This is a genomic window from Noviherbaspirillum humi (assembly GCF_900188095.1).
Classification (GTDB): domain Bacteria; phylum Pseudomonadota; class Gammaproteobacteria; order Burkholderiales; family Burkholderiaceae_D; genus Noviherbaspirillum; species Noviherbaspirillum humi.
The window spans coordinates 223,311-279,458 of sequence record NZ_FZOT01000001.1; the positions used below are offsets into that span (position 1 = coordinate 223,311).

52 protein-coding genes, 1 pseudogene and 1 riboswitch (2 of these 54 running past the window's edge) are annotated in these 56,148 nt (G+C 66.7%); of the genes and pseudogenes, 23 read left to right on the top strand and 30 right to left on the bottom strand.

Annotation, left to right across the window (positions count from 1 at the left end; translation table 11 throughout):
- The 3 genes from CHB88_RS01100 to CHB88_RS01110 form a co-directional block, all read left to right on the top strand.
- Nucleotides 1–91, top strand: partial view of a DUF58 domain-containing protein gene (locus CHB88_RS01100; protein ID WP_089397444.1) — the end only. It extends 923 nt beyond the left edge of the window; only the last 91 of its 1,014 coding nucleotides appear in the window; the start codon falls outside the window, past its left edge; it ends in the stop codon at nt 89–91.
- Nucleotides 88–1,137 (top strand): VWA domain-containing protein, encoded by a 1,050-nt coding sequence (locus tag CHB88_RS01105; protein WP_089397445.1) that lies wholly within the window; start codon nt 88–90, stop codon nt 1,135–1,137. The genes CHB88_RS01100 and CHB88_RS01105 overlap by 4 nt, the downstream gene beginning before the upstream one ends.
- A 123-nt stretch (nt 1,138–1,260) precedes the next feature.
- A complete protein-coding gene (locus tag CHB88_RS01110) occupies nt 1,261–1,572 on the top strand; it encodes a cupin domain-containing protein (protein WP_089397446.1) in 312 nt (103 codons plus the stop codon).
- A gap of 10 nt (nt 1,573–1,582) precedes the next feature.
- Here the strand turns inward: CHB88_RS01110 and CHB88_RS01115 are convergent, their stop codons facing one another.
- The 16 genes from CHB88_RS01115 to epsF all read right to left on the bottom strand — a co-directional run bounded on the left by CHB88_RS01115 (nt 1,583) and on the right by epsF (nt 19,941).
- Nucleotides 1,583–2,710, bottom strand: coding sequence for a hybrid sensor histidine kinase/response regulator (locus tag CHB88_RS01115; RefSeq protein ID WP_089397447.1), 1,128 nt, complete (start codon nt 2,708–2,710; stop codon nt 1,583–1,585).
- Entirely contained in the window at nt 2,707–3,318 is a 612-nt protein-coding gene (locus tag CHB88_RS01120; RefSeq protein ID WP_089397448.1) for a chemotaxis protein CheB, read from the bottom strand. The genes CHB88_RS01115 and CHB88_RS01120 overlap by 4 nt, the downstream gene beginning before the upstream one ends.
- Nucleotides 3,315–4,130 (bottom strand): CheR family methyltransferase, encoded by an 816-nt coding sequence (locus CHB88_RS01125; protein WP_089397449.1) that lies wholly within the window; start codon nt 4,128–4,130, stop codon nt 3,315–3,317. The genes CHB88_RS01120 and CHB88_RS01125 overlap by 4 nt, the downstream gene beginning before the upstream one ends.
- Nucleotides 4,131–4,163: 33 nt before the next feature.
- On the bottom strand, nt 4,164–7,292 hold the full coding sequence (locus CHB88_RS01130) for a response regulator (RefSeq protein WP_089397450.1): 3,129 nt from the start codon (nt 7,290–7,292) through the stop codon (nt 4,164–4,166).
- Nucleotides 7,293–7,593: 301 nt separating this feature from the next.
- A complete protein-coding gene (locus tag CHB88_RS01135) occupies nt 7,594–8,169 on the bottom strand; it encodes a TMEM165/GDT1 family protein (protein ID WP_089397451.1) in 576 nt (191 codons plus the stop codon).
- A gap of 85 nt (nt 8,170–8,254) precedes the next feature.
- Nucleotides 8,255–8,367, bottom strand: a riboswitch (yybP-ykoY riboswitch).
- A 45-nt stretch (nt 8,368–8,412) separates the two neighbouring features.
- A complete protein-coding gene (locus CHB88_RS01140; RefSeq protein ID WP_089397452.1) occupies nt 8,413–9,258 on the bottom strand; it encodes an NAD-dependent protein deacetylase in 846 nt (281 codons plus the stop codon).
- 127 nt (nt 9,259–9,385) lie between these two features.
- Complete coding sequence (locus tag CHB88_RS01145) at nt 9,386–9,919, bottom strand: glycosyltransferase (RefSeq protein ID WP_089397453.1); 534 nt, start codon at nt 9,917–9,919, stop codon at nt 9,386–9,388.
- Entirely contained in the window at nt 9,916–10,497 is a 582-nt protein-coding gene (locus CHB88_RS01150; protein ID WP_342745479.1) for a glycosyl transferase, read from the bottom strand. Before CHB88_RS01150 ends, CHB88_RS01145 begins: the two co-directional genes overlap by 4 nt.
- Nucleotides 10,498–10,524: 27 nt before the next feature.
- Complete coding sequence (locus CHB88_RS01155; RefSeq protein ID WP_089397455.1) at nt 10,525–12,438, bottom strand: heparinase II/III family protein; 1,914 nt, start codon at nt 12,436–12,438, stop codon at nt 10,525–10,527.
- Nucleotides 12,435–13,886, bottom strand: coding sequence for an oligosaccharide flippase family protein (locus CHB88_RS01160; RefSeq protein WP_089397456.1), 1,452 nt, complete (start codon nt 13,884–13,886; stop codon nt 12,435–12,437). The genes CHB88_RS01155 and CHB88_RS01160 overlap by 4 nt, the downstream gene beginning before the upstream one ends.
- Complete coding sequence (locus tag CHB88_RS01165) at nt 13,864–14,835, bottom strand: glycosyltransferase family 2 protein (RefSeq protein ID WP_143131096.1); 972 nt, start codon at nt 14,833–14,835, stop codon at nt 13,864–13,866. Before CHB88_RS01165 ends, CHB88_RS01160 begins: the two co-directional genes overlap by 23 nt.
- Nucleotides 14,836–14,850: 15 nt before the next feature.
- On the bottom strand, nt 14,851–15,324 hold the full coding sequence (locus CHB88_RS25785; protein ID WP_089397458.1) for an acyltransferase: 474 nt from the start codon (nt 15,322–15,324) through the stop codon (nt 14,851–14,853).
- A gap of 7 nt (nt 15,325–15,331) precedes the next feature.
- On the bottom strand, nt 15,332–16,357 hold the full coding sequence (locus CHB88_RS01175; protein WP_089397459.1) for an acyltransferase family protein: 1,026 nt from the start codon (nt 16,355–16,357) through the stop codon (nt 15,332–15,334).
- A complete protein-coding gene (locus CHB88_RS01180) occupies nt 16,347–17,546 on the bottom strand; it encodes an O-antigen ligase family protein (RefSeq protein WP_176442279.1) in 1,200 nt (399 codons plus the stop codon). The genes CHB88_RS01175 and CHB88_RS01180 overlap by 11 nt, the downstream gene beginning before the upstream one ends.
- A 52-nt stretch (nt 17,547–17,598) precedes the next feature.
- On the bottom strand, nt 17,599–18,513 hold the full coding sequence (locus CHB88_RS01185; protein ID WP_089397461.1) for a cellulose synthase operon protein YhjQ/BcsQ: 915 nt from the start codon (nt 18,511–18,513) through the stop codon (nt 17,599–17,601).
- Nucleotides 18,514–18,537: 24 nt separating this feature from the next.
- A complete protein-coding gene (gene epsF / locus CHB88_RS01190; protein ID WP_089397462.1) occupies nt 18,538–19,941 on the bottom strand; it encodes a chain length determinant protein EpsF in 1,404 nt (467 codons plus the stop codon).
- 404 nt (nt 19,942–20,345) lie between these two features.
- Between epsF and CHB88_RS01195 the strand changes: the two genes are divergently transcribed.
- Nucleotides 20,346–21,122 carry an alpha/beta hydrolase gene (locus tag CHB88_RS01195; RefSeq protein ID WP_089397463.1) on the top strand — a complete coding sequence of 259 codons (777 nt, stop codon included), beginning with the start codon at nt 20,346–20,348 and terminating at the stop codon, nt 21,120–21,122.
- 343 nt (nt 21,123–21,465) lie between these two features.
- Here CHB88_RS01195 and CHB88_RS01200 read toward each other — a convergent pair whose 3' ends face one another.
- Together CHB88_RS01200 and CHB88_RS01205 are read right to left on the bottom strand one after the other, a co-directional pair.
- On the bottom strand, nt 21,466–21,894 hold the full coding sequence (locus tag CHB88_RS01200; protein ID WP_143131099.1) for a hypothetical protein: 429 nt from the start codon (nt 21,892–21,894) through the stop codon (nt 21,466–21,468).
- Between the two features lie 147 nt (nt 21,895–22,041).
- Entirely contained in the window at nt 22,042–23,034 is a 993-nt protein-coding gene (locus CHB88_RS01205; RefSeq protein ID WP_089397465.1) for a LacI family DNA-binding transcriptional regulator, read from the bottom strand.
- Nucleotides 23,035–23,480: 446 nt separating this feature from the next.
- Between CHB88_RS01205 and CHB88_RS01210 the strand changes: the two genes are divergently transcribed.
- The 8 genes from CHB88_RS01210 (at nt 23,481) to CHB88_RS01245 (ending at nt 32,967) form a co-directional block, all read left to right on the top strand.
- A complete protein-coding gene (locus CHB88_RS01210) occupies nt 23,481–24,275 on the top strand; it encodes an NAD-dependent epimerase/dehydratase family protein (protein WP_089397466.1) in 795 nt (264 codons plus the stop codon).
- A 9-nt stretch (nt 24,276–24,284) separates the two neighbouring features.
- The gene (locus CHB88_RS01215) at nt 24,285–25,175 is read left to right on the top strand and encodes an SMP-30/gluconolactonase/LRE family protein (protein ID WP_089397467.1); all 891 of its coding nucleotides are present in this window, start codon (nt 24,285–24,287) and stop codon (nt 25,173–25,175) included.
- Nucleotides 25,176–25,214: 39 nt separating this feature from the next.
- Nucleotides 25,215–26,198, top strand: coding sequence for a TRAP transporter substrate-binding protein (locus CHB88_RS01220; protein ID WP_089397468.1), 984 nt, complete (start codon nt 25,215–25,217; stop codon nt 26,196–26,198).
- Between the two features lie 153 nt (nt 26,199–26,351).
- Complete coding sequence (locus CHB88_RS01225; RefSeq protein ID WP_089397469.1) at nt 26,352–26,843, top strand: TRAP transporter small permease; 492 nt, start codon at nt 26,352–26,354, stop codon at nt 26,841–26,843.
- A complete protein-coding gene (locus CHB88_RS01230) occupies nt 26,834–28,117 on the top strand; it encodes a TRAP transporter large permease (protein ID WP_089397470.1) in 1,284 nt (427 codons plus the stop codon). The genes CHB88_RS01225 and CHB88_RS01230 overlap by 10 nt, the downstream gene beginning before the upstream one ends.
- A 37-nt stretch (nt 28,118–28,154) precedes the next feature.
- Complete coding sequence (locus tag CHB88_RS01235) at nt 28,155–29,051, top strand: aldose 1-epimerase (protein ID WP_089397471.1); 897 nt, start codon at nt 28,155–28,157, stop codon at nt 29,049–29,051.
- Between the two features lie 241 nt (nt 29,052–29,292).
- Nucleotides 29,293–30,423: a porin gene (locus tag CHB88_RS01240; RefSeq protein ID WP_089397472.1), complete on the top strand. Its 1,131-nt coding sequence runs from the start codon at nt 29,293–29,295 to the stop codon at nt 30,421–30,423.
- A 969-nt stretch (nt 30,424–31,392) separates the two neighbouring features.
- On the top strand, nt 31,393–32,967 hold the full coding sequence (locus tag CHB88_RS01245) for an aldehyde dehydrogenase (NADP(+)) (RefSeq protein ID WP_089397473.1): 1,575 nt from the start codon (nt 31,393–31,395) through the stop codon (nt 32,965–32,967).
- A gap of 51 nt (nt 32,968–33,018) precedes the next feature.
- Here the strand turns inward: CHB88_RS01245 and mnmE are convergent, their stop codons facing one another.
- The 5 genes from mnmE to rpmH form a co-directional block, all read right to left on the bottom strand.
- Nucleotides 33,019–34,404 carry a tRNA uridine-5-carboxymethylaminomethyl(34) synthesis GTPase MnmE gene (gene mnmE / locus CHB88_RS01250; protein ID WP_089397849.1) on the bottom strand — a complete coding sequence of 462 codons (1,386 nt, stop codon included), beginning with the start codon at nt 34,402–34,404 and terminating at the stop codon, nt 33,019–33,021.
- Nucleotides 34,405–34,492: 88 nt separating this feature from the next.
- Nucleotides 34,493–36,175 (bottom strand): membrane protein insertase YidC, encoded by a 1,683-nt coding sequence (gene yidC, locus CHB88_RS01255; RefSeq protein ID WP_089397474.1) that lies wholly within the window; start codon nt 36,173–36,175, stop codon nt 34,493–34,495.
- A gap of 24 nt (nt 36,176–36,199) precedes the next feature.
- Complete coding sequence (gene yidD / locus CHB88_RS01260; RefSeq protein ID WP_089397475.1) at nt 36,200–36,454, bottom strand: membrane protein insertion efficiency factor YidD; 255 nt, start codon at nt 36,452–36,454, stop codon at nt 36,200–36,202.
- The gene (gene rnpA / locus CHB88_RS01265) at nt 36,451–36,840 is read right to left on the bottom strand and encodes a ribonuclease P protein component (RefSeq protein ID WP_089397476.1); all 390 of its coding nucleotides are present in this window, start codon (nt 36,838–36,840) and stop codon (nt 36,451–36,453) included. Before rnpA ends, yidD begins: the two co-directional genes overlap by 4 nt.
- 27 nt (nt 36,841–36,867) lie before the next feature.
- A complete protein-coding gene (gene rpmH / locus CHB88_RS01270; RefSeq protein WP_089397477.1) occupies nt 36,868–37,002 on the bottom strand; it encodes a 50S ribosomal protein L34 in 135 nt (44 codons plus the stop codon).
- A 384-nt stretch (nt 37,003–37,386) separates the two neighbouring features.
- On the opposite strand from rpmH, the gene dnaA reads away from it, so the two are divergent.
- The 3 genes from dnaA (at nt 37,387) to gyrB (ending at nt 42,822) form a co-directional block, all read left to right on the top strand.
- Nucleotides 37,387–38,781 (top strand): chromosomal replication initiator protein DnaA, encoded by a 1,395-nt coding sequence (dnaA, locus tag CHB88_RS01275; protein WP_217900112.1) that lies wholly within the window; start codon nt 37,387–37,389, stop codon nt 38,779–38,781.
- Nucleotides 38,782–39,005: 224 nt separating this feature from the next.
- On the top strand, nt 39,006–40,112 hold the full coding sequence (gene dnaN, locus CHB88_RS01280) for a DNA polymerase III subunit beta (protein ID WP_089397479.1): 1,107 nt from the start codon (nt 39,006–39,008) through the stop codon (nt 40,110–40,112).
- 211 nt (nt 40,113–40,323) lie between these two features.
- Nucleotides 40,324–42,822 carry a DNA topoisomerase (ATP-hydrolyzing) subunit B gene (gene gyrB, locus CHB88_RS01285; protein WP_089397480.1) on the top strand — a complete coding sequence of 833 codons (2,499 nt, stop codon included), beginning with the start codon at nt 40,324–40,326 and terminating at the stop codon, nt 42,820–42,822.
- 175 nt (nt 42,823–42,997) lie between these two features.
- Here gyrB and CHB88_RS01290 read toward each other — a convergent pair whose 3' ends face one another.
- Nucleotides 42,998–43,438, bottom strand: coding sequence for a nucleotide pyrophosphohydrolase (locus CHB88_RS01290; protein ID WP_245844628.1), 441 nt, complete (start codon nt 43,436–43,438; stop codon nt 42,998–43,000).
- Between the two features lie 286 nt (nt 43,439–43,724).
- Between CHB88_RS01290 and CHB88_RS01295 the strand changes: the two genes are divergently transcribed.
- Nucleotides 43,725–44,660, top strand: a complete 936-nt coding sequence (locus tag CHB88_RS01295) for a Tim44 domain-containing protein (RefSeq protein ID WP_245844630.1) — start codon at nt 43,725–43,727, stop codon at nt 44,658–44,660.
- Nucleotides 44,661–44,951: 291 nt separating this feature from the next.
- Here the strand turns inward: CHB88_RS01295 and pcl are convergent, their stop codons facing one another.
- Both pcl and pyp read right to left on the bottom strand, forming a co-directional pair.
- Nucleotides 44,952–46,214 carry a 4-coumarate--CoA ligase gene (gene pcl / locus CHB88_RS01300; protein WP_089397482.1) on the bottom strand — a complete coding sequence of 421 codons (1,263 nt, stop codon included), beginning with the start codon at nt 46,212–46,214 and terminating at the stop codon, nt 44,952–44,954.
- A gap of 2 nt (nt 46,215–46,216) precedes the next feature.
- On the bottom strand, nt 46,217–46,603 hold the full coding sequence (gene pyp / locus CHB88_RS01305) for a photoactive yellow protein (protein ID WP_089397483.1): 387 nt from the start codon (nt 46,601–46,603) through the stop codon (nt 46,217–46,219).
- A 268-nt stretch (nt 46,604–46,871) separates the two neighbouring features.
- Here pyp and CHB88_RS01310 point away from each other — a divergent pair, with 268 nt between their 5' ends.
- Both CHB88_RS01310 and CHB88_RS01315 read left to right on the top strand, forming a co-directional pair.
- On the top strand, nt 46,872–47,885 hold the full coding sequence (locus CHB88_RS01310; RefSeq protein WP_089397484.1) for an AI-2E family transporter: 1,014 nt from the start codon (nt 46,872–46,874) through the stop codon (nt 47,883–47,885).
- A gap of 112 nt (nt 47,886–47,997) precedes the next feature.
- Nucleotides 47,998–48,276 carry a hypothetical protein gene (locus tag CHB88_RS01315; RefSeq protein WP_089397485.1) on the top strand — a complete coding sequence of 93 codons (279 nt, stop codon included), beginning with the start codon at nt 47,998–48,000 and terminating at the stop codon, nt 48,274–48,276.
- Between the two features lie 75 nt (nt 48,277–48,351).
- On the opposite strand, the gene CHB88_RS01320 is transcribed toward CHB88_RS01315, so the two are convergent.
- Entirely contained in the window at nt 48,352–48,552 is a 201-nt protein-coding gene (locus CHB88_RS01320) for a hypothetical protein (RefSeq protein WP_089397486.1), read from the bottom strand.
- Between the two features lie 88 nt (nt 48,553–48,640).
- A pseudogene (locus tag CHB88_RS01325) lies at nt 48,641–49,621 on the bottom strand (2-dehydropantoate 2-reductase).
- Nucleotides 49,622–49,794: 173 nt separating this feature from the next.
- Between CHB88_RS01325 and CHB88_RS01330 the strand changes: the two are divergent.
- From CHB88_RS01330 to CHB88_RS01340, 3 genes are all read left to right on the top strand, one after another.
- Nucleotides 49,795–51,762, top strand: coding sequence for an O-linked N-acetylglucosamine transferase, SPINDLY family protein (locus CHB88_RS01330; protein WP_176442280.1), 1,968 nt, complete (start codon nt 49,795–49,797; stop codon nt 51,760–51,762).
- Between the two features lie 141 nt (nt 51,763–51,903).
- A complete protein-coding gene (locus CHB88_RS01335) occupies nt 51,904–52,878 on the top strand; it encodes an MBL fold metallo-hydrolase (RefSeq protein WP_245844632.1) in 975 nt (324 codons plus the stop codon).
- Nucleotides 52,879–52,902: 24 nt separating this feature from the next.
- Entirely contained in the window at nt 52,903–53,457 is a 555-nt protein-coding gene (locus CHB88_RS01340) for an MOSC domain-containing protein (RefSeq protein ID WP_089397488.1), read from the top strand.
- Nucleotides 53,458–53,468: 11 nt separating this feature from the next.
- Here CHB88_RS01340 and CHB88_RS01345 read toward each other — a convergent pair whose 3' ends face one another.
- Together CHB88_RS01345 and CHB88_RS01350 are read right to left on the bottom strand one after the other, a co-directional pair.
- On the bottom strand, nt 53,469–53,798 hold the full coding sequence (locus CHB88_RS01345) for a DUF3135 domain-containing protein (RefSeq protein WP_176442281.1): 330 nt from the start codon (nt 53,796–53,798) through the stop codon (nt 53,469–53,471).
- Between the two features lie 110 nt (nt 53,799–53,908).
- Nucleotides 53,909–55,126 (bottom strand): mechanosensitive ion channel family protein, encoded by a 1,218-nt coding sequence (locus CHB88_RS01350; RefSeq protein ID WP_245844634.1) that lies wholly within the window; start codon nt 55,124–55,126, stop codon nt 53,909–53,911.
- 121 nt (nt 55,127–55,247) lie between these two features.
- Here CHB88_RS01350 and CHB88_RS01355 point away from each other — a divergent pair, with 121 nt between their 5' ends.
- Entirely contained in the window at nt 55,248–55,598 is a 351-nt protein-coding gene (locus tag CHB88_RS01355) for a hypothetical protein (RefSeq protein ID WP_089397852.1), read from the top strand.
- Nucleotides 55,599–55,619: 21 nt separating this feature from the next.
- A protein-coding gene (locus CHB88_RS01360) for a b-glycosidase (protein WP_089397491.1) crosses the window boundary here: on the top strand, nt 55,620–56,148 show its 5' portion. The gene runs 716 nt beyond the window's last position; only the first 529 of its 1,245 coding nucleotides appear in the window; its start codon is at nt 55,620–55,622; the stop codon falls past the right edge of the window.

Sequence of the window (56,148 nt, forward strand, 5' to 3'; positions counted from 1 at the left end):
GCAGCGCCTGCGCAGCCAGGGCGGCGGCCTGAGCGGCCCGCGCGGCAAGTTCGCTCGTCATCTGCTTCCCGTATCCCAGGAGTCGGCATGAAATTCCTCTGGCCCGAAATGTTCTGGCTGCTGCCGCTGTTGCCCGGCCTGATCTGGCTTTATCTCTGGATGCTCAAGCGCCGCAAGAAGCTGGCGGTGCGCTACGCCAGCCTCGGCCTGGTGAAGCAGGCGATGAACGGCCAGTCGCGCTGGAAGCGGCATGTGCCGCCGGCGCTGCTGCTGTTCGGCATCACCGCCATGCTGCTGGCGGCGAGCCGGCCGACCGCGGTCATCACCCTGCCCTCGCAGCAGCAGACCATCATGCTGGCGATGGACGTGTCCGGCAGCATGCGCGCCACCGACGTGCAGCCGAACCGGCTGGTGGCGGCGCAGAACGCGGCCAAGGCCTTCATCGAGGAACTGCCGTCGAAGGTCAAGGTCGGCATCGTCGCCTTCGCCGGCACCGCCGCCGTGGTGCAGCCGCCGACCCTGTCGCACGACGATCTGTACGCCGCCATCGACCGCTTCCAGCTGCAGCGCGGCACCGCCATCGGCAGCGGCCTGGTGCTGTCGCTGGCGACGCTGTTTCCGGAGGCCGGCATCGACCTCAGCGACATGACCTACGAACGGCCCGACGCGCGCGCCCAGCCGCTCGGCGCGCGCGGCAGGAACAAGGATCCGAAGAACGATTTCCGCCCGGTGCCGCCCGGCTCCAACAATTCATTCGCCATCATCCTGCTCACCGATGGCCAGCAGACCACCGGCATCGACACCATGGAAGCGGCGCGCATGGCGGCCGAACGCGGCGTGCGCGTCTACACCGTCGGCATCGGCACGGTGGAAGGCGAGACCATCGGTTTCGAAGGCTGGTCGATGCGGGTGCGGCTGGACGAGGACACCCTGAAGCAGGTGTCCGGCGCCACCCAGGGCACCTATTTCTACGCCGGCACCGCCGAGGAATTGAAGAAGGTCTACCAGACGCTCAGCTCGCGCCTGGTGATGGAAAAGCGCGAGACCGAGATCTCCGGCCTGTTCGCGCTGGTGGGCGCGCTGTTCGCCATCGCGGCGGCGGGACTTTCGCTGCTGTGGTTCAACCGGGTGGTGTGAGCGCCTGGTCAGGCGCCGAAGCCGCCCTTCTCGTCCGCAGCGGGCCGTTCGGCCCGCATGCCTCTCCTGCCGACTCCGCGCCATCGGGCGTTCGCGCAAGATGGCCGTATTCGAGGAGGTCCCATGTGGAGCAAGAAAGCCAGTGAACTGGACTGGGTGCCGGCCAGGGAAGGGGTGTCGCGCGCCGTCTACCGCGATCATCCTGCGGGCGGCCGGACCTACCTGGTGCGGCTGGCGGCCGGCACGACTTCCGGCGCCCACCGCCACGGCGCCGAGGAAGAGGTGCTGGTGCTGGAAGGCCGGGTCGACATCGGCGGCCATGTCCTGGTAAAGGGCGATTTCATCTACACCGAAGGCGGCGAGGTGCACGACGTGCAGGCGCTGGAAGATGCGCTGATCCTGGTCTCCACCAGCAAGCCGATCGAATTCATCTGACCCTGTCGTTTCATGCGGCCGCCAGCGCCGGCCGCGGCCGGCGCGGCATGCTGATTTCGAAGGTGGTGCCCCGCGCCTGCTCGGAACTTACGCTCAGCCGGCCGCCGTGGGCATCGACGAACTGCTTCACGATGTAGAGCCCGAGGCCGAGCCCGGCGGCATCATGCTGGGCGCGCTCGCCGGAGCGGAAAGGCTCGAACATGTTGTCCAGCACCGCCGGCGGAATCGTGCCCCGGTTGTTGATGCGGATGCTGACCGAGGCCGCCTCGCGGCCGTCGATGCCCACCTGCACCCCGGCCGCCGCGTCGCCGTGCTGGAAGGCGTTGCCCATCAGGTTGGAAAATACCTGTGCCATGCGGTCGGCGTCGAATTGCGCGTTCGGATCGCCCTCCACCTCGATGCGGATGCGCGGCGGCTGGTCGGCCGGCTCCAGTTCTTCGGCGATGCGCTGGCACAGCCGGCCGTAATCGTTGGCGGCCAGATGCAGTTCCAGCCGGCCGGCGCGGATGCGGGCCACGTCCAGGAGCTGATTGATCAGGCCCTCCATGCGCTGTGCGCTGGACTGGATGCGGTTGGCGGTGGCCAGCACCTTGGGCTGGTCGGTGATGCGGCGGATCAGCTCGGTGCCGTTGAGCACCGCCGCCAGCGGATTGCGCAGGTCATGGCCGAGCACCGCGGTGAACATTTCGTTGAGCCGCAGCGCCTCGCGCAATTCCTCCAGCTGCCGCGAGATCTGCTTCTTCTGCGCGTACATTTCCACGAACACTTCCACCTTGCTGCGCAGGACCGCCGGATCGAAGGGCTTGAGCAGGAAGTCCACCGCGCCGGCCTGGTAGCCGTGGAAGATGCGGTGCGGGTCGTGGATGGCGGCGGTGAGGAAGATCAGCGGCACCGCGCGGGTGCGGCCGTTACCGCGGATGAGCTCGGCCAGCTCGAAGCCATCCATCTGCGGCATCTGCACGTCCACCAGTGCCAGCGCCACTTCCTCCACCAGCAGGATCTCCAGCGCTTCCAGGCCGGAAGCGGCCTTCAGCACGCGGATGCCGGAGCGGGCCAGCAAGGCCTCCATCGCCACCAGGTTCTGCGGCACGTCGTCCACCACCAGGATGTTCACGGCGTCTTTCGCGGCATCATTCATGTTGTGCCTCTCCCTTTTTTCTGCGGATGGGCGTGCCCGCCCAGACCCTCCGCGATTTGTTCCAGTGTCAGCACGGCGTCGGCGCCGGCTTCGGCGATGGCCGATGCCGGCATCAGGCTGGCCTGCGCCTGCCGCGGGTCCTGCACCCAGGCGGTGCCGCCGAAGCGGCGCACCGTCTGCAGGCCGGCGCTGCCGTCGTTGTTGGCGCCGGTGAGCACGATGGCCAGCAGCCGCTCGCCATAGGCCAGCGCCGCCGACTCGAACAGCAGGTCGATCGACGGCCGCGAATACTGCACCGGCTCGTCGCGCGACAGCGCCAGCCGCCGGTCCGGCTCCACCAGCAAGTGGTAGTCCGGCACCGCCAGATAGACGGTGTCCGGCTGCAGCGGCTCCTTGTCTTCCGCCTCCTTCACCCGCAGCGGACAGCGCCGCGCCATCAGCGCCGGCAACAGGCTGTCCCGGCCCGGCGGCAGGTGCATCACGACCATCACCGGCTTGCCGAAGCGGGCCGGCAGCGCATGCGCCAGCTGGGTCAGCGCATCCACGCCGCCGGCGGAGGCGCCGATCACCACCGCGTCGAAGTCGCGCGCCATGGTTGTGGTCGTCATAGGCGCTGGTAGATCTTTTCCATCGGGGCGATGGCCCGGAATTGATGCGCATGCGCCGAATAGCGCAGGTTTTCCTTCGGCCCGATGCCCAAAAAGCCGCGATGCACCAGCGCCTCGTGGAACAGCCCGAGCGCCCGGTCCTGCAGTTCGCGGTTGAAGTAGATCAGTACATTGCGGCAGGAGACGAGCTGCACTTCCGAGAACACGCCGTCGGTGGCCAGGCTGTGGTCGGCGAACACGATCTGTCGCTTGAGCGCCGGCTGGAAGCGCACGCCGTCATAGGCGGCGCTGTAGTACTCGGAGAGCGACTTGCGGCCGCCGGCGCGCTGGTAATTGAGGGTGAACTGCGGGATGCGCTCCAGCGGATAGATGCCGGCTTCGGCCGCCTTGAGCGCTTCCGGGTTGATGTCGGTGGCGTAGATCAGGGTGCGCTCCAGCAGCTCTTCCTCGGCCAGCAGGATGGCGAGCGACCAGACTTCCTCGCCGGTGCTGCAGCCGGCCACCCAGATCTTGAGCGAGGGGTAGGTGCGCAGCACCGGCAGCACATGCTCCCGCAGCGCGCGGAAGTACTCCGGATCGCGGAACATCTCGCTCACCTGCACGGTGAAGTACTGCAGCATCTGCGAGAACACTTCCGGCTCGTGCAGCACCTTGTCCTGCAGCTGGGACAGCGTCCTGCAGTCGAACTTGTCCATCGCCTGCTGCATGCGCCGCCGCAGCGAGGCGACGGTGTACTGGCGGAAGTCGTGCTGGTAGCGCAGGTAGACCGCCTCCAGCAGCAGCTTCAGTTCTATGTCGAAAACCGGTTCCATCGATGGCCTTGTCCGTTCCCTCTTCCGTGCATCTTACTTCGGCATCCACACCCGGCACAGCGATACCAGCTGGTCGACATCGATCGGCTTGGCGATGTAGTCGTTGGCGCCGGCGTCGAGGCAGCTCCTGCGGTCGTCCGGCATCGCCTTCGCCGTCAGCGCGATGACGGGCAGCTTGGCGAAGGCCGGCAGCTTGCGGATCTCGCGGATGGCGGTCAGGCCATCCATCTCCGGCATCATCAGGTCCATCAGCACCAGGTCGATGGCGCCGTCTTCCTGCTTCAGCCTGTCCAGCGCCTCGCGGCCGTTGCGGGTGATCACCAGCGTCGCGCCGAGCGGCTCGAAGATGCTGGAGAGCGCGAACACGTTGCGCACGTCATCCTCCGCCACCAGGATGCGCCGGTTCTCGAAGATCGCCTCGCGCTGGCGCGCCTGCTTCAGCAGCTTCTGCTGGTCGGCCGGCAGCGACGATTCCACCTTGTGCAGGAACAGCGTCACCTCGTCCAGCAAGCGCTCCGGCGAACGGGCGCCCTTGATGATGATGGAGCGCGAATAGCGGCGCAGCTTCTGCTCCTCTTCCCGCGTCAGCAGGCGGCCGGTGTAGACGATCACCGGCGGGAACGCATGCCGGCCGCTCTGCGCGATGTTCTCCAGCAGGTCGTAGCCGGTGCCGTCGGGCAGCACCAGGTCCATCACCATGCAGTCGAAGGTCATGGCCGAGAGATGCTGCAGCGCCTCGGCCACGGTGCCGGCGATGGTGATCTGCACGTCGTCGGCGGCCAGCATCGCCGCCAGGCTCTCGCGCATGCTGGCATTGTCTTCCACGATCAGCAGATGGCGCACCCGGCTTTGCAGCCGCTGCTCCAGCTTGCCGATGGCATCCACCAGCTCATCGCGCGCCACCGGCTTGAGCGCATAGCCGACCGCGCCCAGCTCCAGCGCGCTCTGCGCGTAGTCGCCGGCGGAGATCACATGCACCGGCAGGTGCCGGGTGGCCGGATCGCGCTTGAGCTTCTCCAGCACCGACAGCCCGGACTGGTCCGGCAGGCCGACGTCGAGCAGGATGGCGTCGGGGCGGGATTCGCGCGCCAGCCGCACCGCCTCGTTGCCGTTGAGCGCATGCAGGCAGTCGAAGCCCATTTCGTGCGCCAGGTCGCACAGCACGTCGGCGAAGTTGAGATCGTCTTCCACCACCAGGATCAGGCGCTCATGGCGCCGCTCGGCGCGGTCGTCCATCACCGGCGAGGCGGCGGGCGCCGGCGCCAGCTGGGTGGCGCTCGATGCGGCCGCGAACGCCATCGCGGGCGCCGGTGCAGGTACTGGTGCAGGTGCCGGCGCCGGCAGCGGCGCCAGCGTGGCCGGCAGCTGGATGATCGCCGGGTCGAGCTGCGCCGGAATCTCCAGGCTGAAGGTGCTGCCCAGGCCCGTGCTGCTCTCGACGCGTATGCCGCCGCCCAGCAGCCGCGCCAGCTGGCGCGAGATCGACAGGCCGAGGCCGGTGCCGCCGTAGGTCCGGCTGGTGCTGCCGTCGGCCTGGCGGAAGGCTTCGAAGATCACTTCCTGCTGGTGCGCCGGGATGCCGATGCCGGTGTCGCGCACCGCGAAATTCAAACGGCCGCTCGGCAGCAGCGACACTTGCAGCGCCACCTCGCCATGTTCGGTGAACTTGAAGGCATTGGACAGCAGGTTCTTCAGCACCTGCTGCAGGCGCTGGCTGTCGGTGACGATATTGCGCGGCACGTCGGAAGCGGCTTCGGCACGGAAGGCGAGGCGCTTCTGCCGCGCCACCGGCTCGAAGATCTGGCGCAGCTGGTCGAGCACGCTGGCCACCGACACCGGCTCCGGCTGGATGTCGATCTGGCCGGCTTCGATCTTCGACAGGTCCAGGATGTCGTTGATCAGCGCCAGCAGGTCCTGGTTGGCGGAATGGATGGTGCGGGCATAGCGCACCTGGTCATCGTTGAGGTTGCCGGGCTTGTTGTCGGCCAGCATCTGCGACAGGATCAGCGAGCTGTTGAGCGGCGTGCGCAGCTCATGCGACATGTTGGCCAGGAACTCCGACTTGTAGCGGTTGGCGCGCTCCAGCTCGATCGCATTGGCTTCCAGCCTGGCCTGCGCCGTCAGCAAATCCTGCTTCTGCTGCTCCAGCATCTGGGTGCGTTCTTCCAGCTGCACGTTGGACTGCTCAAGTTCGCTTTGCTGGATCTCGAGCTGCGACTGCGACTCCTGCAGCGCCCGGCCCTGTTCCTGCAGCTCCTCGTTGGTCACGCGCAGCTCTTCCTGCTGGCTCTGCAGCTGCTCGCTCTGGCGCTGGGTCTCCGCCAGCAGCTGCCGCAGGTTGTTGCGGTACTGGGCGGAGCGCAGGGCGACGCCGATCTTGTCGCTCACCAGGCCGAGCAGGGCCTTCTCCCGCTCCAGTTGCGCCGCGCCGCGGGCGAAGCCCAGCTCCAGCACGCCGACGACCCGGCCTTCCGCCCGCAGCGGCGCCAGCAGCAGCGCCTGCGGCTGGGCCGCGCCGGTGCCGGAGCTGATGCGCAGGTAGCCCGGCGGCAGGTCGCCCACTACCTGGACGTCGGTCTCGCGCGCCGCCTGCCCGGCCAGGCCCTGGCCGATGCGCAGCGCCTGGCCGGCATCGGGCAGCGGATCGAGCGCATAGCCGGCTGCCGGCATCAATCGGTTGCCATCGGCCACATGGAGCATGCCGACCTGGGCGTCGAGATAATGGGCCGCGCTGCGCATCAGGTTGGCACCGAGGGTGTCGATGTCGTCCTCGCCCATGAGGCTGCGGGTCACTTCGGTGCGGCCCTGTTCCAGCCACAGCAGGTGGGCGGCGCGCAGACGTTCGATGATCACGGAGCGCACCAGAGCGGCGACGATGAAGATCGACGTGACGCCGAACAGGCGGTTGACCGCGCCGACGGTGAAACTGGTACTTCCCGGCGGCGACACGAACAGGCCGATGATCACCAGCACCGTCTGGATCAGGCCGACGATGAAGGGCAGACGCGCATAGGGCTGCATCATGCACAGCACCACCGGCACGATGTAGAACACCCAGACGGCGACGCCGAGCGGCGTGACCCAGTCGATGGCGAATACCAGGGCGCTGATGCCGGCGATCAGCGCATATACGAAGATGGCGTCTTTGTCTCTGAAGAACATGGATGGGATTTGGGAAGGCCAGCAGCGCGGGCGGATTGCCGGCGGGGTGTGCTGTGCCGATTGTAAGTCGCAGCCCCGGTGTCCGAGGCCAGAATGGTCAAGCCGTCCGCCGTTCAGGCGCCGGCACGGCGGGCATCGGGCGCCGCGCCTGCGGACGGTGGATCGGCAAGGGCATGCGGGTCTCCGTATCGTTGTCGTGCCCGCTATTGTAATTTCACCCTTGGAACGGCGCTGGCTCCAGGAGTTCCGGAAAACATGTCCTGCATGACATATTGATCATGCGCGTTCCCGGGCCGGCGGCTTACAGGCCGAGCGACTTGCCGGCCCCGAGCAGAGTCATCACGCCCAGCACGGCGAAGATGCCGGCGGCGATGCCGTGCACCAGCTTCACCGGCATGCGGTGCGCCAGCCGGCCGCCGAGCAGCACCGCCGGGACGTTGGCGATCATCATGCCGGCGGTGGTGCCGGCCACCACGGCGAGGAAGGCGTGGTATTGCGCCGCCAGCGCCACCGTTGCCACCTGGGTCTTGTCGCCCATCTCGGCGAGGAAGAAGGCGATCAGGGTGGTGGTGAAGATGCCGGCATGGGCCAGCTTCGCGTCATCCACGTCGAACTTGTCGGGGATCAGCGTCCAGGCCGCCATGCCGATGAAGGACAGGCCCAGCACCCAGCGCAGGGTTTGCGGCTGCATCAGGGAGGTGATCCAGGCGCCGAGCGCGCCGGCGAGGCCGTGGTTGAACAGCGTGGCAACGAGGATGCCGAGGATGATGGGCACCGGCTTGCGGAATTTGGCGGCGAGGATGAAGGCCAGCAGCTGGGTCTTGTCGCCGATTTCGGCGAGCGCCACGATGCCGGTGGAGATGAGGAAAGCTTCCAAGGTATGCTCCGGGCCGGATAGAACCGATGACCATGCGCCCCTCCGGCCCAAGCGGAGGCGACATGGTCAAAGGTCTTGCCAAGCCATGCCCGCCGGTGGCGGGCATCGGAACCGCTTGCGCCATGACCGCGACCGGCCAAGTGTGTTGACGCAAGCCCCCGCGATGGCGCGGGGCGGCTACTCCCCAATGACGACGCGCATCTTACCCGATGAGGCTGCGATTGGAAAGCGGTTCCCGCCCGCTCAGCGCTTGCCGAGCTGACCGGCCAGCCAGGGCAGCGCCTGCTCCGCCGGCGCATCCACCTTGAAGTTCAGCAGGTCGTCGGCCCGGGTCTTGCCGAAGTTGACGGCGACGATGGGCTTGCCCTGCTCCGCCGCCATGCGGCAAAGACGGAAGCTTGACAGCACCATCAGCGAGGAACCGGCGACCAGCAGCGCATCGGCCGCCTCCATCGCCAGGCGCGCCTGTTCGGCGCGAATGGCCGGCACGCCGTCGCCGAAGAACACCACGTCCGGCTTGAGCAGGCCGTCGCAGTGCGGGCAAGCCGGCACGCGGAAGTCGTCCAGCAGTTCCGGTTCGAGATGGGCATCGCCATCCGGCGCCGGCAGCGCGGCGGCGCCGGCCAGATGCGGATTGGCCTGTTCCAGCCAGACTTGCATGCGCGCTCGCTCGAAGCGGCTGCCGCAGGCGCTGCAGCCGATCCAGTGGATGTTGCCATGCAGCTCGGTCAGCCGGCGGCTGCCGGCGCGGCCATGCAGGCCATCCACGTTCTGTGTCACCACCGCCGATATCCATCCGCGCGCTTCCAGTTCGGCGATGGCGCGGTGGGCTGCATTCGGCTGCGCCTGCGCCAGGCGCGGCCAGCCGACCATGCTGCGCGCCCAGTAGCGCTTGCGCACGGCTTCCTGGGCGATGAAGTCGGGCCCCTGGATCGGCGCGCGGCCGCGGCGCACGCCATCGCGGTCGCGGTAGTCGGGAATGCCGGACGCGGTGCTGACGCCGGCGCCCGTGAGCAGCAGCAGGCCGGGGTGGCGTTGCGCGAAATCGGCGAGGCGGGACAGGTCTGCCGGGGCGGCAAGGGCATTCATGAGGCGTAGGCGCGGACTGTTGCGGGCACTTATGGAACGGGTCGCCCGGCTGCGGGAGCGGGGCGGACAGCGCATCAGTCTAGCAGCTTGGTCCCGGTGCCGCCTGACGCCGGCGCGCGCCGCCCGTTCAGCCGGCGTCCTTGGCGGCGTCGCCGCGGGCCGAAGGCTCGACGCCGGGTTCGCGCCGCATCGAGACGAAATCCTGCAGCCGCAGGATCAATCCGGTCTCGGCGAAGTCGCCGATGGCGTCGCCGCCGCCGAAGCTTTCGCGCCGATCCAGCAGCCGCCCCACATCCGCCGTTTCTTCCGCCACCACGATGCCGGGGCGCTGGCCCAGCCACTTCGCCGTCGCCAGCTGGTGATCGTTGCGGTGTTCGCCGAGCGCCGCGCGGCGCGGCAGCATGAGGATGGACTTGCGGTACTTCAGCGCCGTCAGGATGGAGCCCATGCCGGCATGCGACACGATCAGGCTGGCACGGCGGAAGTGGTTGTCGGCGGCTTCCGGGGTGAGGTAGTCGGCATGGCGGAAATGCAGCGGCTTGTAGTCGCCGGCGCCAATCTGGCCGAACAGCTCCACCTCCGGATTGAGCGCCGCCCAGTCGTCCACCGCCGCCACCAGCCGGTCGAAGGGCAGCTGCGTGCCCACGGTCAGGAAGATCATAGGACGCCTCCCCAGTACTCCGGGCCTTCCGGGCGCGCCAGGTGCGGCCACTGGGTGAGCCAGAGATTGGCGAAGTGGCGCGCGAAGCGGCCCGATACCGACAGCTTCTCCGAGTTGGCGATGCTGTCGATCCAGATCGTTCGGGCGCCCACCAGGCGGCCGAACAGGATGGCGGCGAATCCCGGCGCCGCGCCGGTGGAGATGACCACGTTCGGCCGCAATCGCACGATGTGCAGGAACACCTGCAGGAACATGCGCGCCAGGCGGGATTTTTCCTTCAGGTTGGCGTCGGTCACCGTCACCAGGCCGGTGCCGACATCCCTGGCATAGGCGGCGCTGGTGGTCATGTAGGTGACCTGGTGCTGCTCGAAGGCGGGGCGCAGCCGCAGCAGCTGCACCCAGTGGCCGCCGCCTGAAGCGACCGCGAGTATTCTCGTCTGTGAGCGGGTCATGCTGATCCTCCTGATTAGGGCTGGTTGGGGGCGAAAAAGCGGGAAAGCGCGGGCAAAAGGCGGCCCGGTCCGCTCGCGGCGGACGGTTGTTTTGCCGGGTCGGGAATCGGCTGCCGCTGCGGGCAGCGCGGGGCTAGGGCGGCGCGGGCTGTCTCATCGGGCGGTCTCCTTGCGAGGCGATAGCGGCGCAAAACTGGCCGCAAGCCAGGCGCCGGGCGCGGCGGCCATGGCGACGATCAGGGCGGTGCGCTGGCGCGGCGGCTTCAGCGCCGGCGCGGTGGCCAGCGTTACCTGGAAGGCTTCCGAGCCGGACAGGCGCAGCGAGAACGGCTTGCCGGCGCAGTCGAGCCGAACCTGCCACGACCGGTCCGGCGGCCAGGAGCGGCTGGGCGTCAGATAGGAAAACCCCGGCGCAGCGGGCAGCGGCGCCGGATCGACGGCCGCGGCGGGCGCATCGGACGCCATGCAGTCGCTGTGATACACCATGCCGACGCTGGTGCCGGCGGCGTTTGCCGCCGGCGAGGCAGGGTTGAATTCGAGGCGGTCTTCCAGCGCGCCCTCGCGCACGGCGAGGCGCCGCCGCACCTTCACGCCATACTGGAAGGATTTGTAGCTGGCGTCGATGGCCTGCGCGCCGGCGCTGGACTCTGCCGCCGCGGCGAACCAGTTGCTGGTGCCCTGATAGTTGACCAGCGGCGTGTTCTTGGCCGCCGCCAGCTTGTAGAACAGGCGGTGCAGCTCGGAGCCATAGGCCGGCGTGGCGGAATTGCGCAGCAGCCAGGTATCGCCATGCTTGAGCTCCACGGTCAAGCCATCCTGATGGGCGTGGAAGCGCGCGCCCTGGCCGATGCGCAGCAGCGCCTGCCACTCGCCGCTGCGCAGGTAAAGCGACTTCAGCCCCGGCGCTTCGTGCGTCGCCAGCTGCTTCGCTTCAGGCAGTGGATCCAGCCCGACCCGCTGCGCATCGGGCGGGTCGAGCAGCAGGTCCCAGTCCGGCTGGGCCAGCGCCAGCCGCACCCCGGCCGCCGTCGGCAGCAGCCGCCGCACGGCGCGCGTCATGGTGTCGTCGGGCAGGCGCAGGGTGTTGTTGGCATCGTTGATCAGCGGCGTGTCGCCGCCGTCGAACTGCACCGTGAACGGGCTGAGAAAGAGGCCGCGCAGCGCCGGGGCCAGCGGCGCGAATTCCGCCAGCCTGCCGCGCAGCGCCGCCGCCAGCAGCGCCTCGTTCAGCGCCTGCGCCACGTAGTACTGGTAGCTCAGCGACAGCTCGAACCAGAAGCCATCGTCCGACATGCCCTGCTGCAGCAGGCGCGACAGCGACCAGGGTCCGCGCAGCGCCTGATCCATGGCCTCTTCCTGGCCGCACTCCATGCCGGCGATGGCGACGGCGGCGCTATGCCAGACGGCGATGTTGTGCACCTCCTTCTGCGCCGCCGCCAGCCGGCGCGCCATCGGCAGCAGCAGGCTGTCGCACCAGCGGCGCGGCTGCTGCGCATCCGCCATCGGCCGCAGCAGCCGCACGGTGTCGGCCAGCAGCGGCATCATGGTGGCTTCGTCGAGCAGCTGGGCGAACAGCACCGGCGCATCCGGCGCCCTGCCGGCGGCGCGCCGCTCGTAAAGGCGCGCATACAAGTCGAGCTGCCGGCCCGCCCATTCGGCATGGCGCCGTTCGCCGGTCAGGGTGGCCAGTCGCGCGGCCGCGCGCAGCATGCGCATGTGGTGCTGGCGCTGCAGGGCGAGGCAGCCGCGCCAGCTGCGCGATTCGCGCGGCGCGGCGGCATTGCAGTCGGTGGCCGGCGTCCAGGCGCTGAAGGCCCCGGTGCGCGCATCCTGGAAGTCATGGATCCAGCCGGCGCTCCAGTCCTCGCTGTCGCGCGGTGCGGCCATCCATGCGGCCAGCGCTTCCCGCTCCCGCTGCAGCCAGCGGCGCCAGTCCTCGTCCTGCGCCACCTTGCGCCGCGCCGCCTCCCATTGCTCATGGGGCTGGCGCAGCGCCGGCTCGGCATTTGCGGGCATGCTCAGCAAGGCCGGCAGCAGCAAGGCGGGAAGTGAACGCTTCAGGCTCATGGCTGCCTCGCCCGGGCAGCCTGCACTAGGGCGCCGATGCGCGGCCGCGCCACCGCCGCCAGCACCAGCCCGTAGACGCCGATCGATATCGCGCCCAGGCAGAACAGCCGTGCCGGCGCCGGCCATGCCGCCATGGCTTCCCAGGCGCGCCATGCGCTGCCGGCGCTCCAGGCTGCCAGCGCCGCCAGCAGCGGCGGCCAGACCTGGCGCAGCCAGTCGACAGGCTCGGCGCCGATCACCCGCCGCACCCGCCACAGGCTCAGCGGCGTCAGCAGCGCCTGTGAAACCGCATAGGTCCAGGCAACCGCCGCCAGGCCCCGGTCGTGGACGGCCAGCACGCAGGCCAGGGCGACGGCGGCGCGGACGCCGCCGAGCAGCATCGAACTGCCGGGGCGGCCGGCGGCGTTCAGCGCCGCCGTGTCGAACTGCTGCAGCACCTGCAGCGCGCCAAGCAGTGCGAACGGCGTCAGTACCGCCGCGCTGTCGGCCCATCCGGGACCGAAGGCGATGGCGCACGCTTCCGGCGCCGCCGCCGCCAGGACGATCCAGGCCGGCGTCGCCGCCAGCGCCACATGGCCGACGGCGTCGAGATAGCTCTGGCGCAGCCGGGCCGGCTCGGCCGCCAGGCGGGCGAAGCCGGACTGCGCGACGTCCACCAGCGCCGCGCCGAGCAATTGCAGGCAAATGTAGTGGATCTTGGTGCCGACCGCATACAGGCCCAGGGCGGCGGCGCCGAGCTTGGCGGCGATCAGCAGCTCCACGCCGCGGGTGCCGCCATATTCCAGCAGGCGCATGCCGGTGACGCGGGAGCCGAAGCGGAACAGGCCGGGAAGCGCCGTCCAGTCGGGCCGCGCGAGGCGATGCCGGTCGGCGCTGGTCCACAACAACAGCAGGTTCAGGACGGCGGCCAGCAGCAGCTGCGCCACCAGCGCCCACACGCCGTATCCCATCGCCGCCAGCGCCACGCCGAGGGCGCCGCTGGCGATGGTGGAGACCAGGGTACGCAGCGCCAGCAGGCGGAAGCGCAGCTCGCGCCGGGCCCAGGCTTCCTGGCTGTAGCCCCCGGCGGAAAACAGCAGCGTCAGGCCGGCGGCTTGCAGCACGGGCGCCAGTCCCGGCAGCGCCATCCAGCGCTCGACCGGGCCGCCGGCCAGCCACAGCAGCACCGCCAGCGCCGCGCCGGTGATCCCATTGGCCAGCAGCACCGCCGACAGCTGCGCCGGCCCGACCTCGCGCCGCTGCACCACCGCCTGCACCATGCCCTGGTCGGCCACGATGTCGCTCAGCACCAGCAGCGCGAAGGCGGCGGAGAACAGGCCCATTTCCGCCGGCGTCAGCAGCCGCGCCAGCTGGAAATAGATGACGAAGCCGGCCAGCCGGCCGCCCCAGGTGCGGCACAAGGACCAAAGCACGCTGGCGGTCATGCTAGGACTGGTCGGCGGCGCCATGGTGCATTCCTTCGACCAAGTGCGGTTCCGCCTCCAGGGTGAACGCGGTTCCCGGGTCCGGCAGGCGCCAGCCCAGCCACCCGGCGCGCAGCCCGCTGCGCCATTCGCGCCAGCCGAGTTCGCGGCCGGCCAGCAGGGCGAGCCCGACCAGCAGCTTGCGCGCCGCCTGGCCGGCCATCATGGGCTGGCGGCGGGCGGCGCGGGCGAGCGCGAACAGGCTGCCGGCGTAGTAACGCGAGCGCACCCAGGCAAGGCGGTCGCGGTGGCCGACCAGGATTTCATCGCTGATCAGCGCCCGTTCCGGCCGGCAGCCGTCGCTGCGCAGCGCATAATCGAGATCCTCGCCGCCGTTGATGGCCGCGCCCAGTCCCAGCCGCTCGTCGAAGAAGCCGGTGCGCAGCGCCGCCGAGGCGCGCAGCATCAGGGTGTTGGAAGAGACCCGGCGCACCATTTCGCCGCGGCTTTCCGCCGGTCGGAAGGCAGGATCGGCGCCGAGCGGGCTCAGGTCCAGCGGCGCGCTGCCGTAGCGGCAGGTGATGAGGTCGACGTGCGGATGGCAGGCGAACAGCAGGCTGAGTTCGAGCAGCAGCTGCGGCGGATACCAGGCATCGTCATCCGGGAAGGCGACCCAGGCGGCGTGCTGCAGCGCCTTGTCGCGCAGCGCCTGCGCCAGCATCAGGTTGCGCGCCCGGGACAGGGGCAGGCGTGCCGCCGCCGTCATGAAGCGCGGCGCATGCCAGTCATCGCCCAGCAGCGGCGGCGGCACGCCGTCGGCGGCGCGCTGCAGCAGCACGTAGTGGATGATCGACAGCCCGTCCTCCGTCACCGCCCGGCGCACGCTGGCCAGCAGCCGCTGCAGATCGTCCAGCCGGCCGGAGCCGAGGTCGCAGGTGGTGAACAGCACCGCATCGCAGCGTCGGGCCGAAGGCAGGGTTGGGGAAAATGGCATGGCTTGGCTCATGGCTCAGTCCAGTCCGTGTTCGGCCACGTGGCGCGCCTGCACCCGGTCGGCATCCCGCATGCGGCCATAGCGGCCGACCTCGATGCCGCGCCGCAGGATGCGGGCCGGGTTGCCGGCAACGACGCAGCCCGGCGGCACGTCGCGGGTGACCACCGAGCCGGCGCCGACGATGGCGCCGTCGCCGATCTGCACGCCCGGCAGCAGGATGCTGCGGGCGCCGATGAAGCAGTTGCGGCCGACGCGGGTATGCAGGCGCACGCCGCGCGTCAAGTCGTGGGTCAGCAGCGCCGCGTCGAAGGCGAGATAGCTGTGGGCGCCGACATGCACGCCGCGCGGATTGGTCTTGTCGAAGCGGGTCGAGAGCGAGAATTCGCAGCTCGGATGCAGGTCCATGCCGAACAGCCGCACGTAGCATTGGCGCTTGGCTTCGACCAGCAGGCGGCGCAGCAGGGAAAGATGGGCAAATCGGAGTCGCATGCCAGCCTCAGCTCAGGTAACGGTGGAGGATGCAGGTGCGCGGCGAGAGGCCGAGCAGCCACTTGACCAGCACCGGCCCGAACAGGCCGGCGGTAAAGGTGACCAGCAGCAGCGGCACGAACTGCCACGGTTGATAGGCAGCCACCCGCAAGAACGCCGCCTTGGCCACGCCCACGGCCATGACGTTGAGCAGGTAGATCGCCATCGAGTGGCGGCCGCAGAAGGCCAGCAGCCGCAGCGCCATCGCGCCGAGCAGCGGCAGCAGGCGCGGCAGCGCCAGGCAGGCCAGCAGCCCGCATACCGGCAGGCCGACCAGGCGGTTGAACGGCAGGGCCAGCAACGTCAGGAACAGCAGCATCAGCGGCAGCGCATGGCGCGCGGAGGGCAGCTCCAGATAGCGCCAGGACTGGGCCACGGCGCCGGCGGCGAAGAAAAGATAGAAGCCGGTGAGGCGGTTGGCGAAGGCGATGTCCGGCACGGGCAGGGGATACAGGCAGGCGGCGAAGACCAGCAGCAGCAGGCGGTTGTTTTCCAGGCGGCGGTACAGCGCCGGCGTGACGCAGCAGAACACGAACAGCGCCAGCAGGAACCAGACCGTCTGCACCGGGCTCTGCTCGGTATTGACGAGCAGCGACAGCAGCGCCTCTTTCCAGCCGGCCGGCGCCTCGTCCACATACAGGCGCGAGCGCAGCAGCAGCTTCGCCGCCAGGCTGATGAAGGCAATCGCGAAGAACGGCACCAGCAGCCGGTTGGCGCGCCGCCGCAGGTAATGCCGGAGATCCTTTCCCTGATTCTCATGGGCGCCGGTGTGGAAGAACAGATAGCCGCTGACGAACATCAGCAGCGGCATGTGGAACAGGTAGACCTTGAACTTGAACACGCTGTACCAGAGCGGCTCGCCCAGCGTCTGGTATTTCACCAGATGGGCCGCCACCACCAGCATGATGCCCAGGCCCTTGAGCTGCTGCGCCGCGTCCAGCATGGCGCGGCCGGACGGTGCCGGGCGGACGAAAGCCGGCGCGTCAGGCTGCACGGCCGTCTCCTTGCGCGCCGAGAAAGGGCGAACCCAGGCTCAGCGCCAGCGGAATGAACAGGGTATAGCTGAGATACAGCACGTTGTCGGTGGCGGCGTAGAGGAAATACAGCGCCAGCACCGCGAGGCAGCAGCAGCGGCCGGCGGCGCCGGGGGCGCGCAACGCGGCCACGAAGATCAGCAGCAGCCCGGCAAGGAAGACCGCTTCGCCTGGATAGCCCAGTTCCACCAGCAGCCGCAAGTATTCGTTGTGGGCGGCTGAAGTGCTGGTCTGGCGCGAGATGGCGTAAGGGATGACGAAGCTGTGGCCGCCGAAGCCGATGCCGGTGTAGGGATAGAGGTCGGACCAGCGCGCCAACGCCGACCAGATCTGGTCGCGTCCGCTGCTGCTGCCCGACTGGATGCGGCGCAGGATCTGGTCGCCGGCGGTAAGCAGGAACACGGAGCCGATGAGCAGTCCGCCGGCCATCAGGGCCAGCCGGGCGCCGGCGTGGCGCATAGCGAACAGCAGGATCAGCGCGGTGCTAGCGGTGGCGCAGGCGGTGGGCATGCGCGTGCCGGAGAGCGTGCATACCGCCAGCGAAGATGCCGCCAGCATCAGGTACAGCGGATGGCGCCGCTGCGCATACAGCAGGGCCGAGGCGATCGCCGAGGCATAGCAGGCGGCGGCGAGGAAAGCGGGGAAGGTGGCGCCGCCGAGGCGGGTGGAGCCGGTATGGTCGACCATGAACAGCGGCCGGCCGATGCTCACGTTGAGCAGCAGCCCATAGCCCAGCACCAGCGCCGGCAGCCAGGCGATGGAAACCAGCATCAGGCTGCGCTCGGATGGCGTCGGCGGCGCCAGCAGAAAGCCCAGCAGGGCCAGCAAGGCCAGCAGCGCCAGCAGCACCCGTTCCCAGGTGAAGGCGGGAAAGCTGGTCAGCGCTCCCGGCACCAGCACCGCCAGCAGAATGAGCGCCACGCCCCACGCCGCCGCCGGCGCGATCGGCTTATGGCGCAGATAGGCCAGTGCGGCGATCAGCAGCAGCAGTTTTTCGATGGCGTTGATATTGCCGAGGTTGAACACCTGGCCGAGATTAAGTACCAGGGCCAGCAGCCCGATTCCCCAGAACAGACGGAAAGCGGCGCCGCCCTGCGCGACGGCGGCGCCCGGCAATCGACCGGCATGGCTGGCGGGTAGGTGCGGCAAACTCATCTCCTGGCTGGGCAAGCCGGCACGAGGCGTGGCGGCATTGTCGGATTCAGAAACGGTTCAGCATGGCGGCGACGACGCTCGCGTTGGCGCGGCCGAGATAGTCCGCCGCCCGGCGCAGTTCGGCCGCCGGCGTCGCATCGCGCCGCGCCACCAGGACCACGCCGCCTGCGCGGGCGGCGACGGCGAAGATGTCGGCGGCGCTGGTGAAGGCTGGCGTGTCGTACAGCACAACGTCGAACCGGCGCACGCAATCCTCCATCAGCTGGCCGAAGGCGGGACGCGCCAGCAATTGCTGCGGATTGGGCGGGCGGTTGCCGGCGGCGATCACCGACAGGCCCGGCAGCTCCGGCAGTTCGCAAGCGATGTCGTCGTCGCCGCGCAGGCCGATCGCATCCGCCAGCCCGCGCCGCTGCGCCAGATTGAAGATGCGGTGCTGGCACGGCGCGCGCAGGTCGGCATCCACCAGCAGCGTGCGCGCTCCGCGGCGGGCGAATATCACCGCCAGATTGGCCGCGAGCAGGCTGGCGCCGCTGCCGGGCTCGATGCCGCACAGCGCCAATTCGCGCCGGCCGCCGGCAAACCAGCGCTGCGTCAGGCAGGTGGCAAAGCGGGTGAGCGCTTCCGCCTGCGGCCCGAGCGGCGCATAGGCCGACACCAGCTCGCTGGCATAGCCGCCCTCGCCCGGCAACAGTTGCGGGCAGCCGAACTGCCGCGCCAGCATGTGTTCCACATCTTCCGGCGCCACCAGCTGCAGCTGCACCGCCGCCTCGCCGAAGGCCAGGCGCGAGACGACCTGCAATTGCAGCACGCGCTCGATGTCGATCGCGCGCAGCTTGCCGGCTTCCAGCAGCAGCTGGCCCAGCTTCGGACGCGGCGCGGCCTCGGCCGGATTGATGGCGGCGGCCGTTGCCGGCAGATCGTCGTCGGGGGAGGCGACATGGATGACGGAGGATTTCTTCATGCTGTTCTTTGCGGTAGTGAATGATCAGCGCAACGCCGGCCGGGAGGCGATAGCCGGCAGCAGCCGGCGTGGCGGCCGCTGCGGCGTCCAGTCGATCTCGTCGATCACCACGCCGTCGAGCACCATGCCGAGGTCGTCCAGGGTGCGCAGCCTCGGCCGCATCCATTCCAGCGCCAGGGCCAGCGCGATGCCGATCATCAGGCCGATCAGCGGCGCCAGCATCATGTTCAGGCCGAGGCGCGGGAACCAGGGATCGATCGGCGGCGTCGAGGGATTGAGCACGGTGACGTCCGGCTGGTTGGCATGCCCTTCCAGGTTGACCTTGTTGAAGCGGGCTACCGCCGCGTCATAGGCATCGCGCGCGCTGCCGGCATCCTTGGCCAGCAGCGTGAGCCGGTCGCGCGCCCGGCCCAGCTCGAGCACCCGCGCCTTCTGCGCTTCCACCGCCGCCTTCAGGTCGCGTTCGCGCTGTTCGATGACGCGGGAATTGATCGCCAGGCTGTCCAGGCTGGCCCGCACATGGCGCTGCAGTTCGGCGCGCAGCTTGTCGGCTTCGAGCTGCGCGCCCTCGTACGCCGGATGTGCCGGCTCCAGCCTGCCGGACAACTGGGCCAGCTTGGCATCGGCCTGCGCCAGCTGGGTCTTCAGATTCTGGATCAGCGGATTGGCGATGACTTCCGGTGAATTCTCCCCGCCCCGCGCCGCCGCCTGGCGCTGGCGCGACCTCGCTTCCTGGAGCTGGCCCTGCACCTGCACCAGCTGGCTGGAGAGATCGTTCAGGCGCATGGTTTCCACATCCATCTGGCTGTCGGCATCGACGATGCCGGCTTCCTGCTGATAGGCCGACAGCTTGTTCTGCGCCGCTTCCAGCGCCTCGCGCAGCACGCTGATCTGCGAAGTGAAGTAGCTGGAGACGCCCTTCAGCGGATCGGTGGTGAGCTGGACCAGGGTCTCCAGGTACTGGGTGGCGAAGGCGTTGGCGACATCGGCGGCGAAATCCGCGTCGCGGCTGCGGTAGATGATGTCGATCACGCTGCTGTCACGTCCCGGCACCACCTTCACCTTTTCCAGCAGGCGCTCGGCGATCCAGTCGCGGATATCGCCGCGGCCGCCGGTATCGCTGCGGTAGTCCTCCTGAAAGGACGGCCGGTCTGCCAGGCGCAGCGCATCCACCACGCGCAGCGCCACGTTCTTGCTCTTGATGACGTCGATCTGGGTGGCCATGTAGCCGGGCATGAGCTGGGGCGCCATGGCGGTGCCGGAGACCGGGTCGATGCCCTTGTAGTTCAGCACCAGGCTGGTGCCGGCCTTGTAGATGTTCGGGAAGAGCAGGCTGATCAGCAGCGCGGCGAACACCGTCGCCAGCATGGCCTTGAGCAGCAGGCGCATGCGCGCGCGCAGGATCACGAATACTTGGAGAAGCGTCATGCCATCGCCTTGTCTGTTTGTTCAGTGCCTGGAAGGACCTGCTTGCCGGTCCGGCGGGATTGCGAAGCAGCCGGTGCGCTCCGCTTCATGACTGTGTCGTCGCGGGCTACTGTAGTACGGCAGGCGCGGCGTCTGAACGCGCAAATCCGACGGCGATTGAGGTTCGGCAAGCGGTCAGTGCGAGTACGTAAAGGCGGAATGCAGAAGTCGTGTTGCAGGCAAGGCGGAAGCGGAAAAAAGCGGGGCGGGATGGATATCGCTCAATGTATGGCGAGGGGGAATCGAAGGCTAGTCAATGATGTAATCGCCTCGCGCGGATGCAGTGAACCGTTTCGACCATTCCCTGGCGTGGCGCGCTGCGATACAGTAGCTTGACCCCTTCATACACCCATGACTTAACCCGGATGCTGCTGCTCGTTCCGCTGCTCGTCGTCGCCGGTCTCTATCTCGGTCAGGATCGCCTCATCCTGCAGCCGGACTTCAGGCTGCCTTCCTGGCAGGCGATGGCCGAACCGGCGGAGCTGCAGCCCTGGCTGGAACAGGGGCGCTATCTCGGCAAGGTGCTGGAAGCGTCCGGTCCGGCGCGCGGCACGGCGGTGCTCTTCCACGGCAATGCGGGACACGTCGATCACCGCCTGCCGCTGGCGAAGCAGCTCGCCGGGCGCGGCCTGCGGGTGGTGCTGGTCGAGTATCCCGGCTTCGGCAGGCGCGAGGGCAGCGCCGGCATCAATCCGATCCTCGAGGCCGCACAGGCGGATTTCATGCTGGCGCTGCGGCGCTGGCCCGGGCCGGTCTTTGTCGTCGGCGAGTCGCTCGGCGCCGGCGTCGCGGCCCAGGTGATCCGGTCGCATCCGGACCAGGTGGCCGGCGCGCTGCTCGTCACGCCGTGGTCATCCCTCGCCGCCCTGGCGCGGGAAAAGGCTGGGCACCTGCCGGTGGACTGGCTGCTGCACCAGCGCCTGGACTCTGCCGAGGCGCTGACCGGCTACGGCGGCAGGCTGGTCATCCTCGGCGCCGGCCGCGACGGCGTCATCCCGGTCGAGCATGCCCGCGCGCTGGCGCGAGCCCTGCCCCACGCCGCCTATCTGGAAGTGGCGGAAGCCAACCACAACACGTGGCTCGCGCACATCGTCCCGGCGCAGTGGGACAGCCTGTTCGGCGCGCTGCTGGGCGAACGTTGACAGCGCCGCCGGCGGCATCCTTCAAACGATTCCACGCCGTTCACCGGTCGATCCGCCAGGGTCGCTTGATGGCGCACAAGCGGCGCGGCCATGCGCCGGCAGCGTCCACGTTCATTTTGCGACCGCACAAGCCGCGCCGGTCCGCTTTGGGACTAGATACGGGTTGGACGTTATTAAAAGCACAAGACCGGTGATCGCCTCATCCGTACGCAGTGAGCCTGGCAAGGCCGACGAGCCGCAGCCGGGCGACCGTTCGCGCGCGAAGCCTTGCCGGATTCACGATTCGAGCCGTAACGGTGCGGCAGGAGCTGCAGTACAGGGCCGCGCCGTGACGAACCCTCTTCTACCTGTGGTCATGGATATTTTTCTGATGCTCGGCCTTGAAGCCGGCGAAATGCTGCCCACGCCGCGGCAGGCCATATCGGGCTGCCTGATGCTTCTCAACGGACTGATCGTCTCGGTGTTGTCCCTTTTCCTCAGCCAGAGCGCCGATCCCGACGACGAGGTCGACATCGCCGCCTATGGCTTCCTCGGCGGAGCGATCATCTATGTCATCGCCTTGCGGGCGCTGGCCTGATGCGGCCTGTTCCGGCGCCGGTTCAGCCAGCGACGACAGCAGCGCGATCAGACAGGGCAAGCCGGGTGTGCCAGCGCTGCCGGGATGATCCGTGTCGGCGTCGTCGGCGCGCGGCGCGCGCATGCCGACGACGTCGCGCATCAGGTCGCGCAGCACGGCGCGCAGGAATTCGGGATCTTCGGTGATCATGGTCATGGAAGCGCCGCTCATGCGGCAAATGGCATGAGACCAGTATCTTGCAGCCCTGCGGCGGCGGGTATCGGCGTTTGCGTCGGTCGGGTGTAGTGGAACGGTGACAGGCGCCGCCTCGTCGTCACAAGGCGGCGGCGCGGTTGGGCGGACTTACTGCCGCTTCATGGTCGACTGCCGCAGCACCACCTGCGGCTCCAGCATGGTGTAGTGGTCGGTTTCCTTGCCAGCCAGGGTGTCGAGCATCTTGCGCATCGCCACCTCGCCCATGTGCTGGCTCTTCAAGTCCACCGAGGTCAGCGACGGCGAGACGTATTCGCCGTACTGGATGTTGTCGAAGCCGGCCACCGACAGGTCCTGCGGAATCTGGAAGCCGAGCGCCTGCGCCTCCTTCATGAAGCCGATCGCCATCAGGTCGTTGTAGCAGATGAGCGCATCCGGCCTTTCCCGGCCCAGCATGACGAAGGAACACATGCGCTCGCCTTCCGAGGCGAAGGGCAGCTGGGCATCGAAGCGCGCCAGCGGCAGGTCGTGCTGCTGCAGGCAGTCCAGCATGCCGCGCAGGCGCTCCGCGTCCCAGCGCGATTTCGAGAAGCCGAGGTAGGCGATGTGCCGGTGGCCTTGCGTCACCAGATGCTGGGTCAGCATGTAGGCGCCGCGGTAGACGTCGCTGCCGACCGTCGGCAGGCGCAGCGATTCGAGGCGGCCGAAGAACACGATTGGCTTGCCGAAGTCCACCACCGTCTTGATGTCCGACTCCGGCATGCGCGAGCTGATGATCATGCCGTCCACGCGGCGGCTCAGCGCATCCAGCAGCTGCATCTCGCGGCCCTGGTTTTCCTCGGTATCGACCAGCAGCAGGGTATAGCCGTTGTCGATCGCCACGCGGTTGGCGCCCTTCACCACCGAGGTGAAGTGCGGGTTGTTGATGTCGAGGATGGCCACGCCGATGGTCTTGGTGGCGCCGGTGATCATGGAGCGCGCCAGTTCGTTGGAGCGGTAGCCGAGGGTTTTCACCGTGGCGTCGATGTTGGCTTCCACCGCCGGCGAAAAGCGCTGGGTGCCGTTCAGGTACTTGGACACGGTGGCGATAGACACGCCGGCGGCCTTGGCCACGTCGTGCAGGGTGGGAGCGGTCTTCTTCATGGTCTGGCTCGGTCTTTCGCCGAGGCTCGGCAAGTGTGGGCGCGGTGAGCGCAAAGCGTCATTTTACGTGGCCGGGAACGGCGCCGGCTTCACGGGGCTTGAATGGACCCCCGGCCCGAAGCCGGAACCGCAAGGCGGTCAATCGCGGAAAACGTTTTACTTTCCTGCATTCTACTCAACTTGCCCGGCGAAGCGTGATTGCTCTTGCTGCACAAGCACTTTTCAGCCGAGCGACAGGTGCTGCAAATTTCTTGTTGCATTCTCCGGAAATGTGCTGGCATAATTCAGTTAAACGTTTTCCTAAATTTTCGGCGAGCCGCAAATCGAAGAAAACAGCCGCCGCCCGTAGGACGGGCGCGCGGAGAAAAGAGCGCCCTCGAGGCGAATCCCCCGGTTCCGGCTACAGGCCGCAACGGGATAATCAGAGTGAGAACGACAGGACAAGGATGTTGAACAGACTCCTATTGACCGGCGCTGCCGGCGGTCTGGGCAAGGTGATGCGGCGCGAGCTCGCCGGCTTTGCGAAGACCTTGCGCGTTTCCGACATACAAGGGCTCGGAAGCGGCGCGGAACATGAAGAAGTTTTCCAATGCGACCTCGGCGATGCCGCCGCGGTGAATGAACTGGTGCAGGGCGTGGATGCCATCGTCCATCTCGGCGGCATTTCGGTGGAAGACAAGTTCGAACCCATCCTCAACGCCAACATCATCGGCTTGTTCAATCTGTACCAGGCGGCGCGCCGCCATGGCGTCAAGCGCATCGTCTTCGCCAGCTCCAACCATGTGGTCGGCTTCTACCGCCAGGATGAAGTCCTCGATACCGAGGTGCCGATGCGGCCCGACACCCTCTATGGCGTGTCCAAGGGCTTCGGCGAACTGCTGTCGCGCATGTACTTCGACCGCTACGGCATCGAGACGGTATGCGTACGCATCGGTTCCTGCATGCCGGAGCCGAAGGACCGCCGCATGCTCGCCTCCTACATGAGCTATGCCGACTTCACCGAACTGATGCGCTGCGCGCTGTTCAAGCCGGAGGTCGGCCACACCGTCATCTACGGCATGTCCGCCAACCGCGACGTCTGGTGGGACAACAGCAAGGCCGCCCATCTCGGCTTCACGCCGAAGGACAGCTCGGAACCCTTCCGCGCCGCCATCGAGCAGCAGCCGCCGGTGGCCGAGGACGATCCGCTGATGATCTACCAGGGCGGGCGCTTCGTCGTCGCCGGACCGTTCGACAACTGAGGTCCGGCCATGGTCTTCCCCTCCATCAACCTGGTGAGCGACGCCCGCAACGGCGTCGGCGAAAGCCCGTTCTGGGATGCCGCCTCGAACAGCCTGTTCTGGGTCGACATCCCGGCGCGCCGGGTGCACCGCTGGCGTCCCGACGGCGGCATCGCCACCTGGCAGGCCGACGAGATGATCGGCTGCATCGCTCCGGCGGCATCCGGCGGTCTCGTCGCCGGCATGGAAAGCGGCATCTTCAAGCTGCAGCTGGGCGATGACGGCAGTATGTCGGCGCAGCGCCTGGCGCAGGTGGCGCATGCCGACAGGCCAATGCGCTTCAATGACGGCCGCTGCGACCGCCAGGGTCGCTTCTGGGCCGGCACCATGCATCTCGACATGGGCCTGGCGCGCGTCGCCGGCGCCGTGTACCGCCTTGATGCCCGCGGCCTGCAGCAACAGCTCGACGGCTTCATCGTCCCCAACGGCATGGCCTGGTCGCCGGACGGCCGCACCCTGTACCTGTCCGACTCGCATCCGACGGTGCAGACGATCTGGGCCTTCGACTACGACACCACCGACGGCGCCATCAGCAACCGCCGCCTGTTCGTCGACATGCGCCAGCATCCGGGACGCCCGGACGGCGCGGCGGTGGATGCCGACGGCTGCTACTGGATTTGCGGCAACGATGCGGGTATGGTTCACCGCTTCACGCCGCAAGGCCGGCTCGACCGCAGCGTGCCGCTGCCGGTGAAGAAGCCGGCGATGTGCGCCTTCGGCGGCCCGGATATGGGCACCCTGTTCGTGACTTCCATCCGTCCCGGCGACGCCTCGGTCGAGGCCGAGCAGCCGCTGGCGGGCGGCGTATTTTCGTTCGACCCGGGTGTCAAGGGCTTGCCCGAGCATCCGTTTGCTTCCTAACACCACACAACATACCAATATCCCTCAGAGGAGAGACGCATGAAACTTCGCTTCAACTGGATCGCCGCACCCGCGCTGGCAGCGGCCTTCATCGCCGCGCCGCTGGCCGCCCATGCCAAGGACTTCCGTTCCGCCGACGTGCACCCGAACGACTACCCGACCGTGAAGGCGGTGACCCAGCTCGGCAAGTCCCTCGCCGAGCAGACCAAGGGCCGCCTCGGCATCAAGGTGTTCGCCAACAGCTCCATGGGGTCCGAGAAGGATACGCTGGAGCAGGTGAAGATCGGCGCGCTCGACATGGCGCGCATCAACATCGCCGCCCTGCATGCGGTGTCGCCGGCCATGGCCGTGCCGTCCCTGCCCTTCCTGTTCCGCTCCACCGAGCACATGCGCGCCGCGCTGGACGGCCCGGTCGGCGACGAGATCCTGGCGGCGCTGGAGAAGGAAGGCTTCATCGGCCTCGCCTTCTACGACAGCGGCGCGCGCTCCTTCTACACCACCAAGAAGCCGATCCGTACCCTGGCCGACATGAAGGGCCTGAAGATCCGCGTGCAGCAATCCGAGATGTGGGTCGCCATGATGCAGGCGCTGGGCGCCAACGCCACGCCGATGCCCTTCGCCGAGGTCTACACCGCCCTCAAGACCGGCCTGGTCGACGGCGCGGAAAACAACTGGCCTTCCTACGAATCCTCGCGCCACTACGAGGCCGCCAAGTACTACAGCCTGACCGACCATTCGCTCGCGCCGGAAGTGCTGGTATTTTCGAAGAAGGTCTGGGATGGCCTCTCCAAGGAAGACCAGCAGCTGATCCGCAAGGCCGCCAAGGAATCGGTGCCCGTCATGCGCAAGCTGTGGGACGAACGTGAAGCCAAGTCCCGCCAGGTGGTCACCGCCGCCGGCGTGCAGATCGTCTCCGACGTCGACAAGCAAGCCTTCTCCAATGCCATGAAGCCGGTGTACGACAAGTTCATCACCGACCCGATGCAGAAGGACCTGGTTGCCAAGATCCAGAAGATCAAGTAACGACCGGATAAGCAGCGGCCATCCGCGGCCGCGAACCACCCGCAGTGCGGGGACGCGCAGGCCGCGCCCCCGCACCCTGGAGACATCGGAGAAATCATGTCTTACGCAAGCGCAGAAACCGCCCCCATGGCGCGGACAGAAACTCACAAGCCCATGGCCCTCACTCGAATCAACGCCCTGCTGTCCCGCCTGTGCATGTTCACCGCGGTGGCCGCGCTCTTTGGCATCATCCTGGTCGTGCTGTGGCAGGTCTTCGGCCGCTACGTGCTCAATGACACACCGACCTGGGCCGAGAGCACCGCGCTGGTGCTGGTGATCTACGTCACCATGTTCGGCGCCGCCGCCGGCGTGCGCGACGCCGGCCACATCGGCATGGAGTCCATCCTGATCCTGCTGCCGGAGAAGCTGCGCAGCAAATTCGAAATCCTGATCCACTGCCTGGTCGGCCTGTTCGGCGGGCTGATGGTCTGGTACGGCGCCGTCCTCGGCTACTCGGTGAAGAACTACAAGATCCCGACGCTCGGCCTGCCGGAAAGCGTCAACTACACCGCCGTCGTCATCGCCGGCGCGCTCATCATCTCCTTCTGCATCGAGCACATCATCGCAATCTTCACCGGCAAGGAAGTGGAACCATCATGGCACTGACAATTCTCGTTCTCAGCTTCACCGGCTTCCTGGTGCTCGGCGTGCCGGTCGCGTTCGCGATCGGCCTCTCCTCCGCAGCCGCCCTGCTGGTGGAAGGCATGCCGATGGCCGTGCTGTTCCAGCGCATGGTCTCGGGCATGAACATCTTCTCCTTCCTCGCGATCCCGTTCTTCATCTTCGCCGGCGAACTGATGCTGTACGGCGGCGTGGCCGAGCGCATCGTCAACTTCGCCAAGAGCATCGTCGGCCACATCCGCGGCGGCCTAGGCATGTCGAACGTGGTGTCCTGCACCCTGTTCGGCGGCGTCTCCGGCTCGCCGGTGGCGGACGTCTCGGCCATGGGCGCGGTGATGATCCCGATGATGAAGAAAGAGGGCTATCACGCCGACTATGCGGTCAACGTCACTACCCACGCGGCCCTGGTCGGCGCCCTGATGCCGACCAGCCACAACATGGTGATCTACGCCTTCGCCGCCGGCGGCGCCGCTTCCATCTCGTCCCTCATCATGGCCGGCGTGGTGCCGTCCCTGGTGCTGATGGCCTGCATGCTGGCCGCCGCCTACCTGGTGGCCGTCAAGCGCGGTTATCCCGCGGGGCAGTTCCCCGGCTGGTCGGCGGTGCTGAGCTCCTTCATCGCCGCCGTCCCGGGCCTGATGATCGCGGTCATCATCCTCGCCGGCATCCTGTCCGGCATCTTCACCGCCACCGAGGCGGCGTCGGTCGCCGTCGGCTACGCGCTGCTGCTCACCTTCTTCGTCTACAAGACGATGACCTGGGAACACCTGATGAAGTCGGCGGCCAAGGCGGTGAAGACCACCGGCGTGGTGCTGCTGCTGATCGGCATCTCGGCGGTGTTCCAGCACCTGATCAGCCTGTACGAAGTGGCGGAGCTGACCGGCGAACTCCTGTCGTCGATCTCCAGCAGCCCGTGGGTCATCTTCCTGATGATCAACCTGATCCTGTTCATCCTCGGCACCTTCATGGACATGGCCAGCACCATCCTGATCTGCACCCCGATCTTCCTGCCGATCGCGATGAAGTTCGGCATGCATCCGGTGCAGTTCGGCATGCTCATGCTGATCAACTGCGCGCTCGGCCTGAACACGCCGCCGGTGGGCACCACCCAGTTCGTCGGCTGCGCCATCGGCAACGTCACCGTGGGCCAGGTCATGCGCACCATCTGGCCGTTCTACGGCGCGCTGATCGCCGCCTTGCTGCTGGTGACTTTCGTGCCCTCGTTCTCGATGTGGCTGCCGAACCTGTTCCTGAAGTAAGGATGGCGATCAGCTTGCCGCAGCCAGCCGCGCGTTCATGAGCGACCTCATCCGACTGCAGTCCGACGTGCTGAAAGCGGATATCGCGCCGCGCCACGGCGCGGCCATCGCCAGCCTGGCGGAGCGCGGCACCGGCTTTGCGCTGCTGCGCCCGACCGCCGAGGCCGACATCGCCGCCGGCAACGTGCGCCAGTTCGGCTGCTTTCCGCTGCTGCCGTACTCGAACCGCATGGGCTTCCGGCGCATGCAGTTCGGCGGGCGGACACTGACGCTGGCGGCCAACCGGCCGGATGCGCCGCACAGCTTCCACGGCAATGGCTGGATGTCGGCCTGGACGGCGCGGGAAAAGCAGGCAGATGCGCTGACGCTGGAACTGCGGCATGCGGGCGACGAGCACTGGCCGTTTCGCTATGAGGCCGAGCAGGTGTTCCGGCTCGAGGGAAACCGCTTCAGCGTCAGCGCCACGCTGTTCAACAGCGGCAAGGAAGCCTTTCCGGCCGGCGGCGGCTGGCATCCGTTCTTCGCCACCGGCGCCGGCACCACGCTGCGCTTCGATGCAGAGCGCGTCTGGCTGAACGATGAGGACATGCTGCCGCAGCAGGCGGTGGCGGCGCGGGGCGATTGGCACTTCGGCGCCGCCCGCGCGCTGGAAGGCGTAGCGATCGATAACTGCTTCGACGGCTGGAGCGGCACGGCGCAGCTGATGCATCCAGCCAGCAGGCGCCGGGTCACGCTGAATGCCGGCGAGCCTTTGTCGAAGCTGGTGGTGTTTCGCCGGCCCGATGTGGACGGCTTCATCGCGCTGGAGCCGGTCTCGCATGTGAATGACGGCATCAACCTGGCAGCACGCGGCCATGCCGATACGGGCATGCGGATACTGGCGCCGGGCGAGTCGCTCGGCTTCAGCATGAGCATCACGCTGGACCGGCTCTAAGCCGTCGAACAAAACCGCGCCCGCATGGCGCCCATGAAGTTAAACGTTTAATCAGGCGTCAAGCATGCTTCGTGCGGACGCATGTAGGACCTGCCCACCGGGTGACGACCCGGCGGGCAACGAAATCCGGCGCATCGACCGGGTCGGCTTCGCCGTCAAGCGAGGCGGACAACGATGCATTCGAGGGAAAAACGTCCTCGCCGAAGAGGCAAGGACCTATTAATCAATCATGGGAGATGTCATGAACAAGAAGATCGTCGCGCTGGCCGTGCTGGCTACCTGCGCCACCGGTGTTACCAGCGCCCAGGCGCAAAGCAACATCACCATCTACGGCAGCGTGGACCAATACCTGGGCTATATCAAGAGCAACAGCGGCAACAAGATCATTGGCCTGAACGACGGCTCGCTGCTGCGCAGCCGCATCGGCTTCCGCGGCGTGGAAACGCTGGGCAACGGCTACGAAGCCAAGTTCTGGCTGGAGAACGGCTTCGCCGCCGATTCCGGCACCTTCGCCGACAGCGCGCGCCTGTTCGACCGCCAGGCCTGGGTCGGCTTGAACACGCCCTACGGCGAATTCCGCATCGGCCGCCAGAACACCGAGATCCAGGCCATCGGCGCCGCGATCGACTATACCGAGCGCACCACCTTCGGTTCCGTCATCAACAACTTCGGCGTGCCGTCGCGCTACGACAATGACATTTCCTACCGCACGCCGCGCATCGGCGGCCTGCAGGGCGCCATCCACTATGCGCTGACCGAAACCGCCGGCCAGAGCGTCGGCTCGCAGGCGGTGTACCAGCTGGCGCTGGACTACACCAACGGCCCGTACCGCGCCGGTTATGCCGGCCTGGCGGCCAACCCGGCGCCGGCCGGCACGGTGACCAACAAGATCCAGTACCACAACCTGTACGGCACCTATGACTACGGCCAGGGCAAGGTGTATGCGACCTATGCGCGCAGCAACAACGTCACCGCCAGCAGCAACGGCCTGACCGCCGCCGCCATCCTGAGCAACATCTCCACGCCGAACAACTACTTCGCCGGCACCGATCCGAATGCGCGCCGCTTCTTCAACATCTACCAGGTATCGGCCGATTACCGCGTCAATGCCCAGCTGCGCGTCGGCGCGCTGTATGGCGTGATCAAGGATCAGTCCGGCGGCAATGCCGGGGCCAAGGGCGGCAACGTCGGCGCCTTCTACGACCTGTCCAAGCGCACCACGCTGTACGGCTTCGTCAACTATTTGAAGAACGACGAGAACGCCGGCTTCCGCTTCGGCGGCTCGGCCGGCCCGTCGGCCAACCTCGCCGGCGCCGATGTCAACGGCCGCAACCTGACCGGCGTGCAGGCTGGCGTGCTGCACCGCTTCTGATGCCTTTCGTCTCCTGACTTCCTCCGAGGTCTTGGACCGGGGCGGCTTCCGTCCCGGTCTTTTTTAATTTGATTGTCGAGAGTCGTGCATCAAGGTTGAGCGGCGTGGGGCGATCTGTTGGACATCAACGCTGGTGGGATGGCGAGTGGCGGCACCGGCGTCGAGGAAGTGGGGCCGGCGCTGTTTTAGTTCCTGGTTGATGTTGCTAGTGGCAGGAACAAGGCCTGGTTAAGGCAGTGAAAGCTGCAGGATGCGCCGATGTTGTTTGATTCGGCTTTGGTAACGTAAAGAATAGAGAGAGTTCGCTCCCTTTACTCCATAAAGAAAATCCCCTCCCTTTCAAGGGAAGGGTTAGGGGCGTAGCAGGGGTTTCGCGGAGTATTGCTCCGCGCCTGCGCAGCCAGCAGCGCTTGCAAGCGCTGCTGTGGGTGGGGATGGGTTTCCGTCGCGCTTAAAGATTGTCCTTGAAGTGCAAGAGAAACCCACCCTCACCCACAAATGCGCTTGCAAGTGCATTCACAGGTGGGGATGGGTTTCTTTAGCGCTTAAAAAATGTTTTTTAGTCGCGCAGGAAACCCACCCTCACCCTAACCCTCCCCCTGAGGGGGAGGGGACTTCCTTTTCTGCGCGACCACTACACGGCCAGGCTTGCAAGCTTGACCGGCTCCGCGCATTCAAGGGGAGAGGATAGGAAGTCAGACTTTGAACCACCCACGGTCAGGCTTGCAAGCCTGACCGGCTCCGCGCAGTCAAGGAGAGAGGATAGGAAGTCAGACTTTGAACCACCCACGGTCAGGCTTGCAAGCCTGACCGGCTCCGCGCATTCAAGGGGGAGAATAGGAAGTCAGACTTTGAACCACCCACGGTCAGGCTTGCAAGCCTGACCGGCTCCGCAGGCGCGAAGCAGTGCTTCGCGAAACCCCTGCTACGCCCCTCGCTACGCTCATCTCAACCACTAAGGAGAACCCCATGCTAACCGGCCACCTGCTCATCGGCTCCCAATCCCTCCCCGGCCAGAACGGCCAGGTACGCGGCATTAACCCCGCCACCGGCGATACCCTCGAACCCGCCTTCGGCCTGGCCGGCAAGGCCGAAGTCGAACACGCCTGCGCCCTCGCCTGGGCCGCGTTCGACACCTACCGCGAAACCGGCCTCGAACAGCGCGCCGCCTTCCTGGAAAAGATCGCCTCGAACATCGCCGACATCGGCGACGCCCTGATCGAGCGTGCGATGGCGGAAACCGGTTTGCCGCGCGCGCGCCTCGAAGGCGAGCGCGGCCGCACCGTCGGCCAGCTGCGCCTGTTCGCCCAGGAAGTGCGCGAAGGCAGCTGGCTCGACGCTCGCATCGATCCGGCCCAACCGCAACGCCAGCCGCTGCCGCGCTCGGACCTGCGCCAGCGTCACATCGCCGTCGGCCCGGTCGCCGTATTCGGCGCCTCCAATTTCCCGTTGGCCTTCTCGGTTGCCGGCGGCGATACCGCCTCGGCGCTGGCCGCCGGCTGTCCGGTGGTGGTGAAGGCCCATTCCGCCCATCCCGGCACGTCGGAGCTGGTCGGCCGCGCCATCCAGGACGCGGTGCGCGCCTGCGGCCTGCCGCAAGGCGTGTTCTCGCTGCTGTTCGCCGAGCGCGGCGCGGCGGTCGACCTGGTGACCGACTGGCGCATCAAGTCGGTCGGCTTCACCGGCTCGCGCGCCGGCGGCATGGCGCTGGTGCATGCGGCGGCGGCGCGGCGCGAACCGATCCCGGTCTTCGCCGAGATGAGCAGCATCAACCCGGTCTTCCTGCTGCCGGCCGCCCTCGCCGCCCGCGCCAAGTCCATCGGCAGGAACTTCATCGCCTCGCTTACGATGGGGGCGGGACAGTTCTGCACCAATCCCGGCATCGTGCTGGCATTGGAAGGCCCGGATGCCGATGCCTTCCTCGCCTCGGCCGCCAAGGCCCTGAAAGAAAACGTCGGCGCGACCATGCTCACCCCCGGCATCCATGCCGCCTATGAGCGCGGCGTGGCCCATCTCGCCGCCAACGGAAAAGTGAAAGAAGTCGCGCGCGGCCAGCAGGGTGCAACCAGGCATGCCTGCCAGGGCGCCCTGTTCATCACTCGCGCCGCCGACTTCCTGGCCGACGCCAGCATGCAGGAAGAAGTGTTCGGCGCCGCTTCCCTGGTCATCCTGTGCCGCTCGCTGCAGGACATGCGGGACGTGGCGGAACAACTGGAAGGCCAGCTCACCGCCACGCTGCAAATGGACGACGCCGATGCCGACGCCGCCCGCGCCCTGCTGCCGGCGCTGGAACGCAAGGCCGGCCGCATCTTGGTGAACGGCTATCCGACCGGCGTGGAGGTGTGCCACGCGATGGTGCACGGCGGCCCCTTCCCGGCAACTTCGGATCCGCGCGCCACCTCGGTCGGCACGCTGGCGATCCGCCGCTTCCTGCGGCCGGTCTGCTACCAGGACCTGCCGGAAGCTCTGCTGCCGGAGGCGATCAAGCCGGGCAATCCGCTTGGCTTGTGGCGGCGGGTGGATGGGGTGCTTGGGAAGGCGTGATGGGATGCCCGCACCGGCGATCGATGATGTCGGTGCGGGGAGTGATGGATATTACTTACCGATGCAAAACCGGCTGAAGATCACCCCCAGCAGATCATCCGAGGTGAACTCCCCGGTGATGCTGTTCAGCCGTTCCTGCGCCAGGCGCAGTTCCTCCGCCAGCAGGTCGAGCGCCTGGTCGTTGGTCTGGCCATTGTCGGCGTTGGCGAACTCGTCCGCCATCTCGAGGTGATTGGCGGCGGCCTTCAGCGCCAGCAGGTGGCGCTCGCGCGCCAGGAAGCGCGATTCGCCGGTCTGCTGCCAGCCGGCCACCCGCAGCAGCTCCGTGCGCAGCAGCTCCATGCCGGTGCCCTCGGCGGCGGACAGGTAGATGTGCGTGCCGTCGCTGCTGCGATCGAGCGCCGGCTTGTGGCCGGACAGGTCGATCTTGTTCCAGATGCGCAGCACCGGCACGTTGGCCGGCAATCTTTCCACGATGTCCTCGTCGGCCCGGGTCGGGCCGCGGCTGGCGTCGAGCAGATGCAGGATGACGTCGGCCTTGCTCACTTCGCCCCAGGTGCGTTCGATGCCGATGCGCTCCACCTCGTCGCCCGCATGGCGGATGCCGGCGGTGTCGATGATGTTGAGCGGAATGCCTTCCATCTGAATGGTTTCGGTTACCTTGTCGCGGGTGGTGCCGGCGATCGGCGTGACGATGGCGACGTCGGACCCGGCCAGCGCATTCAGCAATGACGACTTGCCGACGTTCGGCTGCCCCGCCAGCACCACGTTCAGGCCTTCGCGCAGCAGCGCGCCCTGAGCTGCCTGGCCGAAGATTTCCGCCAGCTTTTCCCGGATGCGCTTGAGCTGGCCGCGCGCGTCGGACTTCTCCAGGAAGTCGATCTCCTCCTCCGGGAAATCCAGGGTCGCTTCCACCAGCATGCGCAGGTGCACCACTTGCTCCACCAGGTCGTGGATGGTTTTCGAAAACACGCCGGACAGCGATTGCGAGGCCGATTTGGCCGCCGCCTCGGTGGAGGCTTCGATGAGGTCGGCCACCGCCTCGGCCTGGGCCAGGTCGAGCTTGTCGTTCAAAAAGGCGCGGTGGGTGAACTCGCCCGGCTGCGCCAGGCGCAGGCCGATCTCCTGTCCCGCCTCGATGCAGCGTGCCAGCAGCATCTGCATCACCACCGGGCCGCCGTGGCCCTGCAGCTCCAATACATCCTCGCCGGTATAGGAATGCGGCGCCTTGAAGTAGATCGCCAGGCCCTGGTCGATCGCGCTGCCGTCGGCGTTCAGGAACGGCAGGTAGGTGGCGTAGCGCGGCTTGAGTTCGCGCGTGCCGCACAGCGCCTGCATCACGGGGTCGAGGTGCTTGCCGGAGAGGCGCACCACGCCGATGCCGCCGCGGCCGGGCGCGGTGGCGATGGCGGCGATGGGAGAAGAGTCGTAGTTCATGAGCGGAATTCTAGCGCCGATGTTCTCGGCCATGAATGAAAAAAGCCCGTGACCTTGGCCACGGGCTCTTGCTGCGTAAGAGATATCGTCAGGCCGGCTGGGCGGTCTGGATCTTGCGGGTGATGACCCATTGCTGGGCGATCGACAACAGGTTGTTCACCACCCAGTACAGCACGAGGCCGGCCGGGAAGAAGAAGAACATGACCGAGAACACGATCGGCATCACCATCATCACCTTCGCCTGCACCGGGTCCGGCGGGGTCGGGTTGAGCTTGGTCTGCACGAACATCGACACCGCCATCAGCACCGGCAGGATGTAGAACGGGTCCGGGGCGGTGAGGTCATGGATCCAGCCCAGCCACGGCGCGCCGCGCATCTCGACCGAGGCCAGCAGCACCCAGTACAGGGCGATGAAGACCGGGATCTGCACCGCGATCGGCAGGCAGCCGCCGAGCGGGTTGATCTTCTCGGTGCGGTACAGCTCCATCATGGCCTGGTTCATCTTCTGCGGATCGGATTTGAAGCGCTCGCGGATGGATTGCATCTTCGGCGTCACCGTCTTCATCTTGGCCATGCTGCGATAGCTCGCCGCCGACAGCGGGAAGAAGGCCAGCTTGATCAGGATGGTCAGCACGATGATGGTCCAGCCCCAGTTGCCGAGCACCGCGTAGATGTGCTCCATCAGCCAGAAGATCGGCTTGGCGATGATGGTCAGCCAGCCGTAGTCCTTCACCAGTTCCAGGCCGGGAGCGACCTTTTCCAGGGTCTCGGCGACCTGCGGGCCGGAATACAGCTTGGCGTCGACGCTGGCGGTGGCGCCCGGGGCGACGGCGGCCAGGGGCAGAATGTCGCCGATGGCGTACAGGTTCTCGTCCAGCTTCTTGATGTAGGTTTCGCGCTTCATCTTCTCGGGCGGCACCAGCGCCGAGACGAAGTAGTGCTGCACCAGCGCGATCCAGCCGTCGTCGGCGGTGCTGGTGGCCTTGACCTTGCCTTTGTCGATGTCGGAGAAGTCGATCTTGTGGAACTTGTCGGCGTCGGTATAGGTGGCCGGGCCGGTGAAGGTGCTGTAGAAGCGCGATTCGCCGGCCGGCTTGCTGCCGTCGCGCACCAGCTGCATGTAGAGCGAGGGCGAGACCGGCGCGCCGCTGCCGTTGACGACGTCATGGCGCAGGCCGATGGTGTAGTCGCCGCGGTGGAAGGTATAGGTCTTCACCAGCTTGACGCCGTTCTGCTCCGCTTCCAGCACCAGCTGCAGCTCGTTGCCGGCGCCGAGGGCGCGCTCGCCCGGACGGGCGGCGAAGGCCGTCTTGTGGTTGGGGAAGGCGCCGCCGATCAGGCCGGTCTGGCCGAGATAGGTGTGGGTCGGCGTGGACTCGAACAGCACCATGTTCTTGGTCGGATCGACCGGGTCCTTGTGCTTCAGCAGTTCCAGGCGCTTCAGGTCGCCGCCGAGGGTGTCGATGTCGGCCTTGAACACATCGGTGGTGATGGTCACGCGCTGTCCCTGGGCAGCGGCGGGCGCGGCGTTCGGCACGGCGCCCGGTGCCGGCGCGGTGGCGGCGCTGGTCGCGCTGGCCTGCGGCACGTCCGACTTGGCGCTGCCGGCCTGATTGGCGTCGGCGGGCGCAGCGCCGCCGGCCGGCTTGGCGGTCTGGGTGGCATTCGGGAAGAACATCGACGGCTTGCCGTTGTAGCGCATCCAGTTGTCCCAGAGGATGAGCAGGGACAACGAGAACACAACCCAGAGGACGGTACGTTGGATTTGCATAAGTGTGTTTGAAGGAACAGGAATTCAGGAATGGCCGCAGCCGCGGCAAGGCTGGCCCGCGGCGGCTTTCGGCGGCACCGGATCGTAACCGCCCGGATGCCAGGGATGGCAATTGCACAGCCGCCGGCCCGCCAGCAGCATGCCCCGGCCGGCGCCATGCTCGGCGATGGCCTGCATGGCGTAGCTGGAGCAGCTGGGATGAAAGCGGCAGCGGCTGCCGAGGAACGGGCTGATGCCCAGCTGGTAGCCGCGCAGCAGGAGCAGCAGCAGCCGGCTCACGTCGCGCTCCCGGCGTCGTCCGCTTCCCGGCGCGAGGCCGAGGCCAGCAGCCGCTGCAGTTCGGCCCGCAGCTCCGCCTTCAGCCGGCCGGTCGTGGCCGGGTCCTGCCGGGTGTTGACCGGCTTGGACAGGCGGACGATGCAGTCGAGCGCAGGCAGCGCGCTTTGCCGGAACAATTCGCGGGTGATGCGCTTGATGGTATTGCGGGTGACGGCGCGCGGCGCGAAGCGCTTGGCGGCCACCACGCCGAGCCGGGCGTGGGGAAGCTGGGTGCGGCGGGTGTAGAGCACGAAGTGCGCGGTCCGGTAGGCGGGCCGCAAACGAAAAACGGATGAGAACTCATCCGTTTTTACGATGCGACGATCGCGCGAGAAATCTCCGGTCACGCCAGCAGTGTCAGGCTTGGTCTGAACTTAGACGGCCAGGCGCTTGCGGCCCTTGGCGCGGCGGGCGTTCAGGATGGCGCGGCCGCTGCGGGTAGCCATGCGGGCACGGAAGCCGTGGGTGCGCTTGCGACGGACGACGGAAGGTTGGTAGGTACGTTTCATTGTTAATCTCGCTAATCGGCAAAGAGTCGGAAAATTCGTTTCCGCGGCTCGGCATTGTCAAAACATCCGCAGAGCAACACGGTATTTGGTGAACCCTGAATTAGACTCTACTTTCTGCTTCTCTGTCAATCACTTACCACTTCCTGGACATTCAAGCAAGAAGCGCGGCTTTTTGGCGAAAACCGCCCGGCCTGTGGATAACTTTGCCCGTCAGGAGTAGAATGGAGGTAATTGTGTGGCTCGCTCCTGTTCAATAAATGACCACATCAAAGTCACCGAGCGAGCCTGTCCGGCGGCCGGTGCAACGGATACCAGGGAGCGTCCGACGCAATGGAATCCAAAGAAAGAAAAGTCGTTTCCCACACCCCATTACAAGACGGTTTCATGGAGAATTTCTGGCAAAGCTGCTCGGCTACCCTTGAGCAGGAATTGACGCCGCAGCAGTTCAGCGCCTGGATCAAGCCGCTGGTGCCCCTCGATTACGAGGATGGCCGCCTGCGGATCGCCGCGCCGAACCGGTTCAAACTGGACTGGGTCAAGACCCAGTTCGCCAGCCGCATCACCTCTCTCGCCGCCCAGTACTGGGAAGCGCCGGTGGACGTGCAGTTCGTGCTCGACCCGCGCGCCGGCGGCCTGCGCAAGCCGGCACCCTCCGCGCCCAGCGCCATGCCGCTCGGCCCGCGCGGCGGCCAGATGAATGCCGAGCCGGCCGCCATGCCGGAAGCGCCGCCTCCGCCCGTGGCAGACAACCGCCGCGAGCAGAGCCGCATCAACGAGGCGCTCACTTTCGACAGCTTCGTCACCGGCAAGGCCAACCAGCTGGCCCGCGCCGCCGCCATTCAGGTCGCCAACAATCCGGGCGTGTCCTACAACCCGCTGTTCCTGTACGGCGGCGTCGGCCTCGGCAAGACCCACCTGATCCATGCCATCGGCAACCAGGTGATGGCCGACAATCCCAGTGTCCGGATCCGCTACATCCACGCAGAACAGTATGTTCGCGACGTAGTGACCGCTTACCAGCGCAAGGGCTTCGACGACTTCAAGCGCTACTACCATTCGCTCGACCTGCTGCTGATCGACGATATCCAGTTCTTCGCCGGCAAGAACCGCACGCAGGAAGAGTTCTTCTATGCGTTCGAAGCGCTGATCGCCGCCAAGAAGCAGATCATCATCACCAGCGATACCTATCCGAAGGAAATTACCGGCATGGATGACCGGCTGATTTCCCGCTTCGACTCCGGCCTCACGGTAGCGGTCGAGCCGCCGGAGCTGGAAATGCGGGTGGCGATCCTGCTGAAGAAGGCGGCGCAGGAAAGCGTCACGCTGTCCGACGACGTTGCCTTTTTCGTCGCCAAGCACCTGCGCTCCAACGTGCGCGAGCTGGAAGGCGCGCTGCGCAAGATCCTGGCCTACTCCCGTTTCCACGGCAAGGACATCACCATCGACGTGGTGAAGGAAGCGCTGAAGGACCTGCTTTCCGTGCAAAACCGGCAGATCTCGGTGGAGAACATCCAGAAGACGGTGGCCGACTTCTTCAACATCAAGGTCGCCGACATGTATTCGAAGAAGCGCCCGGCCAATATCGCCCGGCCGCGCCAGATCGCGATGTACCTGGCCAAGGAATTGACGCAGAAGAGCCTGCCGGAAATCGGCGAACTCTTCGGCGGCCGCGACCACACCACCGTGCTGCATGCGGTGCGCAAGATCGCCGCCGACCGCAGCAAGAATCCGGAAATCAACCACGAGCTGCATGTGCTGGAGCAGACGCTGAAAGGCTAGCCCGCCTGCCTAGCGGCTTGTGGATAAGTTTTTGGCAAGCAGTAAAGATGCAATGAAGAAGCGGTAAGGCGGAAGGAATCGCAGTCTGCCCGCGTTGTTTTTTCGCTTGAATTGAGCAAGTTTTTTTCTGTCAGAATGGAAACGGTTTTGCCGGCATTCAGGGAGTGGAAGCAGTACGCCGGCTACGCCAAAAAGGTCTCAACTATTACTAGAAGGATCAAAGCATGCAATTGGTTAAATCCCCCAGGGACGCCCTGCTACGCCCACTGCAGATCGTGAGCGGTATTGTCGAGCGTCGGCACACGCTGCCGATTCTGGCCAATATCCTCATCCGCAAGGAAGGCGAGAAGGTGTCTTTCCTGTCGACCGATATCGAAGTGCAGATCACGACCCATGCCGACGTCGGCACTGCCGGCGAATCAGTGGCCACCACCGTCGCCGCGCGCAAGCTGCTCGACATCCTGCGCGCCCTGCCGGATTTCGGCGACGTCACCCTGTCGCTGGCCAACAAGCGCATGACGGTCCAGTCGGGCAAGTCGCGCTTCGCCCTGCAGACGCTGGCGGCGGAAGAATTCCCGACCGTGGCCCAGGCCGAGCACTTCAACGCCAGCGTGACGCTGCCGCAGAAAATGCTCAAGCACCTGTTCAACATGGTCCACTTCTCCATGGCCCAGCAGGACATCCGCTATTACCTCAACGGCCTGCTGCTGGTGGTGGACGGCAAGAACGTGATCGCGGTCGCCACCGACGGCCACCGCCTCGCCTTCTGCCAGGTGCAGACCGAGGAAGAATTCCCGCGCCAGGAAGTGATCATCCCACGCAAGACCATCCTCGAACTGCAGCGCCTGCTGGACGACGCCGACGAGCCGGTGCGCCTGGACATCGCCAACAACCAGGTGAAGCTGACCTTCGCCGACATCGAGCTGATCTCCAAGCTGGTGGAAGGCAAGTTCCCGGATTACACCCGCGTGATCCCGAAGGGCTACAAGAACAACTTCACCATCGACCGCGAGCAGCTGCTGCGCTCCCTGCAGCGCGCCGCCATCATGACCAGCGACAAGTTCAAGGGCGTGCGTTGCATCATCAGTCCGGGCAGCCTGAAGATCAGCTCCACCAACGCCGACCAGGAAGAGGCGGTGGAAGAGATCGAGCTCGACTACGGCGGCGACAGCATCGACATCGGCTTCAACGTCGGCTACCTGCTGGACGTGCTCAACAACCTCAAGTGCGAGAGCGTCAACATCGCCCTGGGCGACGCCAATTCATCGGCGCTGATCACGGTTCCCGAGAACCCCGACTTCAAGTATGTCGTCATGCCGATGCGGATCTGATCGACACAGCAGCAAGGATGGGCGCGCCGCGGGAGCGCGCCTTTCCGTCATGTTGAATTCATTGACAGGCATGCAGATCGGCATGCCGGGCTTTGACTGCGGCGGCGGCTTCGCCACGCATCCCTGGGCGAACGGGTTCGCCGGCAGCCGGATGCGCCGCATCGAAAAGCATTTCGTTCTTTAGTTGTAACCCGATTTACAGAAAGCAGCCATGTCCGCGATTCCCCAAGAAACCACCACCCAGCCGCAGCAAAGCCAGTACGGCGCCTCGTCGATCCAGATCCTGGAAGGCTTGGAGGCGGTGCGCAAGCGCCCCGGCATGTACATCGGCGACACCTCCGACGGCACCGGCCTGCACCACCTCGTGTTCGAGGTGCTGGACAACTCCATCGATGAAGCGCTGGCCGGCTACTGCACCGAGATCCATGTCACCATCCACGCCGACAACTCGATCTCCATCACCGACAACGGCCGCGGCATCCCCACCGGCATCAAGTGGGACGACAAGCATGATCCGAAGCGCAGCGCGGCCGAGATCGTGATGACCGAGCTGCACGCCGGCGGCAAGTTCGACCAGAATTCCTACAAGGTGTCCGGCGGCCTGCACGGCGTCGGCGTGTCCTGCGTCAACGCCCTGTCCAAGCTGCTCAAGCTCACCATCCGCCGCGACGGCAAGGTCCACACCATGGAATTCGCACGGGGCGCGGTGCAGAACCGCGAACTGGAGCAGCAGGACGGCGTGCAGGTTTCCCCGATCAAGGTCATCGGCGAGACCGACAAGCGCGGCACCGAGGTGCACTTCTGGGCCGACGAGGAAATCTTCACCCATGTCGAGTTCCACTACGACATCCTGGCCAAGCGCATCCGCGAGCTGTCCTTCCTCAACAACGGCGTGCACATCAAGCTGACCGACCAGCGCACCGGCAAGGAAGAGGATTTCGCCTTCGAGGGCGGCACCCGCGGCTTCGTCGAGTACATCAACAAGAACAAGAACGTGCTGCACCCGACCATCTTCCAGGCCACCGGCGAGAAGGCCTCGGACCAGGGCACCACCATCGGCGTCGACGTCTCGATGCAGTGGAACGATGCCTTCAACGAGCAGGTGCTGTGCTTCACCAACAACATCCCGCAGCGTGACGGCGGCACTCACCTGACCGGCCTGCGCGCGGCGATGACCCGCGTCATCAACAAGTACATCGAGGAAAACGAGCTGGCCAAGAAGGCCAAGGTCGAAGTCACCGGCGACGACATGCGCGAAGGCCTGACCTGCGTGCTGTCGGTCAAGGTGCCGGAGCCGAAGTTCAGCTCCCAGACCAAGGACAAGCTGGTCTCCTCCGAAGTGCGCGGCCCGGTCGAGGAAATCGTCGCGAAGACCCTGACCGACTTCCTGATGGAAAAGCCGAACGACGCCAAAATCATCTGCGGCAAGATCGTCGAAGCCGCCCGCGCCCGCGAGGCGGCGCGCAAGGCGCGCGAGCTGACCCGGCGCAAGGGCGTGATGGACGGCCTCGGCCTGTCCGCCAAGCTGGCCGACTGCCAGGAAAAGGATCCGGCGCTGTGCGAGCTGTACATCGTCGAGGGCGACTCCGCCGGCGGCTCCGCCAAGCAGGGCCGCGACCGCAAGTTCCAGGCCATCCTGCCGCTGCGCGGCAAGGTGCTGAACGTGGAAAAGGCGCGCTTCGAGAAGATGCTCTCCAGCGAGCAGATCACCACCCTGATCGCCACCCTCGGCACCTCCATCGGCCCGGACGAGTTCAACGTCGAGAAGCTGCGCTACCACCGCATCATCATCATGACCGACGCCGACGTCGACGGCGCCCACATCCGCACCCTGCTGCTGACCCTGCTGTATCGGCAGATGCCGCAGCTGGTCGAGCGCGGCCACGTCTACATCGCCCAGCCGCCGCTGTACAAGGTCAAGCACGGCAAGGACGAGCGCTACCTGAAGGACGACGTGGAGGAGGCGGCCTACATGATGCAGATCGCGCTGCACGACGCCCAGCTGATTCCGGCCGACGGCGCCGAGGCCATCACCGGCGACGCGCTGTCCGAGCTGGTGCGCCAGTACAACACCGCCAACGCCATCATCATGCGCCTGTCGCGCGCGATGGACGAGGCGGCCCTGTCGGCCATCATGAATGGCGTGGCGCTCGACCTCGGCGACGCCGAGCGCGCCCAGGCGTCCGCCGCCGCGCTGGCCGCCGCCATCAACGATCCGACGGTATCGGTGGTCGCCGCTTCCGACGAGCTGTCGGACAAGCATGCGCTCAAGATTCAGCGCCGCCATCATGGCAACCTGAAGCTGTCGGTGCTCGACGCCGATTTCGTCGCCAGCGCCGACTACCAGGTGCTGGCCACGGCGGCCGCCACCTTCAAGGGCCTGATCGGCCAGGGCGCGCTGGTGCGCCGCGGCCAGGGCGATCGCGCCAAGGAAGCCGCCATCCGCGATTTCCACGAAGCCATGAACTGGCTGCGCGAGGAAGCCGAGCGCGGCGTCACCAAGCAGCGCTACAAGGGCCTGGGCGAGATGAATCCGGAACAGCTGTGGGAAACCACCATGGACCCGAACGTGCGTCGCCTGCTGAAGGTGCAGATCGAGGATGCCATCGCCGCCGACCAGATCTTCACCACCCTGATGGGCGACGATGTCGAACCGCGCCGGGCGTTCATCGAGCTGAATGCGCTGCAGGCGGGGAATATCGACGTTTGATTTTCCATCCGCTTCAAGCGTACGCAGAAACAGGACTCGCAAGAGTCCTGTTTTTTTACGCCCGATGGAATCGGCGTGGCTTTGTCTGCGATGCACGGGCCGATGCGAGCAGGGCCGGATGCATGCCGAGCCTCGTCGCGCCGCGGACGCCTGAACCCGAAAACGCGGCAGCCCCTCAGGAGCCGATGCCCTCGTCCGCGCCGCTCCTGCCGGCATCGCCCGGCGCGTTGTACTTGCGCGCGCTCCCGCGCGCCTGGGCCACCGGATACTTCAGCGCGTTCTTCCCGATCTTGCGCCGCGCTGCTTCGGCCAGATCGATCCCGGCCTCGTTGGCCACCAGTAGCAGATAGAGCAGCACGTCGGCGCATTCATCGCCAAGCGCTTCCATGAAACCCGCATCGGCCTTCAGCGCCTGCAGCTGATCCTCCGGCTTCCATTGCGTCAGTTCAAGCAGTTCGCCGGCTTCCAGGTTGAGCGAAATGATGAGGTCCTTCAAGGTATGGAACTGCTTCCAGTCGCGCTCATCGCGAAAGCGCAGCAGGTCGGCGGTGAGAGACTGGAGATCGGTCATGGCATCGGTGTTGGAAGCGGTGGGGGGAAGCTGCAGAGGCGGCAAGGCTGAGGCCGCTCCGGCGCGCATTCTCGCATGAGCCTGAGCAAGCAATCCAAAAGTCTCGGTCGCCTCATGAAGGTTGTTAGGATTTTCCGCACCCAACCTCTTGTTTTCTTCGCTTTTTACAGGAGGATGCCCCACGTAGGATAGGCTCGTTGCAAAAGCGGCGGATCCGGCGCCAAACGGCCGGCGTACCCTGCCCAAGCGACGCGCCCGACGGCATGAGGACCTGATCTCCCGTCAGGCGCCTGGCCGGCTTGCCGGCAAGTCCTGTTCAACTGGAGGAAATGTGAAGAAATTCTTAGGCGGTTTGATGGTCGCGGTGAGTGCCCTGTCCATGGTCGTCACCGATGCGCAAGCCAAGCGCCTGGGCGGCGGCTCGTCGTCGGGCAAGCAGTCGCAAAGCGTGGCGCGCCAGGCCCAGTCGCCTGCGGCCAGCCAGGCGGCGCCCGCCGCCGCCAAGCCCGCCGCGCCGGCCGCAACGCCTGCGGCCACCCCGCCCAAGCCCGCTAGCCCCTGGAAGGGCATCCTCGGCGGCGCCCTGCTTGGTCTCGGCCTCGGCGCCCTGCTGTCGCACTTCGGCCTCGGCGGCGCCATGGCCAGCATGATCAGCACCCTGCTGATGGTGGCCCTGCTCGCCTTGGCGGCGATGTTCATCTACCGCATGTTCAAGCGCAAAACCGACGCGGGCGCATCGCCTGCTGGCGGCAACTGGCAGCCGGCCTATGCCGGCACCGGAGCGGCCACGCCGGAAATCGGCTCGCGCCTGGAACCGGTTCAGCCTGCCGCGTTGAATTCCACCGGCACCACCGCGACGGCGGAAGCGCCGGCCGAACAGGCGCCGTGGGGCGTGCCGGCGGACTTCGACACCCAGGGCTTCCTGCGCCAGGCCAAAACGTATTTCATCCGCCTGCAAGCGTCGTGGGACAAAGGCAATGTGGACGACCTGCGCGAGTTCACTACGCCCGAGATGTTCGGCGAACTCCGGCTGCAGCTGCAGGAACGCGGCGTGGCGGGCAACCATACCGACGTGGTTTCGCTGGATGCGCAACTGCTCGGCATGGAAACCGTGGGCAACGACTATCTCGCCAGCGTCCGCTTCGACGGCATGATCAAGGAAGCGGAAAACGCGGCTGCCGAGCCTTTCGCCGAAGTCTGGAACCTGGCCAAGCCGGTGAAGGGCAATGGCGGCTGGGTCCTGGCCGGCATCCAGCAGCTGTCCTAAACATGTCCAGGTAACGGACCGTCAACCAGATCGGCCGGAAGACTCCCTCCGGCTTTAACAACCGTTCGCAGCAACCTGCGAACGGTTTTTTTTCGTGGATGCCGCGCCGAAGCGCAGCAGGAAAGCCAGTGCGGGGATGCGACGGTGCGGTTGCCGAATGTGGTTGCCGAATGTCTTCGACGTGCCCGCAGCGGCTCCGCCCCGTCAGGCGCTGATCCACGCTCGCCGGTCGCCGATACGCTGATCAGCGATCAGCGATCACGGCGAGACGCGGAGCTTCCGGCCGATCGCTTATTCAGGCTCCACAGCCGCAGTCGCCCCGACAGCAAGCGGCCAGTCGGCTGGCTTGCCCATCGCATTGCGCGCCAGGGCCGGGCCGAAGCGCAGCGAGCGCGGCCGCTCGGCGGCGCTCAGGCGCGGCGCCATCCATTGCTCCAGCTCCCGCCGAAATGCCGCATCGTCGCTGCCACGCCCGCGCGGCACGATGAAGGCCTTGAGCCGGTTGCCTTCATGCGGCTGCATCAGGCGCACGGCCGCTTCCGCCACCTGTGGATGCTGCAGCAGCACTTGCCGCACGCGCTCCGGGAAGACGTTGATGCCACCCACCTGCACCGCGCCGTCGCGCCGTCCTTCGATGCGGAAGCGGTGCTCGTCGTCCCAGGCAAGCTGGTCCTGGACCTCGACGTGCAAGCTGCCGCCTTCGGGTAGCGTGCGTTCGAGCGCATCTTCGCCGCTGCGGGACCAGTGCCCGAACAGCCGGTAGGAGGCATCGCTGGCGCTGCGCCAGCCGATGCCTGCGGTTTCGGAAGATCCGTAAATCTGTATCAGGCGAACCAGGCCGAGCGCGCTGACGCCGTCGGCGACCTCCGCCGGGCAGGGCGCGGTGGACGTGACGCCGGTCACGCCCGTCGGCATCGCAGGCAGGGCGCGCAGCAGCGCGCGCCAGAATTCCGGATGGCCGACGATCAGATCGCCCGGCTGGCAGAGTCGCGCCAAGCTCGCCGGCGAGCTGGCGCGCACGTCCAGCACCGGAATGCCGCCGAGCTGCTGCGGCAGCAGAATCGTGAACAGGAAGCCGTAGATGTGGTGGCTGGGCACCGCCGAAAGGATGCGCCGCGCGCCGGCAAGCAGCCGGGCCAGCTCGGCGGTTTCCTGCCGCAGATGCGCCAGCGGATGGATGCAGGGCTTCGGCAGGCCGGTGCTGCCGGAGGTGCGGAAGGTCAGGCGTGCCGAGAAGTGCGCCAGTCCGGCGGCGGCGATGGCGGTCCACTCGCCGATCGTGCGCCGTGCCAGCAGATAATCCTCGATGCCGCTTTCGTGCAGATGAATGGCTTCGGCCAGCGCCGCGCCGAGCGCCACCAGTTCCAGCGAGTCGCAGCCGGCGTCGCGGTCCAGGGAGAAATCCTCAGGCCAGGGCCGCGGCGGCAGGCAGGCGCCGTCCGGCCGCAGCCGCGCGAGTTCGTCGGCGACCAGATCGCAAACGAAGCGGCGCAGGGCGTCGTCGCGGCTCCACCAGTCCTGCTCCTGGGGCAGCAGGGTCGTCGCGGCAGGCATGTTCACAGGCGCTTGACGAAGATCCAGTAAGTGTCGCCGCTGAGGGCTTTCTTCATGTGGATCTTCACCTTGGTCGGCCGCATCTGGTAGTCGAAGATGTATTCGAACATGGTGTTCAGGTCGCCCGACTTCACGCCCTTGTCGAACACACCCTTGAACTTCGGCGTGTTGGTGCAGGGCGCCACGTCGCGGAAGAAGTTCTTGCCGATGACCGCTTTCGGGTCGCGCCCAGTGATCTGGCCTTCGGCCTGGTTGTATTTCAGGATGTTGCCGCTGCCATCGAGCTGGATGGTGCCGAAGGCCAGCTGGTTGATCTGGGTCTCCGTCATGCGGCTCATGACGTTTTCGATGTCGCTGCGGTTGAAGGCCACCAGTGCCAAGTCGCTCATGTTTTCTCCACGGTTCAAAAAGTTTGTTTGCTTCTGTCCAGGACAATAACAGCAGGAAACAAAAAAGTTCCGGTGTAGACCTTGATCAAAGTCAATAAATTGCATCAGGGAAAAATTTTGTCCAAGACTAACACGTCTGTCCAGGCCGAGTCGCGCAGGATCGCCACCGCTTCCCCGTGAATCGCCACTACAATGCAAGCTCACCATGACAGAGCGGCAAGATTTTCCTTGCATACCGTTCGCTCGCCAGGACCAAACTACTTAATTCATGACCGAACCGATTCGCCGCGACCGCGTCCAAGTCGCCTCCTATCTCCTGACCGGATTCATCCTGCTGCTGGTGCTGTGGCGGGATCTGCTGGCCGCCCTGTTTTCCGGCCTGCTGGTGTTTTCGCTGGTGCGCATGCTGGCGCCGGCGCTCGGCAAGAGCATCAGCGACCACCGGGCGCGGGTGCTGGCCGTGGCGGTGCTGAGCGGCGCGATCGTCGCCCTGCTCACCGCCGGCATCTGGGGCGCCGCCAGCTTCTTCGGCAGCGAGGCCGGCAACCCGCAGACCATCATGCAGCGCCTGGCCGACATCATCGAAGCCTCGCGCGGCCAATTGCCGCCCTGGATCATGGACCATGTGCCGGCCAGCGCCGAAGCGCTGCGGGCCATGCTCACCGGCTGGCTGCGCGAGCACGCCGCTCAGGCGCAGACCCTCGGCCAGCAGGCCGGCCGCACCATTGCCCACATTCTCATCGGCATGGTCATCGGCGCCATCGCCGCGCTGCGCGACGCCACCTCGCCCCATCACTACAAGCCGCTGGCCGCCGCTCTCTATGCCCGGGTGGTCAACCTGCACCGGGCCTTCCGCAACATCGTCTTCGCCCAGGTGCGCATCGCCGCCCTCAATGCGGTATTCACCGCCATCTACCTGATGCTGGTGCTGCCGATGGCGGGCGTGAACCTGCCGTTGAAGAAAAGCATGGTGGCGATCACCTTCGTCGCCGGTTTGCTCCCGGTGATCGGCAACCTGATCTCCAACACCGTGGTGGTGATCGTCGGCCTGTCGCATTCCCTGCAGGTGGCGCTGGCCTCGCTGCTGTTTCTCGTCGTGATCCACAAGCTGGAGTATTTCCTCAATGCCCGCATCATCGGTTCCCACATCAATGCCCGTGCCTGGGAATTGCTCGGCGCCATGCTGTTGATGGAAGCGGTGTTCGGCCTGCACGGCGTGGTCGCCGCGCCGGTGTTCTATGCCTATCTCAAGCAGGAGCTGATGGACCGCGATCTGGTATGACGCATTGCAGAGCGCGCCGTATCGGGCTGTGAAAAGGGAAACTTTCCTCGGGGCGGGGCATCCGACGTAGAGAAGCGGCAAACGCTTCCGACATCTGACACAGGAGGAACCCATGCCTAATCGCAAGAAAGCCGACGCGGACGACGCCAAGCAGGAAAAGGGAATGAAGTCGTCACATGGCGAGAACTCGACCTCGGTGACGCCCAAGGACGTGCCTTCCGGCACCGCCGCTTCCAAGGATGTGGTGGAGCGCAAGATCGCTTCCGACGACCCCGAAGAGCGGAACGAGGAACAGCTGGATGATGCGGTGGAGATGACCTTCCCGGCCAGCGATCCGATCGCCATTCCGACCCCGGAGAAGGCGGAAAAGCACAGCGGCCGCCAGCACTGAAGCACCCCTCCCGCCTGAGCGGGACGCATGCATCGCACCGGTTCGCCCGAACCGGTGCGTTTCCTTTCCCGCCGTTCAGGCGTCTCCCACGATTTCCGTCACCGTGCCGGTGCCGGCGCAATTGTCGCAGGTTCCGCCCTCCATGTTCTTGCCGCTGCCGCCGCAGCGCGGGCAGGTATTGTCGGCCGTCTGCGGCGTGCCGGCCGCATCCTCGTCGCCGGGCTTGCGCTGATTGCCCGAGGTGCCTGCATCATCGTTTCGGGAAGCCTGGGTCATGCCTGTCTCCATGGAGTGAAGGGGGCGCGGACGCGCCCGCACTCGTGGGATCACCGCGACCGCCCGGCCGTTCCCCGGCGCGGCCAATTCAGTCGGGATACAGGCCGTGGCAGCGGCCGTACAGCCGCACCAGGCCGAGCAGGCTGCCGATGTTCGGCGCCGGCACGCCGGCCAGGCCGGCGATCTCGTGCACCGCCGTCACCAGCGCATCAATCTCCAGCGGCTTGCCGGCTTGCGCATCCTGCAGCATGGAGGTCCTGAATGCGCCCAGCTGGCGCGTGATCTGCATGCGGTCTTCGCCGCTCTGCGCGATCGGGCAGCCGATGCGCGCGCCGATGTCCGCCGCCTCGGCCATGATGTCGAGGCAAAACCGGCGCACCAGGTCGTCGTCCAGCATGCGGTCGCAGGTGGCGCCGGTGAAGGCCGAAATCGGGTTCATCGTCATGTTGCCCCACAGCTTGTACCAGATGTCGGCATGGATGTCGGCGCTGGCTTCGGCGTCGAAGCCGGCGTGCTGGAACAGCGCCGTCAGCTCCGCCAGGCGGGCACTCATGCCGCCCACGGCCTCGCCGAAGATCAGGCGCTTGCCGAAGCCGGGACTGACCACGCCGGGTTCGGGACTGGCGCTGGCGAGATGCACCACGCAGCCCAGCATGCGCTGCGGCGGCAGGGCCTGCAGCAGCGCGCCGTCGGGGTCCAGGCTGGCAAGCCGGGTACCGGCATGGGGCCGGTCGGGCCGGCCGAAGAACCACTAGGGCACGCCGTTCATTGCGCTCACCACCATGGTGTGCGGGCCGATCAGCGGCGCCAGCTGCGGCGCGAGTTCGCGCATGGCGGTGGCCTTGACCGCGACGATCACCGCATCCTGTATGCCCAGCGCCGCGGCATCGGCGGCCGCGCGCAGCGGCGCCTGCGCCACGCCGCCCTCCTGCCGCACCCGCACGCCATGCGCCTGCAGCGCTGCCAAAGTCGCGCCGCGCGCGAGGGCCGACACGTCCGCGCCGACCTGCGCCAGGCGCGCCGCCATCAGCGCGCCGACGGCGCCCATTCCTGCGATTGCGATCTTCATTCGCATCCTCTCCAAAAATTCACCGCGCCCGCGTTGCTTGGCGGCTGCATTCCCATGAACCTGGGTAGGCGTTGCCAGTAGCGCAAAGTAACATGGCGTGCATCGCCGCGCTCGAGCCGCCGCGTCGATCGCTTTCACCGGACAGCAGGCCCATGTCGACCAGGAACACGACGATGCCAGACGATCTGCAGCAGCTCTTCGACGTCGCCGCCGCCTTGCATGCGGAGGGAGATTTTCACGCAGCAAGCACCTATTACCAGCGCATCCTGGAGCGGCAGTGCGACCATGCGCCCGCCCTGGCGGGCCTGGGCGTCATCGCCGGGCAGCGCGGCCGAAACCTCGATGCGGTCGGCATGCTGCGCCGCGCTTGCGAGCTGACGCCGGACAATCCCCAATTCCTCTACAACTACGGCGAAGCCTTGCGCCAGTCGGGTCAGCTCGAGGCGGCCGACATCGCCCATGCGGCGGCGCTGCAGCGCGATCCGATGTACCTGCCGGCGCATGCGGGCCTGGCCCTGGCGCTGCAGGCGCTGCAGGAGCGCGCCGTCGCCCTGCAGCTGCCGCAGGAAGCATCGGCGCTGCAGCGACGCCTGGCCAGCGTGTTCAACAACCATGGCAATGCGCTGCTCGGCCTCGGCCAGGTGCTGGAAGCCATCGCGCTGTACCGCCGCGCCATCGACTGCTTTCCCGAGTACCCGCTGGCCTGGTCCAACCTCGGCAATGCCTTGCGCACCGCCGGCCAGGTGACGGAAGCCGAGCAGGCCTGCCGCCGCGCGGTGCAGCTCGACCCGGCCTGTTCGCCGGCCTGGAACAATCTCGGCAACGCGCTGGTGGAGCAGGCGCGCTTCGAGGAAGCGCCAGCCTGCTATGAAAGGGCGCTGCAGCTCGGCAGTTCGCCGGAAGCCGAGCACAACAGCGGCAGCGGCTCGCTGTTCAACCTGCTGTGCCTGCCTGAGCTGAGCGACGCCGAGATCGCCGCCCGCCATCGGGAATGGGGCCAGGCTTATCCGGCGCCGCTCGGCAAGGTCTGGCGCAATTCGCGCCAGGCCGAGCGCCGGCTGCGCATCGGCTACCTGTCGCCCGATTTCCGGGTGCATGCGATGGCGCATTTCATCGAGCCCCTGCTCGCCCATGCCGACCGCGAGGCCACCGAAATCGTCTGCTATGCGCAGGGCCCGGGCATGGATGAGCGCACCCGGCGCCTGATGCAGTACGGCCATCGCGGCACCTGGGTGCATGGCCTCGACGATGCGGCGCTCGCCAGGCTGATCGAAGACGATGGCATCGACATCCTGGTGGACTGCGCCGGCCATACCCACGGCACGCGGCTCAAGGCGCTGGCGGCCAAGCCGGCGCCGGTGATGATGACCTGGCTCGGCTATCTCGGCACCACCGGCCTGCCGGCCATGGATTACCGTCTCACCGATGCCTGGGTCGATCCGCCCGGCATGACCGAGGACCAGCATACCGAGAAGCTGCTGCGCGTTCCCGGCGGCATGATGGCTTACCAGCCGCATGACGATTTCCCCGAGGTGAGCGGCCTGCCGCTCAGGCGCAACGGCCACGTCACCTTCGGCTCGCTGAACAACATCCAGAAGATCAACGTCACCGTGGTCCGCGAATGGGCGCGGCTGCTGCAGGCCATGCCGGACGCGAAGCTGCTCCTGCAAGGCAAGTTCATCGCCGATGCCGGCATGACCGGTCGCCTGCGCGGCCTGTTCGAAGCCTTCGGCATCCGCCCGCACCGGCTCGACCTGCGCCCGGCCAGCGGCGACTTCCTGCGCACCTACCACGAGATCGACATCGCGCTCGACACCTTTCCCTATGGCGGCGGCGCCACCACCTGCGACGCGCTGTGGATGGGCGTGCCGGTCATCGCCTTTCCGGCGCGGCGGCCGATCGGCCGGCTGACGGCCAGCATCCTGCATCAGATCGGCCATCCGGAGTGGCTGGCCGACAATGCCGATGCCTATGTCGCCAAGGCGCTCGCCCTGGCGGCCGATGCGTCGGCGCTTGCCGAAATCAGGCGCGGCCTGCGCCAGCGGATGCAGGTTTCGCCGCTGTGCGACCAGGCCGGCTTCATGCGGCGCCTCGAGGCGGTCTACCGCCAGGCCTGGCAGCGCTGGCTATGGGCGGGCTGACGCCTTCTCATCGCCAACGCCGCCGGGCTGGTTGATCGACTTCAAGCGCCTGCCATTTGCCGCGGCCGACGGCTTGCTTTCCCTTCCGTTCATTTCTACCGTGAGCGTTTGCAACGGAATGACGATGAAAGGAAGAACCACGTGACCGGAACCATGAAGCCGATGATGGCGCTGAAGCGGCAGTGCGCCGCGCTGGCGCTGGCGCTGTTGACCGCCGGCATGGCGCAGGCCCAGGACAAGCGCGATGCGGCGCCGGCATCCGCCAGTGCGCCGGCGCAGGAACAGACATTGACCCTGCCCGCCGCCGCCGAGGCCGCCGGCGGCACCGGCTCCGTCACCTTCATCGGCACCGCCACCGTCATCATCCGCTATGCCGGCCTGACCATCCTCACCGACCCGAACTTCCTGCACAAGGGCGAGCATGTGCACCTCGGCTATGGCCTCACCTCGGAGCGCCTGACCAATCCTGCGATGGAACTGGACAAGCTGCCGCCCATCGACCTGATCGTGCTGTCGCATCTGCACGGCGACCACTTCGACCAGCTGGTGCAGCAGAAGCTCAAGCGCGATATTCCCATCGTCAGTACCACCGATGCGGTGCATGGGCTGGGCCGCTTCGGCTTCACCCGGCTGCATGCGCTCAAGACCTGGGAGACGCTGACGGTGAAGAAGGGCGGCGCCACGCTGCGCATCAGCGCCACGCCCGGCCGCCACGGCCCGCCGGTGCTGTCCGGCCTGCTGCCGGAGGTGATGGGTTCCATGCTCGAGTTCAGCAACGGCGAGCGCGGAGGCTATCGCATGTACATCAGCGGCGATACCATGGTGTATGACGAGATCCGCGAAATTTCGCGCCGCTATCCCGACATCGACCTGGCGCTGCTGCACCTCGGCGGCACCCGCATCCTCGGCGTGATGAAAGTGACCATGGATGGCAAGGACGGCGTCGAGATGATGCAGATCATCGCGCCGCGCCACACCATTCCGATCCATTACAACGATTACGATGTCTTCAAGTCTCCGCTCTCCGATTTCGAGGCCGCGGTCAATGCCGCCGGCCTGCAGGGCAAGGTCACCTATCTCAAGCACGGCGAAGCCTACGAGTTCAAGCCGCGGTAGCCGCATCCTCGATCGGACTGCGCCATGAACGACCTGCGCAGCCTGTCCTTGCAGTTCGCCCGGCCGGGAAGGCTGGAGGCCATCGTGCTGCGGCCCCAGCGGCGCGCGCCGGCCCTGCTGGCGCAGAGCGCGATCGCGCTCGAGGGCCTGGGTCTGGAAGGCGACCGCAGCGTGCGTCCCGGCGCCCGCGGCGGCGGCAAGCGCCAGGTGACGCTGATCCAGGCGGAGCACCTGCCGGCGGTGGCGGCGCTCACCGGGCGCAGACGCATCGATCCGCGCGACCTGCGGCGCAATCTGGTGGTGTCGGGATTGAATCTGCTGGCGGCGCGCTCGCTGTTTCGCGACCGGCCGCTGGTGCTGAGGCTGGGAGAGTCGGTGGTGCTGGAGATCAGCGGCCCGTGCGAGCCCTGTTCGCGCATGGAGGAAATCCTGGGGCAGGGCGGCTACAACGCCATGCGCGGCCACGGCGGAGTGACGGCGCGCATTCTGCGCGGCGGCATGCTGAAGGTGGGCGATGCGGTCGGCTGCGAACCCGGCGAACCGGAAGATGCCGGGCAGACCGCCTCGCTGTTCGACTGAGAATTTTTGCGCTAGAACGTGCCGCGCGCCCGTTCGATCACTACCGCCGTCTGCAATTCGGCCACCGCCGCCTGCATGTTCTTCCAGTGATGATCGAGCCGGCGCACCGAGTCGTGCATCAGGCGCGAGGCAATGGTCGCGGCTTCCAGCGGCGTCCTGGCTTCCTGCCGCGCCGCCTCGATGGTCACCAGCAACTGCTCCAGCGCCAGCCGGTGTTCTTCCGGCGCACTGTCGATGGCTTCGCGCAAGAGATGCCGGCGGTAGGCTTCGAATGCCTGGGGATCGTCCTGGTACAGCGAGGACAGCATATCGAAGCTCGGATGTTTCGAATCATGGCTCATGGTGCTCTCCCGAAGGTTCATGCATACAGCGTAGCCAGTCCGACTGCATGCCTGTTTGTAGCGAGTCAAGATGCAAGGAACGGGCCACTGTCGGAGCGCAAATGCGCCCACTATGGCCGGCCCGGCCCGTGCTGCGGACCCGCATCATGCTCGCCGGCATCGAGGGCCGCCCGCGTGCGCGGCAGGTAATCCGGATAATGGCGCTGCACGAAGTCGATCAATTCCTCGCGCACGCGGCAGCGCAAGTCCCAGGAGCGGCCGGCGTCGGCGGCGCTGAGCAGCAGCCTGACCTGCATCGCCCGTTCGCCGCTTTCCACCACCTGCGTCAGGCACAGCCGGCCATCCCACTCCGGGGCGCCGCGGCAGATGCGTTCAGCCTCTTCGCGGATGGCCTGCACCGGCATGCGGTAATCGACCCAGAGCGTCACGGTGCCGAGGATGTCGGAACTGGTGCGGGTCCAGTTCTGGAACGGATGCTCGATGAACCATTGCAGCGGCACCACCATGCGCCGCTGGTCCCAGAGGCGCACCACCACGTAGGTGCCGGTGATTTCCTCGATGTGGCCCCATTCGTTTTCCACGATGACGACATCTTCCAGGCGTATCGGCTGCGTCAGCGCCAGTTGCATGCCGGCCAGCAGGTTGCCCAGCACTGGCTTGGCGGCGAAGCCGACCACCAGGCCGGCGACGCCGGCCGAGGCCAGCAGGCTGGTGCCGATCTGGCGCAGCAGCGGCAGCGTCATCAGCGCCGTGCCGCTGCCCAGCAGGATGATCAGCACCATCAGGCTGCGCGCCAGCACCTTGGTCTGGGTCTGGATGCGCCGCGCCTGCAGGTTGTCGGCCGAGGTGGCGGGATTGAGCTCGATGATGGCGTCGGCCACCGCCCGCACGCAGCGCACGCCGAGCCAGGTCAGCGACATGATCAGCGCCAGCGCGCTCAGATGGCGAAAGACAGAGATGCCGGGCAGGTCGTCGGAACTGTTGCGCAGGATGATCTGCATCAGCAGGAACAGCAGCACCAGGGCGCCGGCGCGATGGCCGTAGGCCACCAGCTTGCGGGAATAGGGCAGGTTGAACGTCAGCCGCTCGAGGATGCCGGTGCCGATCTGATGGAACACCAGCACCGCAAAGAGGCTGCCGAGTATCTGCACCAGCGGACCCATCCAGGGAATGCGCGTCATCAGCACCATCCACGGCATGACGGCATATAGGAAGGTTTGTGACCAGTCTGGCATAGGGAAACGTCGATACGGGAAGAGCGACAAGCCGCGTTCGGGCGCCGGCTTGCAGGAAGAAAACACCGGATTGGCGTGGGCGGCATGCGGCATGATGCACCGCAGCCTGTCGGCAGATGGCAATTTCGGGGCATAGTTCCTTGCCGCGATGGCAAGAACTCGCCGGGATGAAATGAATCAAACCGGCCTGCCCATGAAGCAAACCGCAGAACACATGCCGGCCCCCGACAGCCGGCCGCCCTACCCGGTGACGCCGGACGGCCGTTACTTCGTCGTGCGCGGCCGACTGTGGCGCCGCACTGATCCGCATCTGCCGGCCGACCAGCGGCAACGGCTGACGCGGGAACTGATGGCGGCGCGGCGGGCGGTGCAGTCGGCCTTGCGCGCCGGCGATCCCGAAGCCGAGCGGGCAGCGCGGGCCCGGGTCGATGCGGCCAAGATTGCGCTCGGCGAGCGCGGGCCGCCGTGGTGGACCGACGGCGCGCCGGACTACAACCGGCGCATGGCATCCAAAACACCTTACGCCGGCTGGTATGCGGACCAGATGCGATCCGCCGGGCATTGAAGTTCTTGACAGGAGCAATGCATGGCCAAGCGTCCCGGCATTTTCCCCACCTTCTTCATCTCCGGCTTCGAGTGCTCCACCTTCAAGTGGAAGGACCAGGGACGGCGCAACCTGATCGATGAAACCCGCCATGCGCAGCATGCGCGCGAGGATTACTGCATCCTGCACGACCTCGGCATCGCCGTGGCGCGCGAAGGCATTCCCTGGCCGCTGGTGGACAAGGGCGGCAGCTACGACTTCGGCTGCCTCGACCCGATGATCGACGCCATGAACCAAGCCAAGGTAACCGCCGTCTGGGACCTCTGCCACTACGGCTATCCGGACGACGCCGACCCCTTCGACGACGGCTTCGCGCAGCGCTTCGCCGACTATGCCCGCGCCGCCGCCGCCTACGTCACGCCGCGGGTGCACGGCCCGCATTTCTTCACGCCGATCAACGAGATCACCTTCTTTTCCTTCTGCGGCGGCGAATGGGGCTGGGTGGCGCCCTACCGCAATTGCCGCGAGGACCGCATGCGCCTGCGGCTGGCGCTGTGCCGCGCCGCCATCG

What these genes read in the sequence shown, in the direction of transcription:
- CHB88_RS01105 (WP_089397445.1), top strand. Translation starts at nt 88, where the DNA reads ATGAAATTCCTCTGGCCCGAAATGTTCTGGCTGCTGCCGCTGTTGCCC.
- CHB88_RS01110 (WP_089397446.1), top strand. Translation starts at nt 1,261, where the DNA reads ATGTGGAGCAAGAAAGCCAGTGAACTGGACTGGGTGCCGGCCAGGGAA.
- CHB88_RS01115 (WP_089397447.1), bottom strand. Translation starts at nt 2,710, where the DNA reads ATGAATGATGCCGCGAAAGACGCCGTGAACATCCTGGTGGTGGACGAC.
- CHB88_RS01120 (WP_089397448.1), bottom strand. Translation starts at nt 3,318, where the DNA reads ATGACGACCACAACCATGGCGCGCGACTTCGACGCGGTGGTGATCGGC.
- CHB88_RS01125 (WP_089397449.1), bottom strand. Translation starts at nt 4,130, where the DNA reads ATGGAACCGGTTTTCGACATAGAACTGAAGCTGCTGCTGGAGGCGGTC.
- CHB88_RS01130 (WP_089397450.1), bottom strand. Translation starts at nt 7,292, where the DNA reads ATGTTCTTCAGAGACAAAGACGCCATCTTCGTATATGCGCTGATCGCC.
- CHB88_RS01140 (WP_089397452.1), bottom strand. Translation starts at nt 9,258, where the DNA reads ATGAATGCCCTTGCCGCCCCGGCAGACCTGTCCCGCCTCGCCGATTTC.
- CHB88_RS01145 (WP_089397453.1), bottom strand. Translation starts at nt 9,919, where the DNA reads ATGATCTTCCTGACCGTGGGCACGCAGCTGCCCTTCGACCGGCTGGTG.
- CHB88_RS01155 (WP_089397455.1), bottom strand. Translation starts at nt 12,438, where the DNA reads ATGAGCCTGAAGCGTTCACTTCCCGCCTTGCTGCTGCCGGCCTTGCTG.
- CHB88_RS01160 (WP_089397456.1), bottom strand. Translation starts at nt 13,886, where the DNA reads ATGGCGCCGCCGACCAGTCCTAGCATGACCGCCAGCGTGCTTTGGTCC.
- CHB88_RS01165 (WP_143131096.1), bottom strand. Translation starts at nt 14,835, where the DNA reads ATGCCATTTTCCCCAACCCTGCCTTCGGCCCGACGCTGCGATGCGGTG.
- CHB88_RS25785 (WP_089397458.1), bottom strand. Translation starts at nt 15,324, where the DNA reads ATGCGACTCCGATTTGCCCATCTTTCCCTGCTGCGCCGCCTGCTGGTC.
- CHB88_RS01185 (WP_089397461.1), bottom strand. Translation starts at nt 18,513, where the DNA reads ATGAAGAAATCCTCCGTCATCCATGTCGCCTCCCCCGACGACGATCTG.
- epsF (WP_089397462.1), bottom strand. Translation starts at nt 19,941, where the DNA reads ATGACGCTTCTCCAAGTATTCGTGATCCTGCGCGCGCGCATGCGCCTG.
- CHB88_RS01195 (WP_089397463.1), top strand. Translation starts at nt 20,346, where the DNA reads ATGCTGCTGCTCGTTCCGCTGCTCGTCGTCGCCGGTCTCTATCTCGGT.
- CHB88_RS01200 (WP_143131099.1), bottom strand. Translation starts at nt 21,894, where the DNA reads ATGACCATGATCACCGAAGATCCCGAATTCCTGCGCGCCGTGCTGCGC.
- CHB88_RS01205 (WP_089397465.1), bottom strand. Translation starts at nt 23,034, where the DNA reads ATGAAGAAGACCGCTCCCACCCTGCACGACGTGGCCAAGGCCGCCGGC.
- CHB88_RS01210 (WP_089397466.1), top strand. Translation starts at nt 23,481, where the DNA reads ATGTTGAACAGACTCCTATTGACCGGCGCTGCCGGCGGTCTGGGCAAG.
- CHB88_RS01215 (WP_089397467.1), top strand. Translation starts at nt 24,285, where the DNA reads ATGGTCTTCCCCTCCATCAACCTGGTGAGCGACGCCCGCAACGGCGTC.
- CHB88_RS01220 (WP_089397468.1), top strand. Translation starts at nt 25,215, where the DNA reads ATGAAACTTCGCTTCAACTGGATCGCCGCACCCGCGCTGGCAGCGGCC.
- CHB88_RS01225 (WP_089397469.1), top strand. Translation starts at nt 26,352, where the DNA reads ATGGCCCTCACTCGAATCAACGCCCTGCTGTCCCGCCTGTGCATGTTC.
- CHB88_RS01230 (WP_089397470.1), top strand. Translation starts at nt 26,834, where the DNA reads ATGGCACTGACAATTCTCGTTCTCAGCTTCACCGGCTTCCTGGTGCTC.
- CHB88_RS01235 (WP_089397471.1), top strand. Translation starts at nt 28,155, where the DNA reads ATGAGCGACCTCATCCGACTGCAGTCCGACGTGCTGAAAGCGGATATC.
- CHB88_RS01240 (WP_089397472.1), top strand. Translation starts at nt 29,293, where the DNA reads ATGAACAAGAAGATCGTCGCGCTGGCCGTGCTGGCTACCTGCGCCACC.
- CHB88_RS01245 (WP_089397473.1), top strand. Translation starts at nt 31,393, where the DNA reads ATGCTAACCGGCCACCTGCTCATCGGCTCCCAATCCCTCCCCGGCCAG.
- mnmE (WP_089397849.1), bottom strand. Translation starts at nt 34,404, where the DNA reads ATGAACTACGACTCTTCTCCCATCGCCGCCATCGCCACCGCGCCCGGC.
- yidC (WP_089397474.1), bottom strand. Translation starts at nt 36,175, where the DNA reads ATGCAAATCCAACGTACCGTCCTCTGGGTTGTGTTCTCGTTGTCCCTG.
- rpmH (WP_089397477.1), bottom strand. Translation starts at nt 37,002, where the DNA reads ATGAAACGTACCTACCAACCTTCCGTCGTCCGTCGCAAGCGCACCCAC.
- dnaA (WP_217900112.1), top strand. Translation starts at nt 37,387, where the DNA reads ATGGAGAATTTCTGGCAAAGCTGCTCGGCTACCCTTGAGCAGGAATTG.
- dnaN (WP_089397479.1), top strand. Translation starts at nt 39,006, where the DNA reads ATGCAATTGGTTAAATCCCCCAGGGACGCCCTGCTACGCCCACTGCAG.
- gyrB (WP_089397480.1), top strand. Translation starts at nt 40,324, where the DNA reads ATGTCCGCGATTCCCCAAGAAACCACCACCCAGCCGCAGCAAAGCCAG.
- pcl (WP_089397482.1), bottom strand. Translation starts at nt 46,214, where the DNA reads ATGCCTGCCGCGACGACCCTGCTGCCCCAGGAGCAGGACTGGTGGAGC.
- pyp (WP_089397483.1), bottom strand. Translation starts at nt 46,603, where the DNA reads ATGAGCGACTTGGCACTGGTGGCCTTCAACCGCAGCGACATCGAAAAC.
- CHB88_RS01310 (WP_089397484.1), top strand. Translation starts at nt 46,872, where the DNA reads ATGACCGAACCGATTCGCCGCGACCGCGTCCAAGTCGCCTCCTATCTC.
- CHB88_RS01315 (WP_089397485.1), top strand. Translation starts at nt 47,998, where the DNA reads ATGCCTAATCGCAAGAAAGCCGACGCGGACGACGCCAAGCAGGAAAAG.
- CHB88_RS01320 (WP_089397486.1), bottom strand. Translation starts at nt 48,552, where the DNA reads ATGACCCAGGCTTCCCGAAACGATGATGCAGGCACCTCGGGCAATCAG.
- CHB88_RS01330 (WP_176442280.1), top strand. Translation starts at nt 49,795, where the DNA reads ATGCCAGACGATCTGCAGCAGCTCTTCGACGTCGCCGCCGCCTTGCAT.
- CHB88_RS01340 (WP_089397488.1), top strand. Translation starts at nt 52,903, where the DNA reads ATGAACGACCTGCGCAGCCTGTCCTTGCAGTTCGCCCGGCCGGGAAGG.
- CHB88_RS01345 (WP_176442281.1), bottom strand. Translation starts at nt 53,798, where the DNA reads ATGAGCCATGATTCGAAACATCCGAGCTTCGATATGCTGTCCTCGCTG.
- CHB88_RS01350 (WP_245844634.1), bottom strand. Translation starts at nt 55,126, where the DNA reads ATGCCGCATGCCGCCCACGCCAATCCGGTGTTTTCTTCCTGCAAGCCG.
- CHB88_RS01355 (WP_089397852.1), top strand. Translation starts at nt 55,248, where the DNA reads ATGCCGGCCCCCGACAGCCGGCCGCCCTACCCGGTGACGCCGGACGGC.